Source organism: Marinomonas sargassi (genome assembly GCF_025716875.1).
Classification (GTDB): Bacteria; Pseudomonadota; Gammaproteobacteria; order Pseudomonadales; family Marinomonadaceae; genus Marinomonas; species Marinomonas sargassi.
The window spans coordinates 115,344-173,014 of sequence record NZ_JAOVZB010000004.1; the positions used below are offsets into that span (position 1 = coordinate 115,344).

At 41.5% G+C, this 57,671-nt stretch carries 59 protein-coding genes and 1 tRNA gene (2 of these 60 cut by a window edge); 18 read left to right on the forward strand and 42 right to left on the reverse strand.

Annotated features, from left to right (window positions below; all coding sequences use genetic code 11):
• The 7 genes from hflK to tsaE form a co-directional block, all read right to left on the reverse strand.
• A protein-coding gene (gene hflK, locus OFY17_RS09440; RefSeq protein WP_263530480.1) for an FtsH protease activity modulator HflK crosses the window boundary here: on the reverse strand, positions 1-1,092 show its 5' portion. The gene continues 150 nt to the left of window position 1, outside the view; the window shows 1,092 of its 1,242 coding nt (coding positions 1-1,092); it begins with the start codon at positions 1,090-1,092; the stop codon falls past the left edge of the window.
• A gap of 35 nt (positions 1,093-1,127) precedes the next feature.
• On the reverse strand, positions 1,128-2,417 hold the full coding sequence (hflX, locus tag OFY17_RS09445; RefSeq protein ID WP_263530481.1) for a ribosome rescue GTPase HflX: 1,290 nt from the start codon (positions 2,415-2,417) through the stop codon (positions 1,128-1,130).
• A gap of 35 nt (positions 2,418-2,452) precedes the next feature.
• On the reverse strand, positions 2,453-2,698 hold the full coding sequence (gene hfq, locus OFY17_RS09450; RefSeq protein WP_263530482.1) for an RNA chaperone Hfq: 246 nt from the start codon (positions 2,696-2,698) through the stop codon (positions 2,453-2,455).
• Positions 2,699-2,787: 89 nt separating this feature from the next.
• Positions 2,788-3,720 carry a tRNA (adenosine(37)-N6)-dimethylallyltransferase MiaA gene (miaA, locus tag OFY17_RS09455; RefSeq protein ID WP_263530483.1) on the reverse strand — a complete coding sequence of 311 codons (933 nt, stop codon included), beginning with the start codon at positions 3,718-3,720 and terminating at the stop codon, positions 2,788-2,790.
• 1 nt (position 3,721) lies between these two features.
• Positions 3,722-5,635 carry a DNA mismatch repair endonuclease MutL gene (gene mutL / locus OFY17_RS09460; RefSeq protein ID WP_263530484.1) on the reverse strand — a complete coding sequence of 638 codons (1,914 nt, stop codon included), beginning with the start codon at positions 5,633-5,635 and terminating at the stop codon, positions 3,722-3,724.
• Between the two features lie 55 nt (positions 5,636-5,690).
• A complete protein-coding gene (locus OFY17_RS09465; protein WP_263530485.1) occupies positions 5,691-7,019 on the reverse strand; it encodes an N-acetylmuramoyl-L-alanine amidase in 1,329 nt (442 codons plus the stop codon).
• Between the two features lie 98 nt (positions 7,020-7,117).
• A complete protein-coding gene (tsaE, locus tag OFY17_RS09470; RefSeq protein ID WP_263530486.1) occupies positions 7,118-7,576 on the reverse strand; it encodes a tRNA (adenosine(37)-N6)-threonylcarbamoyltransferase complex ATPase subunit type 1 TsaE in 459 nt (152 codons plus the stop codon).
• A gap of 157 nt (positions 7,577-7,733) precedes the next feature.
• Between tsaE and OFY17_RS09475 the strand changes: the two genes are divergently transcribed.
• Positions 7,734-8,489: a sulfite exporter TauE/SafE family protein gene (locus OFY17_RS09475; RefSeq protein ID WP_263530487.1), complete on the forward strand. Its 756-nt coding sequence runs from the start codon at positions 7,734-7,736 to the stop codon at positions 8,487-8,489.
• Positions 8,490-8,495: 6 nt separating this feature from the next.
• Here OFY17_RS09475 and orn read toward each other — a convergent pair whose 3' ends face one another.
• Complete coding sequence (gene orn, locus OFY17_RS09480; protein WP_263530488.1) at positions 8,496-9,044, reverse strand: oligoribonuclease; 549 nt, start codon at positions 9,042-9,044, stop codon at positions 8,496-8,498.
• A gap of 73 nt (positions 9,045-9,117) precedes the next feature.
• Between orn and rsgA the strand changes: the two genes are divergently transcribed.
• The 3 genes from rsgA to asd all read left to right on the forward strand — a co-directional run bounded on the left by rsgA (position 9,118) and on the right by asd (position 12,679).
• The gene (gene rsgA / locus OFY17_RS09485) at positions 9,118-10,152 is read left to right on the forward strand and encodes a small ribosomal subunit biogenesis GTPase RsgA (RefSeq protein ID WP_263530489.1); all 1,035 of its coding nucleotides are present in this window, start codon (positions 9,118-9,120) and stop codon (positions 10,150-10,152) included.
• A gap of 154 nt (positions 10,153-10,306) precedes the next feature.
• On the forward strand, positions 10,307-11,791 hold the full coding sequence (locus OFY17_RS09490; protein ID WP_263530490.1) for an HDOD domain-containing protein: 1,485 nt from the start codon (positions 10,307-10,309) through the stop codon (positions 11,789-11,791).
• A gap of 30 nt (positions 11,792-11,821) precedes the next feature.
• Positions 11,822-12,679, forward strand: a complete 858-nt coding sequence (asd, locus tag OFY17_RS09495) for an archaetidylserine decarboxylase (RefSeq protein ID WP_263530491.1) — start codon at positions 11,822-11,824, stop codon at positions 12,677-12,679.
• Between the two features lie 97 nt (positions 12,680-12,776).
• Here the strand turns inward: asd and OFY17_RS09500 are convergent, their stop codons facing one another.
• From OFY17_RS09500 to queA, 6 genes are all read right to left on the reverse strand, one after another.
• Positions 12,777-13,778 (reverse strand): serine hydrolase domain-containing protein, encoded by a 1,002-nt coding sequence (locus OFY17_RS09500; protein WP_263530492.1) that lies wholly within the window; start codon positions 13,776-13,778, stop codon positions 12,777-12,779.
• Positions 13,779-13,902: 124 nt separating this feature from the next.
• Entirely contained in the window at positions 13,903-14,817 is a 915-nt protein-coding gene (gene secF / locus OFY17_RS09505; RefSeq protein ID WP_263530493.1) for a protein translocase subunit SecF, read from the reverse strand.
• Between the two features lie 9 nt (positions 14,818-14,826).
• Entirely contained in the window at positions 14,827-16,680 is a 1,854-nt protein-coding gene (gene secD, locus OFY17_RS09510; RefSeq protein ID WP_263530494.1) for a protein translocase subunit SecD, read from the reverse strand.
• Positions 16,681-16,764: 84 nt separating this feature from the next.
• On the reverse strand, positions 16,765-17,091 hold the full coding sequence (gene yajC, locus OFY17_RS09515; protein ID WP_263530495.1) for a preprotein translocase subunit YajC: 327 nt from the start codon (positions 17,089-17,091) through the stop codon (positions 16,765-16,767).
• Between the two features lie 69 nt (positions 17,092-17,160).
• Complete coding sequence (gene tgt / locus OFY17_RS09520) at positions 17,161-18,279, reverse strand: tRNA guanosine(34) transglycosylase Tgt (protein ID WP_456085670.1); 1,119 nt, start codon at positions 18,277-18,279, stop codon at positions 17,161-17,163.
• Positions 18,280-18,311: 32 nt separating this feature from the next.
• Complete coding sequence (gene queA, locus OFY17_RS09525) at positions 18,312-19,376, reverse strand: tRNA preQ1(34) S-adenosylmethionine ribosyltransferase-isomerase QueA (RefSeq protein WP_263530497.1); 1,065 nt, start codon at positions 19,374-19,376, stop codon at positions 18,312-18,314.
• A gap of 157 nt (positions 19,377-19,533) precedes the next feature.
• On the opposite strand from queA, the gene OFY17_RS09530 reads away from it, so the two are divergent.
• From OFY17_RS09530 to OFY17_RS09540, 3 genes are all read left to right on the forward strand, one after another.
• A tRNA-Leu gene (locus tag OFY17_RS09530) sits at positions 19,534-19,618 on the forward strand.
• 100 nt (positions 19,619-19,718) lie between these two features.
• Entirely contained in the window at positions 19,719-19,904 is a 186-nt protein-coding gene (locus tag OFY17_RS09535; protein WP_263530498.1) for a DUF2986 domain-containing protein, read from the forward strand.
• 383 nt (positions 19,905-20,287) lie between these two features.
• A complete protein-coding gene (locus OFY17_RS09540; protein ID WP_263530499.1) occupies positions 20,288-21,634 on the forward strand; it encodes a uracil-xanthine permease family protein in 1,347 nt (448 codons plus the stop codon).
• Positions 21,635-21,782: 148 nt separating this feature from the next.
• Here OFY17_RS09540 and OFY17_RS09545 read toward each other — a convergent pair whose 3' ends face one another.
• Positions 21,783-22,679: a helix-turn-helix transcriptional regulator gene (locus tag OFY17_RS09545; protein WP_263530500.1), complete on the reverse strand. Its 897-nt coding sequence runs from the start codon at positions 22,677-22,679 to the stop codon at positions 21,783-21,785.
• Between the two features lie 395 nt (positions 22,680-23,074).
• On the opposite strand from OFY17_RS09545, the gene OFY17_RS09550 reads away from it, so the two are divergent.
• The 3 genes from OFY17_RS09550 to OFY17_RS09560 are packed head-to-tail and all read left to right on the forward strand — an operon-like array spanning position 23,075 to position 25,095.
• Positions 23,075-24,130: a lipase family protein gene (locus OFY17_RS09550; RefSeq protein ID WP_263530501.1), complete on the forward strand. Its 1,056-nt coding sequence runs from the start codon at positions 23,075-23,077 to the stop codon at positions 24,128-24,130.
• A 16-nt stretch (positions 24,131-24,146) separates the two neighbouring features.
• Positions 24,147-24,800: a putative periplasmic lipoprotein gene (locus OFY17_RS09555; protein WP_263530502.1), complete on the forward strand. Its 654-nt coding sequence runs from the start codon at positions 24,147-24,149 to the stop codon at positions 24,798-24,800.
• Positions 24,801-24,810: 10 nt separating this feature from the next.
• Positions 24,811-25,095, forward strand: coding sequence for a hypothetical protein (locus OFY17_RS09560; RefSeq protein ID WP_263530503.1), 285 nt, complete (start codon positions 24,811-24,813; stop codon positions 25,093-25,095).
• A 138-nt stretch (positions 25,096-25,233) separates the two neighbouring features.
• Here OFY17_RS09560 and OFY17_RS09565 read toward each other — a convergent pair whose 3' ends face one another.
• The 3 genes from OFY17_RS09565 to OFY17_RS09575 form a co-directional block, all read right to left on the reverse strand.
• Positions 25,234-25,587: a VOC family protein gene (locus OFY17_RS09565; RefSeq protein WP_263530504.1), complete on the reverse strand. Its 354-nt coding sequence runs from the start codon at positions 25,585-25,587 to the stop codon at positions 25,234-25,236.
• A gap of 42 nt (positions 25,588-25,629) precedes the next feature.
• Positions 25,630-26,508 carry an EamA family transporter gene (locus OFY17_RS09570; protein WP_263530505.1) on the reverse strand — a complete coding sequence of 293 codons (879 nt, stop codon included), beginning with the start codon at positions 26,506-26,508 and terminating at the stop codon, positions 25,630-25,632.
• Positions 26,509-26,620: 112 nt separating this feature from the next.
• Positions 26,621-27,190: an HD domain-containing protein gene (locus tag OFY17_RS09575; RefSeq protein ID WP_263530506.1), complete on the reverse strand. Its 570-nt coding sequence runs from the start codon at positions 27,188-27,190 to the stop codon at positions 26,621-26,623.
• Positions 27,191-27,428: 238 nt separating this feature from the next.
• Between OFY17_RS09575 and OFY17_RS09580 the strand changes: the two genes are divergently transcribed.
• On the forward strand, positions 27,429-27,962 hold the full coding sequence (locus tag OFY17_RS09580; protein ID WP_263530507.1) for a YbhB/YbcL family Raf kinase inhibitor-like protein: 534 nt from the start codon (positions 27,429-27,431) through the stop codon (positions 27,960-27,962).
• Between the two features lie 39 nt (positions 27,963-28,001).
• Positions 28,002-28,784, forward strand: coding sequence for an AraC family transcriptional regulator (locus tag OFY17_RS09585; RefSeq protein ID WP_263530508.1), 783 nt, complete (start codon positions 28,002-28,004; stop codon positions 28,782-28,784).
• 109 nt (positions 28,785-28,893) lie between these two features.
• Here OFY17_RS09585 and OFY17_RS09590 read toward each other — a convergent pair whose 3' ends face one another.
• The 7 genes from OFY17_RS09590 to OFY17_RS09620 all read right to left on the reverse strand — a co-directional run bounded on the left by OFY17_RS09590 (position 28,894) and on the right by OFY17_RS09620 (position 37,661).
• Positions 28,894-30,147: a dicarboxylate/amino acid:cation symporter gene (locus OFY17_RS09590; protein ID WP_263530509.1), complete on the reverse strand. Its 1,254-nt coding sequence runs from the start codon at positions 30,145-30,147 to the stop codon at positions 28,894-28,896.
• Between the two features lie 268 nt (positions 30,148-30,415).
• Positions 30,416-31,831 (reverse strand): sigma-54-dependent transcriptional regulator, encoded by a 1,416-nt coding sequence (locus tag OFY17_RS09595; RefSeq protein WP_263530510.1) that lies wholly within the window; start codon positions 31,829-31,831, stop codon positions 30,416-30,418.
• A complete protein-coding gene (locus tag OFY17_RS09600; protein ID WP_263530511.1) occupies positions 31,828-33,501 on the reverse strand; it encodes a transporter substrate-binding domain-containing protein in 1,674 nt (557 codons plus the stop codon). Before OFY17_RS09600 ends, OFY17_RS09595 begins: the two co-directional genes overlap by 4 nt.
• 174 nt (positions 33,502-33,675) lie before the next feature.
• Positions 33,676-34,734, reverse strand: a complete 1,059-nt coding sequence (locus OFY17_RS09605; protein WP_263530512.1) for a FecCD family ABC transporter permease — start codon at positions 34,732-34,734, stop codon at positions 33,676-33,678.
• Complete coding sequence (locus OFY17_RS09610; RefSeq protein ID WP_263530513.1) at positions 34,734-35,714, reverse strand: ABC transporter substrate-binding protein; 981 nt, start codon at positions 35,712-35,714, stop codon at positions 34,734-34,736. Before OFY17_RS09610 ends, OFY17_RS09605 begins: the two co-directional genes overlap by 1 nt.
• An 18-nt stretch (positions 35,715-35,732) precedes the next feature.
• A complete protein-coding gene (locus OFY17_RS09615) occupies positions 35,733-36,590 on the reverse strand; it encodes an ABC transporter ATP-binding protein (protein WP_263530514.1) in 858 nt (285 codons plus the stop codon).
• Between the two features lie 117 nt (positions 36,591-36,707).
• Positions 36,708-37,661: a LysR substrate-binding domain-containing protein gene (locus tag OFY17_RS09620; protein WP_263530515.1), complete on the reverse strand. Its 954-nt coding sequence runs from the start codon at positions 37,659-37,661 to the stop codon at positions 36,708-36,710.
• A gap of 121 nt (positions 37,662-37,782) precedes the next feature.
• Between OFY17_RS09620 and OFY17_RS09625 the strand changes: the two genes are divergently transcribed.
• Positions 37,783-38,025 (forward strand): DUF1127 domain-containing protein, encoded by a 243-nt coding sequence (locus OFY17_RS09625; protein ID WP_263530516.1) that lies wholly within the window; start codon positions 37,783-37,785, stop codon positions 38,023-38,025.
• 155 nt (positions 38,026-38,180) lie between these two features.
• On the forward strand, positions 38,181-39,011 hold the full coding sequence (locus tag OFY17_RS09630) for a mechanosensitive ion channel family protein (protein WP_263530517.1): 831 nt from the start codon (positions 38,181-38,183) through the stop codon (positions 39,009-39,011).
• A 95-nt stretch (positions 39,012-39,106) separates the two neighbouring features.
• On the opposite strand, the gene OFY17_RS09635 is transcribed toward OFY17_RS09630, so the two are convergent.
• From OFY17_RS09635 to OFY17_RS09650, 4 genes are all read right to left on the reverse strand, one after another.
• Positions 39,107-39,958 carry an ABC transporter permease gene (locus tag OFY17_RS09635; RefSeq protein ID WP_263530518.1) on the reverse strand — a complete coding sequence of 284 codons (852 nt, stop codon included), beginning with the start codon at positions 39,956-39,958 and terminating at the stop codon, positions 39,107-39,109.
• A 3-nt stretch (positions 39,959-39,961) separates the two neighbouring features.
• Positions 39,962-40,840: an ABC transporter permease gene (locus OFY17_RS09640; protein ID WP_263530519.1), complete on the reverse strand. Its 879-nt coding sequence runs from the start codon at positions 40,838-40,840 to the stop codon at positions 39,962-39,964.
• Positions 40,827-41,966 (reverse strand): ABC transporter ATP-binding protein, encoded by a 1,140-nt coding sequence (locus tag OFY17_RS09645; RefSeq protein ID WP_263530520.1) that lies wholly within the window; start codon positions 41,964-41,966, stop codon positions 40,827-40,829. The genes OFY17_RS09640 and OFY17_RS09645 overlap by 14 nt, the downstream gene beginning before the upstream one ends.
• Positions 41,967-42,044: 78 nt before the next feature.
• The gene (locus OFY17_RS09650; RefSeq protein WP_263530521.1) at positions 42,045-43,103 is read right to left on the reverse strand and encodes an extracellular solute-binding protein; all 1,059 of its coding nucleotides are present in this window, start codon (positions 43,101-43,103) and stop codon (positions 42,045-42,047) included.
• Between the two features lie 391 nt (positions 43,104-43,494).
• Between OFY17_RS09650 and OFY17_RS09655 the strand changes: the two genes are divergently transcribed.
• Entirely contained in the window at positions 43,495-44,052 is a 558-nt protein-coding gene (locus tag OFY17_RS09655; protein WP_263530522.1) for a hypothetical protein, read from the forward strand.
• A gap of 152 nt (positions 44,053-44,204) precedes the next feature.
• Here OFY17_RS09655 and OFY17_RS09660 read toward each other — a convergent pair whose 3' ends face one another.
• From OFY17_RS09660 to OFY17_RS09670, 3 genes are all read right to left on the reverse strand, one after another.
• Positions 44,205-44,870 (reverse strand): RDD family protein, encoded by a 666-nt coding sequence (locus tag OFY17_RS09660; RefSeq protein WP_263530523.1) that lies wholly within the window; start codon positions 44,868-44,870, stop codon positions 44,205-44,207.
• A gap of 26 nt (positions 44,871-44,896) precedes the next feature.
• On the reverse strand, positions 44,897-45,328 hold the full coding sequence (locus OFY17_RS09665; protein ID WP_263530524.1) for a GNAT family N-acetyltransferase: 432 nt from the start codon (positions 45,326-45,328) through the stop codon (positions 44,897-44,899).
• Between the two features lie 67 nt (positions 45,329-45,395).
• Positions 45,396-46,226 carry a helix-turn-helix domain-containing protein gene (locus OFY17_RS09670; protein ID WP_263530525.1) on the reverse strand — a complete coding sequence of 277 codons (831 nt, stop codon included), beginning with the start codon at positions 46,224-46,226 and terminating at the stop codon, positions 45,396-45,398.
• A 206-nt stretch (positions 46,227-46,432) separates the two neighbouring features.
• Here OFY17_RS09670 and OFY17_RS09675 point away from each other — a divergent pair, with 206 nt between their 5' ends.
• Positions 46,433-46,912 carry a YHS domain-containing (seleno)protein gene (locus OFY17_RS09675; protein ID WP_263530526.1) on the forward strand — a complete coding sequence of 160 codons (480 nt, stop codon included), beginning with the start codon at positions 46,433-46,435 and terminating at the stop codon, positions 46,910-46,912.
• A 99-nt stretch (positions 46,913-47,011) separates the two neighbouring features.
• On the opposite strand, the gene OFY17_RS09680 is transcribed toward OFY17_RS09675, so the two are convergent.
• The 4 genes from OFY17_RS09680 to OFY17_RS09695 all read right to left on the reverse strand — a co-directional run bounded on the left by OFY17_RS09680 (position 47,012) and on the right by OFY17_RS09695 (position 49,789).
• Positions 47,012-47,548, reverse strand: a complete 537-nt coding sequence (locus OFY17_RS09680) for a GNAT family N-acetyltransferase (RefSeq protein WP_263530527.1) — start codon at positions 47,546-47,548, stop codon at positions 47,012-47,014.
• A gap of 11 nt (positions 47,549-47,559) precedes the next feature.
• On the reverse strand, positions 47,560-48,141 hold the full coding sequence (locus OFY17_RS09685) for a hypothetical protein (protein ID WP_263530528.1): 582 nt from the start codon (positions 48,139-48,141) through the stop codon (positions 47,560-47,562).
• Between the two features lie 89 nt (positions 48,142-48,230).
• Positions 48,231-48,632 (reverse strand): GNAT family acetyltransferase, encoded by a 402-nt coding sequence (locus OFY17_RS09690; RefSeq protein ID WP_263530529.1) that lies wholly within the window; start codon positions 48,630-48,632, stop codon positions 48,231-48,233.
• 74 nt (positions 48,633-48,706) lie between these two features.
• Entirely contained in the window at positions 48,707-49,789 is a 1,083-nt protein-coding gene (locus OFY17_RS09695) for an endonuclease/exonuclease/phosphatase family protein (RefSeq protein WP_263530530.1), read from the reverse strand.
• Between the two features lie 209 nt (positions 49,790-49,998).
• Between OFY17_RS09695 and OFY17_RS09700 the strand changes: the two genes are divergently transcribed.
• Positions 49,999-50,331 carry a TIGR01244 family sulfur transferase gene (locus OFY17_RS09700; RefSeq protein ID WP_263530531.1) on the forward strand — a complete coding sequence of 111 codons (333 nt, stop codon included), beginning with the start codon at positions 49,999-50,001 and terminating at the stop codon, positions 50,329-50,331.
• Positions 50,332-50,422: 91 nt separating this feature from the next.
• On the opposite strand, the gene OFY17_RS09705 is transcribed toward OFY17_RS09700, so the two are convergent.
• The 3 genes from OFY17_RS09705 to OFY17_RS09715 all read right to left on the reverse strand — a co-directional run bounded on the left by OFY17_RS09705 (position 50,423) and on the right by OFY17_RS09715 (position 53,318).
• On the reverse strand, positions 50,423-51,016 hold the full coding sequence (locus tag OFY17_RS09705) for a CBS domain-containing protein (protein WP_263530532.1): 594 nt from the start codon (positions 51,014-51,016) through the stop codon (positions 50,423-50,425).
• Between the two features lie 35 nt (positions 51,017-51,051).
• A complete protein-coding gene (locus OFY17_RS09710; RefSeq protein ID WP_263530533.1) occupies positions 51,052-51,360 on the reverse strand; it encodes a hypothetical protein in 309 nt (102 codons plus the stop codon).
• 353 nt (positions 51,361-51,713) lie between these two features.
• Positions 51,714-53,318, reverse strand: a complete 1,605-nt coding sequence (locus OFY17_RS09715) for an amidohydrolase (RefSeq protein ID WP_263530534.1) — start codon at positions 53,316-53,318, stop codon at positions 51,714-51,716.
• A 614-nt stretch (positions 53,319-53,932) separates the two neighbouring features.
• Here OFY17_RS09715 and OFY17_RS09720 point away from each other — a divergent pair.
• Complete coding sequence (locus tag OFY17_RS09720) at positions 53,933-54,991, forward strand: polysaccharide lyase family 7 protein (RefSeq protein WP_263530535.1); 1,059 nt, start codon at positions 53,933-53,935, stop codon at positions 54,989-54,991.
• 640 nt (positions 54,992-55,631) lie between these two features.
• Here OFY17_RS09720 and OFY17_RS09725 read toward each other — a convergent pair.
• From OFY17_RS09725 to OFY17_RS09735, 3 genes are all read right to left on the reverse strand, one after another.
• Positions 55,632-56,585: a hypothetical protein gene (locus tag OFY17_RS09725; protein ID WP_263530536.1), complete on the reverse strand. Its 954-nt coding sequence runs from the start codon at positions 56,583-56,585 to the stop codon at positions 55,632-55,634.
• A 475-nt stretch (positions 56,586-57,060) separates the two neighbouring features.
• Complete coding sequence (locus OFY17_RS09730; RefSeq protein WP_263530537.1) at positions 57,061-57,540, reverse strand: hypothetical protein; 480 nt, start codon at positions 57,538-57,540, stop codon at positions 57,061-57,063.
• 100 nt (positions 57,541-57,640) lie between these two features.
• On the reverse strand, positions 57,641-57,671 hold the 3' portion of the coding sequence (locus OFY17_RS09735) for a hypothetical protein (protein ID WP_263530538.1). Its footprint extends 281 nt past the window's final position; the window shows 31 of its 312 coding nt (coding positions 282-312); the start codon falls outside the window, past its right edge; it ends in the stop codon at positions 57,641-57,643.

A 57,671-nucleotide genomic window follows, 5' to 3' on the forward strand; every position in this document is an offset into this window, starting at 1 on the left:
CATCATGTTATTACCACCCTCAGTATCAACGATAACTTTATTCGCATTCTGGTAAACAGATTCCATTGTTTCTATATACAAACGCTGACGAGTCACTTCTGGTGCTTTTGCATACTCACGGTATAAACGATCAAAACGATCCGCTTGACCACTCGCTCTCGCTACGATTTCTGAGCGGTAAGCTTCAGCTTCTTCACGGATACGCTGAGCACGACCACGCGCTTCAGGAATAATACCGTTAGCATAAGATTCCGCTTCATTTCGCACACGAAGCTCATCTTCTTTTGCTTTAATAACGTCATCAAACGCTTCTTGCACCTGTGTAGGCGCTTGAGTGTTTTCCACGTTCACTTTCGAGATTAATAACCCCGTACCATATAGGTTGCTGTAGTCTTGAATACGAACTTTAACTTCTTCCGCCAATAACTCACGGCCTTCCGTTAAAATTTGATCCATTTCAGAGCTACCAACCACATGGCGCAATGCACTTTCCGTCACCTGAGCTAAAGACTCTTCAGGGTTACGCACATTGATCAAGAAATTCTTAGGCTCTTGAACCGAGTACTGAATAGAAACACCCACTTCAACGATGGCATCATCCACGGTAAGCATAAGTGCCTTGTGATCGAGAGAACGGACCTTAGTCACATTCACTTTACTTACAGAGTCAATAAGAGGCGGATTCCAATGCAGACCAGGCATCACTGTTGAATGATATTCACCTAAGCGAAGCACCACTCCACGCTCTTGCTGATCGACCTGATAAATACCAGTTGCCGCCCATAGCGCCGCAATAGCAAATAAAGCAATAGCCACTAAGCTGCCACCAAATTTTCCAGACATGCCAGAGCCACCACCGTTAGAGCCACCGCCCTTACGAGATTTCTTAACACCCAGCATATCCATCAATTTACCAAAGGCTTCATCTAAATCTGGCGGACCTTGCTCTTTACCACCAGATGGACGACCCCATGGATCATTGCTATTGGTTTCTTTATCACGACCTTCGTCAGAGCGCCCAGAACCACTATTACGGTTTTTATCTGGATTCCATGGGTCATTGTCGTTATTACCCGGTTCATTCCAGGCCATACTGCATCTCCACTTTAATTTAAATGATAAACCTATTAGACGGCTTCGATACTCTCTTCAGAGACACCCGCCCGCGCTAAAATTTGTAAATAATCTTTTTTCGGTAGCTTAACGTCAAGTACCGAGCGACCTTCTTCATCAAAGCGCTCAGCCTGAACCGCACTATGCTCAAAAAACATTGCTCTCAAACGACCCAATTCAGTAGGTAAATGCAACGTTTCATTAAATACATCTTCTGCCAACAACTCAGCAACTGCCTGCTTAAGCAGATCAATACCGCGCCCATCATATGCAGACAACCAAACGCGATAAGGGTTCCCATCCGCATCTCGATCTATACGAGGCTCCCCTGTTGGTAAAGCATCTATTTTATTAAACACTTTAAGAGTCGGTACCTCATTAGCGCCGATTTCTTCCAGCACAGTATCAACATGCGCCACATTCTCATCACGGGCAATATCCGCTGCATCAATAACATGCAGTAGCAAATCCGCTTCAGAGGACTCTTTAAGAGTCGCCTGAAAGGCTTTAATTAGTCTATGGGGGAGTTGTTTAATAAAACCAACCGTATCCGCCAAAACAATTGAGCCTATTTGTTCAACATCAATACGTCTCAACGTCGGGTCAAGTGTAGCGAACAGCTGATCAGCAGCATACACCTCAGAGCCCGTAATACGATTAAATAACGTAGATTTTCCCGCATTCGTGTAGCCAACGAGGGAGACCGTTGGCACAGATGAGCGAGAGCGAGAACGACGATTTTGGTCTCGCTGAGAACCCACCTTACTCAATCTTTTTTGAATAGATTTAATTCGTTCACCAAGTAAACGCCTATCTGTTTCTAACTGAGTTTCACCAGGACCACGCATACCTATACCGCCTTTTTGGCGTTCTAAGTGAGTCCAACCACGGATAAGGCGTGTCGACATATGCTGCAACTGAGCAAGTTCGACTTGTAATTTACCTTCATGGGTACGGGCACGCTGAGCGAAAATATCCAAAATAAGCCCAGTACGGTCAAGTACTCGGCACTTAAGAACAGATTCTAGATTACGCTCTTGGGAGGGAGACAAAGCGTGGTCAAAAAGGACAACTTCAGCCCCTTCTCGATCCACTATGTCTTTTATCTCCGTAAGCTTACCGCTGCCCACGAAGTATTTAGCATCTGGCTTCTGACGTGAGCCAGATATAACGGCAACAGGATCAGCACCTGCTGAGATAGCCAGTTCAACAAACTCTTTAGGTTCATAAGATTCCCCTTGAACATGAAAATCTATATGAACCAGTACAGCTATTTCACCACTATCTGGACGTTCAAAAAACAATTCAGTATTCCTCTGTTTGCCTTATTTCAGACAAACTATTCAGCGTCTTCTTCTAGCTGATCAGGGGAAGGGACACGAATAGTACGAGAAGGTACTACAGTCGAAATGGCGTGTTTGTAAACCATCTGACTAACCGTGTTTTTTAATAGAATAACAAACTGATCGAATGACTCGATTTGGCCCTGTAATTTAATTCCATTTACAAGAAAGATTGATACTGGCACTCTTTCTTTACGTAGAATATTTAGGTAAGGGTCTTGTAATGATTGCCCTTTTGACATTTGGATCTCCTTAAATGAGTGCAATATATAAATTAAACATTGATAAAACAATACTGTAGATACTACACCATAATTTTATTGATTTCTTCTTATATAATTCTGCTTTCAATATAATTCAAGGTTTCAGTAGTAAGATTATTCGATAAACTATCAAAAACCCTCAAATCTTCCCAGCCACGAAGCCAAGTTAATTGCCTCTTAGCTAATTGGCGTGAAGCAACAATGCCTTTAAAAATAGCATCATCCAATACATCTTCACCAGCCAAGTATTGCCATAATTGACGATAACCGACACAGCGTATAGATGGCATCTCGATTGTTAAGTCTCCACGCTGATACAAGGCATCCACTTCAGCTAAGAAACCTTGCTCCATCATTTGCTTGAACCTTAGTTCAATACGTTCATGCAAAACACTGCGTTCTTTTGGCATCACCGCCATATTTATCATATCAAAAGGTAACGATACTTCACTTTGTTCCGCCCAAAATTGTGTCATCGTTTTGCCTGTCAGGCGATAAACTTCAAGTGCTCGTTGTAAACGCTGGGGGTCATTAGGGTGAATACGGGCCGCAGATTCTGGGTCAACTTTTTTGAGCTCATCATGAAGTGCCTCCCAACCTTTCTCGGAGGCTTCTTGCTCAATCACCAAGCGCACATCAGCATTCGCATTAGGCATTTTCGCTAAGCCCTTTTGCAGAGCATTAAAGTACATCATGGTGCCACCAACCAATAAGGGCGTTTTCCCTTTGGCAACAATCTCTTCAACATGATCTATGGCATCTAAAACAAAGTCAGCAGCAGAATATGACTCGATAGGGTCAATAAGATCGATCAAGCGATGCGGTGCTCTCGACAACAGCTCCGCATCAGGCTTGGCTGTACCTATATCCATACCTTTATAGACCAGAGCGGAATCAACACTGATAATCTCAAAATTATGATTCTCAGCCAGCTCTACCGCTAACCCAGTCTTTCCAGATGCGGTAGGCCCCATTAAGCAAACAACTTGCGGTTTTGTCATGTTATCGCCCTCTCAGGAAGAGTTTATCTAAATCAGACATACTTAAATGCGCCCACGTAGGACGACCGTGATTGCACTGTCCACTGCGCTCAGTTACTTCCATATCACGTAGCAAGCTGTTCATTTCTGCTATTGTCAATTTTCGGTTTGCCCGAACAGCACCATGGCAGGCCATGGAAGCCATCAATTCGTTAGCGCGAGACTCCATCAAATCAGAAACACCATTGGTGGACAAGTCACTGATCACATCTCGGACGAGACTTTCAACATCACCTCGAATAAGAATAACAGGAACTTCTCGAACCATGACACTTTCTAAGCCGGTTCTTTCCACACGGAAACCAAACGAGCCAAATACTTGGCCATTTTCTTCGACTAAATCCGCCTCACTTTGAGAAACCGAGATATTAATTGGCACCAGCAAAGGCTGAGAAGCGATATTCTTTTGGTAGAAAGCAGTCTTCATTCTTTCGTAGACGATGCGTTCATGGGCAGCATGCATATCTACCAAAATCAGCCCTTGCTCACTCTCAGAGAGAATATATACGCCATGTATTTGTGCGACAGCAAAACCCATTGGTGGTACTGCTTGATAACCAGACTCCTGCACAGAAGAAGGTGAAAAAGGTGCACTCTCCCCTTCTAACGAAGCGACTCTAACCTCACCTGTTTCAGGGTCAACCTGCTCCATGCTAGAGGTATATTGCTGAGCATAATCAGACATTCGCCCCACACCGTCTAACTGCCCGCGCACATCAGAGGTAGCAAGACTATTATTAGGAGCAGAAGCCCTCATCCAATCCATAGATGACGCGTTACTTCGATTCGCCAAAGGTAAAGGCGACTGCTCGGTAATAGCAGGGTCATTAGCGTTGGTATCTTGCAAGCCCGTAGGCGCGGAGTCCGACTCGGGTCTAACATCGGCAATGGCTTTATGTATACGACTAAAAAGGAAGTCATGGACCAAACGGCCATCACGAAAGCGCACTTCGTGTTTAGTAGGATGCACATTGACATCTACCGTGGCAGGATCAAGCTCTAAATACAAAACAAAAACAGGATGGCGGCCATTATACAGAACATCCCGATAAGCTTGACGAACCGCATGGGCCACCAGCTTGTCTTTGACCACTCGACCATTTACAAAGAAGTACTGTAAATCTGCTTGAGAGCGAGAAAAGGTAGGTAAGCCAATCCAGCCCCACAATCGCAAGCCTGCCGCTTCAACATCCAGCGTCAAAGCATTTTCAATAAACTTCTTACCCAGTAAGGTAGCCAGTCTGTGCTCGGCATGTAATTGATCCGTTACCGGACGTAAATCATAAACTTGCTTACCATTGTGACTTAGGCGAAAACCTGTTTCATATCGACTTAGCGCTAGCCGTTTAACCACCTCTTCTAAATGGTTAAATTCGGTTTTTTCAGTACGAAGGAATTTACGACGCGCAGGCGTATTGAAGAATAAGTCACGTACATCAATAGTTGTACCTTGAGGATGCGACGCAGGGCGCACAGCCGCTGCCATATCCTTGCCCTCTGCTTCTGCACGCCAAGCCTCTGTTTCGCCTTCCGCCTGAGAAGTAAGATGTAAACGTGACACAGAACTAATACTGGCCAATGCCTCACCACGGAAACCTAAGGTATTTACAGCTTCGAGATCATCTAAGGTGACAATTTTACTGGTAGCGTGGCGGCTAAGCGCCAGAGAAAGGTCATCCTTCATAATACCTGTGCCGTTATCGCGAATTTTAATTCGCCTAACACCACCTTGCTCAACGTCAACATCAAGCTGCGAAGCACCCGCATCAAGGCTATTTTCAAGTAATTCTTTAACCACAGAAGCAGGTCGCTCAACCACCTCTCCTGCCGCTATCTGGTTGGCTAAACGCGGAGATAAAAGATTAATTCTTTTCATGAACGGCCTTTGAAAAAGTGTAATACAAGACTAGGTAAGAAGTGGCTTCCACGGGTTACCCTGCAGGAATAACCAATTTTTGCCCTATTCTGATGTTGTTGTTTTTGAGGTTATTTGCTGACCGTAATACATCTAAAGACACACGATTAGCGCGGGCAATCTCAGACAAAGTATCGCCTCGCTTTACCGCATAAACAGAATCTGTTTTTTTCCTCTGATTCCAAGCCAGCAAAGTCCCATCCGGTGCATTATTTGTGAAATATTCAATAACACCTGAAGCGATAGAGGATGCCAACTTCACTCGATAGGTTCGACTCGCCAAGTTTTTTGCTTCCGTACTATTAGAGACGAAACCTGTTTCAATAAGAATGGATGGTATGTCTGGGGACTTCAAGACGACAAAACCTGCCTGCTGCACTTCATTTTTATGCAACACTGCCACCTTCTTCATTTTACCCAACACACTATCACCAATATTCAAGCTCATCTGAATGGTAGAGTTCATTGACATATCCAACAAAACTTCAGCTAACAGCTGATCCTTATCATCCAAGGATATTCCGCCAACCAATTCTGAAGAACTCTCTTGTTGAGCTAACCAACGCCCCATTTCAGAGCTTTTACCACTTAAAGATAACGCCCAAACCGAGGCACCACGAGCACTCGACTTTGTAAAAGCATCCGCATGAACCGAAATCATTAGATCCGCATTGGCTTCACGTGCGACTTTAGAGCGCTCACGCAATGGTAGATACTTATCTGTGGAGCGAGTCATGACCGCTTTGAAGCCATCAACAGCATTGATTCTTTTCGCCAGCTCTTTACCGATTGAAAGTACTATATCTTTCTCACGAACCTTATGTTTCCCCAAAGCCCCGGGGTCTTTACCACCATGACCGGGGTCAATGGCAACAACAATATCGCGCTTTTCTTTTGACAAGGTTTCTAAGCTTTTCACTACGGTGACCGCTTTAGGTGCACCATACTCCAACTCAATCAAAATTCGCGGCCCATAGGTAGCATTCGCGGCCAATACCGTACTCTTCGCCTTAACTTTGCGAGTCATATCAAAAACAAAACGAGTAGCCTTGGTTTGTTTTGCAGAGCGCACTCGTATCAATACATCAGAAGATAGTTTAGAAAGATTAGAGGCAGCATTCCCACTAAGCTCAGCATTAGTAATATCAAGGACAATTCGATCAGGGTTAGACAAAGGGAAAAGGCGATGTTCAGAAATATCAGAAAGCTCAAATACCAAGCGTGTCATACCCTGCTGCTGAGCAACACGTACGTCACGAACTTCTACCGCAGAGGCTGCAAAAGAGGCAAATAGCCAAAAGGCATTAACAATAAAAAAGAAATATTTATAAAATTTAGTATGCATATCAAAAAGCTAGCTAATGTATCCTTTCCACTATAACGGCTGAGCCGAGGTATAACAATCTTCCTGACAGTAAAGAGTTCTATACAAAATTTAAATAACTAGCCCTTTAAAGAACTTAGCGCTGCTTTACCTTTCTCCGTCTTTGCGGAGAAAACGACATGACGACCATCTTTGATGAAACTTAACGACACAATCAAGTCCGCCTCAGGCAAAACACCACGCCCCATTTCAGCCCACTCAATAAAGCATAAACTGGTTTCAGAGAAGTAATCTCGAACTCCCATATACTCAAGCTCTTCAGGGTCAGACAAGCGGTACAGATCAAAGTGGTATGCCTCAAAGCCCGACACATCATAAGGCTCCACCAAGGTATAGGTAGGACTTTTTACCGCACCTTCGTGACCAAGACCTCTTAGTACACCTCTTACTAAGGTGGTTTTGCCCATACCAAGATCGCCTTCTAGGTACACAACCGCTCCTTCTTTTAGTGAAGAAGAAAAAGCAGCGCCCAACTTTTCCATTGCATCTTCACCAAACACATTCATTTCTATTTGCATTAACAGCTACTTCCTAATCTTTATATTACTGCGCACAAAAAATATCGCTCAATTCTATTACAGGGGACGTTGTAAACAAACCTTGATAACGTAGAATATTTTCGTTTATGTATGCCCATACACTCAACACAGCCAGAAACACTCAAAGGACATCTTCATGGACTGGATTTTTATTTCACTCATCGCCTTGGCTGTTTTCATCACTGGCATATCTAAAGGCGGTTTTTCTGGCGCATTTGGCATTTTAGCCGTTCCGATCATCTCCCTTCATACATCACCCGTAGTTGCCACCGCTATCATGCTCCCCATTTTATGCATCATGGATATTTTTACGGTACAAAAGTTCTGGAAAAAGTGGAGCACTGAGCATTTAAGAAGATGCATCCCAGCCGCGTTAGCAGGAATAATTATTGGAGGACTGACTGCATCTTGGATTTCTGCTGACTGGATTAAAGTTTTGGTTGGCCTTATCGCCATTGGTTTCACAATCAATACATGGTCTAAAAGCTTTAAGAAAAGCTCAAATAAACCACTTCCCTATCTTGTTGGGAAACTGTGGTGCACGCTCGGAGGTTTTACAAGTTTCATCGCCCATGCTGGCGGACCACCAATGAATGTCTATTTACTAAGGTGCAATTTAGAGAAAACTCAATACGTTGCAACGTCGGCCGTTATTTTTTCCGCCATTAACTACGCAAAAATAATTCCTTATGGATTATTAGGACAACTCAAAGTATCTAACATTCTCCTATCCCTATGCTTTATTCCGGTTGCTTACTTAGGAGTACAAATGGGAGCTTGGCTTCACTACCGCCTCCCCTCCGAGCAATTCTTTAAATTTATGTATATTTTTCTATTTATCACTGGCACTAAATTAGTCTGGGATGGAGTTTCGACTATTTTAGGGCAGTGAAAACAATCAATGGATATTAAATACGGTTGAGCGATAATGCTGCAACTCACCAATAGACTCTAATATGTCATCTAACGCTAAATGCGCCCCAGACTTTTTAAAACCCTCCAACGCCTCTGGCTTCCAACGCTTGGCAAGCTCTTTAATCGTACTCACATCGATGTAGCGATAATGGAAGAAGGTTTCTAGTTTAGGCATATAGCGGTACAAGAAACGACGGTCTTGCCCAACGCTATTACCACAAATTGGTGATGCGCCAGCAGGTACATATTGAGCAAGAAACTCTATCGTTGCTTGCTCTGCTTGCTCCATCGTTATAGATGAATTCAAGACACGCTCAGTTAATCCTGATGCACCATGGTGCTCTGTACACCATTCGTCCATTGCATCCATTACTGATTTTTCTTGATAAATCGCAAGATTAGGACCTTTCGCCAAAATATTGAGATCTTTGTCTGTAACAACCGTCGCGATTTCAATAATGGTCTCTTTTTCAGGGTCTAACCCTGTCATTTCTAAATCAATCCAGACCAAATTGTCTTTATTAAAGCTCATATACCCTAAGTCCTTTATTATCAATGCCAAGCATTATACTCTATGCCACTTACTTTAGAACTAGACGAAGCGAATGTCGAAGCGAAAACTAACTAAACAGCAAACTTGGCGAATCGAGCGTATTCAAAAAGAACGTGTAGAACGCACCCAGAAACGCGCAGATGCCGCCGAAGAGCTTCTTCAGTCTTCTGACCTTGGCCCTGAAACAGAAGGCATTATACTTTCCCACTTTGGTACACAAGTGGAGGTAGAAGGCACTCAAGATCCATTCAAAGGACTTTCGACACGCTGTAATTTACGCGCCAATTTAGGACAACTTGTCACCGGCGATAAGGTCATTTGGCGCCCAAAGCAAAATGAAGGTGGAGTGGTTGTTGCGACAACACCACGTAACACATCCCTTTCCCGCCCAGACATGCACGGTCGACTCAAACCCATCGCTGCCAATATTGATCACATTGTTATCGTTATCGCCGCAGAACCCGTTGCTCATGCAAACTTAATTGATCGCTATTTAGTAGCAGCGGAAACCGTTGGTATCCCCCCTGTTATTCTATTAAATAAATGCGACCTTCTTAATGACACCAACCGCCCAGAGTTAGAAGCGCTTCTTAAAACCTACGAAGGCCTCGATTATAAAATCATTCGCACCTCCACAAAAGATCAAGAAGGCATGGAAGCTCTGTATGACTTTTTACAGGATAAAACCAGTGTCTTTGTTGGGCAATCTGGTGTAGGTAAATCATCATTGATTGGCACCCTACTGCCTGATATTGATATCAGCGTCGGTGCCCTTTCTCAAAAGCGTAAAAAAGGCGTTCATACCACCACAACAGCTAGATTGTTTCATATGCCAAAAGGCGGTGACCTTATTGACTCCCCCGGCATACGTGAATTTGGCTTATGGCACATAAGTGAAGATGAACTACTAAATGGATTTATTGAATTCCGGCCACACCTAGGACTATGCCGCTTCCGTGATTGCATCCATGAAAAAGAACCAGGCTGTGCAATTCTAGAAGCATTAGAGAAAGAGGAGATTTCAGAGCATAGATTCCAAAGTTTCTTGAGAATCAAGCAGTCGATACGAGACAATAACGCTTTCTAGCTAAAACAAAGGTTGGCTAGGCGACTGCGACAATATGCAGTACCATAGACAACACAAATTGGAAGCCCAACCGCTTTAAAATAAATGGAGCGGCTTTGAGTAATAAGCACCAATATCGGATCAGCACTTTAAACGGAAACAGGCCGAGCCAATAATGCCAACAGACGCGAAGAAAAAGTCACCTTTTGGTTTAAGTGAGTGGCTAGACTTTCTAAAAAGTAAAAAATTTCCTGTTAAAGATACGAACTTAGCTCGACTAAAATCCCACTACTCCAAAGAGAACAGCTCTCTTGCTAACATGCATGAAGAGCTCTCATCTGATCCTCTTTTAGCTTTTGCCATTATCAACCAAGCCAACAAGTTTAAGAAAAATGACAACAGCGAAATAGGCAACCCTGTCCACGCCGCCGCCATGCTAGGCTCAAACAGCATGCAGAAAATGCTTTCTCGCTTCTCACCTGTCGATATTCATAGCAACAAACCCAATCTAAAAGCCTTTCTGCGTGAAGTAGAAATCAGCTTTGAATCTGCCACCCTTGCGAAAAACTGGACCCTCAAAAAACTGCCGGGGCACGAAGAGAGTATTTTTTGGGTAACACTGTTTAAAGACGCGGTAAGATGGCTACTTTGGTTTTACGCCTACCCTCTTATGAGAGCGGTGAGCATGAGAATAACAAAAGGTGAAAAGTCAGGTCAGGCCGAGCTCAACATATTGGGCTGTCGCATCGATGAGCTAACCATTAGGTTATTCACCCACTGGAAAACCTCTTCTCGCTTAATCGATCCATTCTTAGCTAAAAATTTACCTAGCACTAAAGACACCCAAGCATTAGCTAAACTCGCACACATTACTAATGAATTGCCTGATTTTACCGAAGACAAAAAGCTGATTATCCTTATCAACAGCCCTTTAATCTACTCAACCTTTGCCAGTAAGGTCGTACGTGAAGCCCATAAGAGGGGCTGGGATTCAAAACAGCTATTCTTCTTTTATCGAGTTATGGCAGCCATTACACGCAAATATATAAGCGAAGTAATCGAGTCGACTCACACGTCCTGCATAGAAACAGCAAAAAGGTACGATTTTGGCGGTCACTTTTTGCTCGCCAAACAACTACTAGAACCCAACTTATACAAGGGCACAGCACCTAAAAAGCCAGCATCTTTAACACCTGTAGCAAAACTAAAAAAAGCATTAGGCAAAAACAATAATTACGACACGAAATACAAGGCTAGCCTTGCTTTAAAAACTATAAAACAAGCTATTCCCCATGCAAATCATTGCATTATTTTCAAACACACTAAAGATCGTATCGCGCCTCTTTTACAATCAGGTTATGATACGGTTGAAATGAAGAAAATTAGGTGGAATACCCCACCCTCAAGTGTGTTCAAAAAATTGTTAAGTAAACAATCAGCCATACACTTATTCGGTGAAAAACTTACAAGCATAAGCAAGAAGCTGCCTGAAAAATCAGACGCTTTACTTGGCAAAAACAGCCATTTAATACTCTCATCAGTACAAATTTCAGCAACAGATATGGCTATTTTTTGGCTGGAAACGCAAGAGAAGTTCGATGAAAACGACTTCAAAACACTTAAGCAAATTGTCAGCCTAACGGCCCAAAACAAAAGCTAACTAGAAATCAAAAGAGCAGGATAGATTAAAGTGACTAAAGACCAAATTTTTGCCTTTGCGCAGCACATCACCCCTCAAAAAGCCCTATCTCGCTTCGTAGGAAGAATTGCAGAGTGCGAAAATAACTGGATCAAAAACACCTTCATTAGTCAGTTTGTTAAAAAATATCAAGTCGATATGTCTCAAGCTATTGAAAGCGACCCTTTAGCTTATCGCAATTTTAATGATTTCTTTACGAGAGCCATTCGACCAGAGCTACGCCCAATAACGGAAGAAGAAAACGGCATTGCCTGCCCTGCCGATGGCGCTATCAGCCAACTAGGCAAAATCGAGCACGGTACCATTCTACAAGCAAAAGGTCACCACTATAGCCTTACCAGTTTACTAGGCGGCGATGCTTCTCTTTCAGACCAATTCCTTGGCGGGTCATTTGCTACTGTCTATTTGTCTCCCAAGGATTACCACAGGGTACACATGCCATTAACTGGCAAGTTAACCAAAATGATTCATGTCCCAGGAAAGCTTTTCTCTGTGAACAAAGTCACTACGGAACAAATTCCAAATGTATTCGCCCGCAATGAACGCACAGTGTGTTTATTTGATACCGAAGCAGGCCCTATGGCCGTTATTTTAGTTGGCGCCATGATTGTAGCCAGCATAGAAACCGTATGGGCAGGCCAAGTAACGCCTTTCAACAAGAATGTGGTTACTTGGGATTATCAGCAGCTGAATAATATTGAGATCAAAAAAGGCGAAGAAATGGGTCGCTTTAAACTGGGCTCAACAGCTATTGTTCTTTTCGGAAAAGACGCTGTTCAATGGGAAGAGTCTCTTGCTGCTGAGACTCCGACCCAAATGGGCATGACATTTGGTAAAGTAACCAAATAATCCATTCAGCCACACCATAAAAAAGCCTGCATTTTGCAGGCTTTTTTTGTAAGCGTTTATTATTTCCCTAGATTAGACATTTCTTGATTTGAGAGAATTATCGCTCAGATAGAATGGCAGGAATAATATCTCGACTGACCATAGCATGTAGTAAATCCCGATAACCTGTTCGCCCAGAAGGTAAGTTTTCTTGCGATGTAATAGCAATGGTCAGCTCAAGTTCAGGAAAAACATAAATCATCTGACCACCATAACCCCAACCATAGTAGCCCTGCACACCAGCAAAAGGCTGCATAAACCAACCATAACCATATTGCCCCCTATGAAAACGAGATTGGGTTCTTGGGGTCCAGCTCTCCTCTATCCACTTCTCTGATATAAGGCGCTGCCCTGCTTCTGTTACACCTCCTCGGCGATATAGTTCCCCTAAAGCCAACAAGGAAGATGGGGTCATACCCACTTGATTTCCGCCCATTGGAATGCTCTGAGGGTCAGTCTCCCAACTTTGCACTGCTATTCCCGAGCCTTTTAACCAGCGATTAGCTAATTGATATGTTGATTGCCCAGTTTGCTCCATAATAATTGCGGACAATATATGGGTATTTCCAGTGGAGTACTGCATCTTACCACCGACCTCATCTACAAAAGGCCAAGAAAGCGCTGTTTTCACCCAATTATCACTGGTTACCCAACGACCATAGTTACGACCCGATGTGCGCTCCAAGCCTGCCTGCATAGAGAGTAAATGACTGATAGTAATTTGCTTTAACCTAGGGTCAGGGTTATTGGGAAACTGATCCGCTAATAGTGATATCACTGGTTGATTAACACTATCTATATCACCGCGCTCTATAGCCATACCAACTAGCAAAGACATCAAGGACTTTGACGCCGACTTTATATTAGTCACAGCGTTCAAGTTGGCCTTGTTGTAGGCTTTTTTCCAGACCAACTCCCCTTTATAAGCAATCTGTACCGTCTTAATGTTAGAAAAACCACTCACTGTTTTATCCATTTCACTAAAGTCCAACGCTTTAGCTGACATACTCATGGATAACAAACCAAACAGCAGACTCAACAACAAACCATTAGAACGCATAAAAACTTTCCTCATGTAAGCACAAGATACTTATTACTGGGCGAAACACCATCTTAGGACGAGGCCTCTAAAGCAAAAAGGCCCACTTAATAGCGGGCCTTTACATACAAGCAAGCAGAGTGAATTAAGGTAATTCGTCTTCCAGCTCTTCTTTCGGCTCTGGTACCAAATCTTCTCTTTTCACATCCAGAGCAAGCAATAAGTTCGCCGCTACGAATACGGAAGAGTATGTACCAATGATCACACCAACCAATAACGCCATAGAGAAGTTATGAATCGCTTCCCCACCTGCAAAGAACAACACCATCAATACAAATATTGTTGTCAAAGAGGTAATTAACGTACGACCTAAAGTTTGGTTAATAGAAACATTCACCAAATCCACAGGTTCGATTTCACGCATGATACGGAAGTTTTCACGAATTCGATCACATACAACGATAGTGTCATTCAATGAATAACCAACTACAGCCAATAAAGCCGCCAATACGGTTAAATCAAATTCGACTTCAAACAACGAGAAGAAGCCTAAGGTGATGATCACGTCATGAGCCAAGGCCGCGACAGACGCCAGCGAGAATTTAAACTGGAAACGAACTGCAACGTAAAGCATCACGATCAACAAGGCTAATAGCATGCCTAAGCCGCCCTGCTCTCGAAGCTCTTCGCCCACTTGCGCACCAACAAACTCAGAACGCTGCAAAGAAACCGCGGTTTCTCCTTCGTTCTGCAAGGTTGCTATCACCTCGTCACCCAATGTCGCTGTGTATGAGTTAGCCATACGAACCACAACATCGGTAGGCGAACCAAAATTCTGCACAACCACATCATCGTAGCCATTCTCGGCTAATAAGGTGCGTATATCATCTAGTTGAGGCGCTTCTTCATAAGCCACTTCAACCAAGGTACCGCCGGTAAAATCCAAGCCGAACTGTAGGCCTTTCACCGCCAATGAACCAATCGATGCAAGGATAAGCAATAGCGAAAATGCAGCAATCATTTTACGCAATGCCATAAATGGAATATTTGTCACTTTCATGGCGCTCTCCTAAATACGTAGTTTCTTATTGTTTCGACCGCCATACACAAGGTTAACTTGTGCACGCGTTACTACAATGGCAGTAAACATCGACGTTAAAATACCCAAAGACAGAGTCACAGCAAAACCTTTAACAGGCCCTGTACCTACAGCGAAGAGGATAACCGCAACCAGCAAAGTTGTGATATTGGCATCAAAAATCGTTGTAAAAGCACGGTTAAAGCCAGAATGTATCGCTTGCTGACTTTGAGCACCGCTTGCTAACTCTTCTTTAATCCTAGAGAAGATAAGCACGTTGGCATCCACCGCCATACCCATGGTCAAAACAATACCTGCAATACCCGGTAAAGTAAGCGTGGCAGACAATAGAGACATAAAGGCCATCAAAAGAATAATATTCAAGGCCAAGGATATATTGGCAAAAATACCGAATACCTTGTAGTAAACCAGCATGAACAACATCACAACCAGCAATCCAATCTGCGCAGAAATCACACCAAGCTTGATATTTTCCGCACCTAAACTTGGACCAATGGTACGCTCTTCAACGAAGTACATAGGCGCAGCTAATGCACCAGCACGAAGTAGCAAGGCCAGCTCAGATGATTCTCGAGGACTGTCCAAACCTGTAATACGGAAAGAGTTACCAAGAGTCGTTTGAATCGTTGCTAGAGAGATAATGCTTTTTTCACTGTAACTACGACGAACTTCTTCTAATTCACCTTCAGCGTTTTTCACAAAGCGGCTACGAGACTTATGCTCAATGAAAACCACTGCCATACTACGACCAACCGCAGAACGAGTGACTTTCGCCATCTGCTTACCACCTAGAGAATCTAGGTTGATATTTACCTGAGGCTGCCCGTTCTCATCAAATGAAGCACTGGCATCGGAAACATTTTCACCTGTTACAATTAAATCTTGCTCCAAACGAGCTGTACGACCACTACCATCACGGAAGGTTAGGGTTTCTATGTTAGCTGCATTCTCTTCTAATCCAGCTTCTAAGCGGAATTCAAGGTTAGCTGTCGCACCAATAATACGCTTGGCTGCTGCCGTGTCCTGTACACCCGGTAATTCAACCACAATGCGGTTACTACCTTGACGCTGTACCAAGGGCTCAGCAACACCTAACTCATTTACACGATTACGTAACGTCGTTAAGTTCTGTTCTAAAGCGTAGGCTTCTATGCTTTTACTTTCTGCTTCTGAGAAGCTGATATCAAGGAAGAAGCTATTACCCTCTTCACGCGCACCGTAACGGAAGTCTGGAAAACCATCTTTCAGTAAGTTTTCAGCTAGAGCCAAGTCCTCATCTTTAAGGAAGCGAATAGACAAGATGCTGTTTTCAACCGACACACTGCGGTAACGAATTCGTTCCTTGCGTAATGCCGTTTTCATTTCGCTTGAGCTAACTTCTAAACGTTGCTTAATCGCTGATGGTGTATCCACTTCCAATAAGAAATGTACGCCACCACGAAGGTCAAGACCCAACTTAGCAGGGCCAGCACCAATAGCAGATAACCATTCAGGTGTTGTAGGAACAAGGTTCAATGCCGATACAAAGTCTTCCCCTAGTGCCGCGGCTACTACAGGCTTGGCAGATAACTGGTCCTCACCGCTATAAAAACGCAAGGTACCACCAGCAGAGGTTAATTCTGCTTGTTTTAAATCTATATTGGCTTTTTCAAGCGCATCTTTGGCTGTTTGCAATGCTCTTTCATCAACAACCGATGTTGCTTTTTGAGTAGAGATTTGAAGTGCAGGGTCATCTGGATAAAGGTTTGGGTAGGCATAAACTAGCCCCAAAGCCAAAACAAGCATTATTAGCAAATACTTCCACAAGGGGTACTTGTTAAGCATAAGAATCCTTTAGATCTTAAAATTAAATGGATCAATAAAAGAAGAAAAGCGCCTTCTCTACGAGAGGCGCTTCTCAAGAAAACATTAAATAGACTTTAATGTTCCTTTTGGTAAGACAGCAGCAACAGAAGATTTTTGGAATTTCATTTCAACACCTTCTGCAACTTCTAGAGCAACGTAGTTATCATCAACTTTAACTACTTTACCCAAAACACCACCACCTGTTACCACTTCAGTACCTTTCTCCAAAGAAGCAAGCAAGTTTTTATGTTCTTTCGCACGTTTTGCCTGTGGGCGCCACATAAGGAAGTAAAAAATAACAACGAAACCAGCTAGCAAAACTAGGTTAAAAATACCTGTTTCAGCTGGCGCGCCACCTTCAGCAAAAGCTGGTGAGATCAATGCGATCATGAGGTTAACTCTCCAATGGTTTATGAAACTTTTCGCGCACTTCGTAACGAAGTGCATATTTTTTGTTTATTATTCACTCAATGCAGGCGTTTCTAAGCCACGCTTTGCATAAAACTCATCAACAAAGGCGTCAAATCTACCTTCATCTAACGCCAGACGCAATCCCGCCATGAGTGTTTGGTAGTAACGCAAGTTATGAATGGTGTTTAATTGTGCTCCCACCATCTCTTGGCATTTATCTAAGTGATATAGATAAGCCCGAGAAAAGTTTTTACAAGTGTAACAATCACATTCTTTATCTAATGGGCCGGTATCATCACGATATTTTGCATTTCGGATACGAACTACGCCTTCAGAGGTGAACAAATGACCATTACGAGCGTTACGGGTTGGCATAACACAATCGAACATATCTACGCCACGACGAACACCTTCTACTAGGTCTTCTGGTTTACCTACACCCATCAAATAACGAGGTTTATCTTCCGGCATCTTAGGTGTGACATGGTCAAGCACCTTCATCATTTCTTCTTTTGGCTCACCAACAGACAAACCACCAATGGCGTAGCCATCAAAGCCTATGTCGGTTAAACCTTCTAAAGATTCATCACGCAGGTTTTCGTACATGCTGCCTTGAATAATGCCAAACAAAGCAGATGGGCTATCACCATGCTCATCTTTAGAGCGTTGCGCCCAACGCAAACTCATGCGCATTGATTTAGCAGCTACATCTTCTTCTGCAGGGTATGGCGTACATTCATCAAATATCATCACGATATCTGAACCTAAATCGCGCTGCACTTGCATAGAAATTTCAGGGCTCAAGAAAACTTTAGAGCCATTGATTGGCGAGCGAAAGCTCACACCCTCTTCTGTGATCTTTCTAAGCTCTCCTAGGGAAAAGACTTGAAAGCCACCAGAGTCCGTTAGAATTGGTTTTTTCCACTGGGTAAAATCGTGTAGATCACCGTGAGCTTTAATCACTTCCGTACCCGGACGCAACCAAAGGTGAAAGGTGTTACCTAAGATGATATCGGCACCAATTTCTTCGATATCTTTGGTTAACATACCTTTTACTGTGCCGTAAGTGCCCACTGGCATAAAAGCTGGGGTCTCAACTTTACCGCGAGGGAAAGTTAGTGTCGCTCGGCGCGCTTTCCCTGACGTGGTATGAAGGTCAAAATCCATAAAACATTCTGGACGTTTATCAGACATTCGTCTTATTCCTCACCTTGCGGGCCTTTCGCCATCGCATTTCGTGTAATAAACATGGCATCGCCATAACTGAAAAATCGATACTGGTTTTCCACGGCCTCTTTGTAGGCGGCCATCACCTGATCATAGCCAGCAAAGGCGCTGATCAACATAATCAAAGTAGATTCTGGTAAGTGGAAATTGGTTACCAAAGCATCGACAGTTTTAAATTCATATCCCGGGTAAATAAAGATGCTGGTATCGCCTTGCATAGTAGCAATCTCACCAGACTGGCTCGCAGACTCAAGACTACGGACACTGGTAGTCCCCACTGCAATAACACGACCACCTTTCGCTTTAGTGGCTTTAACTTGCGCCACTACACTTTCTTCTACCTCCACATACTCAGCGTGCATAATGTGGTCTTCCACATTTTCCACCTTCATAGGCTGGAAGGTACCAGCGCCCACATGCAAAGTAACAAAAGCGACGTCTACGCCTTTCGCTTTAATTTTTTCTAAAAGCGCATCATCAAAGTGTAAGCCTGCTGTAGGTGCTGCAACGGCCCCTGGCTTCTCACTGTATACCGTTTGGTAGCGCTCTTGGTCACTCTCTTCATCAGGCCTTTCTATATAAGGCGGTAAAGGCATGTGCCCCACTCGTGTTAAAACATCGAGCACCGACTCACTAAAGCTCAAATGAAACAACGCACCTGAGCGACCTATCATGCTGACTTCTATTTGTTCATCTTGATCCACTCCCAAGAAAAGCTTACTGCCTTCCTTAGGGGACTTGCTGGCACGAACATGGGCAAGTGCCTCATTACCACCATCAAGAATTCGCTCTATCAGTATTTCAACTTTGCCACCAGAGTCTTTTTGACCAAATACACGAGCAGGTATTACTCGAGTGTTGTTAAACACCATTAGGTCGCCTGCTTGGACTAAGTCCAGCACATCAGGAAATTGCTTATGAGCCAAATGACCACTAGGGCCATCAAGGTGCAATAACCGACTCGCCGTTCTATCTGGCGTCGGGTAATGCGCAATTAATGAATCGGGCAAGTCAAAGTGATAATCTGAAACACGCATGAAAAGAAAACTACCTAAAAAAATCGACCCAGCATTTTATCGAAAAACCACTGAAAAAGGTACTTCTAAGAGACGGCATATTAAAAAGATAAAAAAATTAAATTAAGGCGTTGACATCCATACGATTTCCCATAGAATACGCATCACCTTTTTCAAGGCCAGTGTGGTGGAATTGGTAGACACGACGGATTCAAAATCCGTTGCCGAAAGGCGTGGCGGTTCGAGTCCGCCTACTGGTACCAACATAAAAAGCCCTGATCATCGATCAGGGCTTTTTTTTCGTTCCTTGAATGTCGTTTGAGGAAAATGACTCAAAACAAAAACCATTTAGGAACTCACACAATGAACCGTCGCAAAAAGATCAAAAGCATTCTTACTAAAAAGAACAAACAAGCCAATTTAAAAGCTAACCCCAAAAAAGCTAAGCCAAAATATATATCTAAAGCTGAACGCGAAAAAATGGAAGCGGCTGAACCCAGTGAGCTAGAATCGACTCCATTGTTATCAGATGAAACAACAGATCAATAAAGCTAACCCCATAGCCACTGATAACATATATATTTCACTAAGGTGATATGGCGATTAGGCTTATGACCTTTTCTGCCTACTTTTCTATTATCCCCTTCTACCCTGTCTAATTCTTTTAGCAACCAGCTACGCACTTTTTCAACACATCATTCTTAACCTAAAAAGAATACATGCACCCTAACGGGACATTAACGCCCTATCTTTTCGACAGCCACAGCTCTATCAAACCCAATGTAATTACCTTAAATATTGATTTAATTATATTTTTCAACACATATGAAACAAATAAATCAACTGGTACAATATATGCAACAAATGTTTCATGGGTATCAACTTTGATCACACCGCGCACCAAGGCACATAAAACCTTAAGGAGTTCATATATGAGCGAACAAGCTAATTCATTGGTTTATCAACTAGATGATGTACCACCACCAGCCAAGTCACTGCTAGCAGCGACACAACATGTATTGGCTTCCATTGTAGGCATTGCAACCCCGTCGTTGATAGTAGGCGGTGCACTGGGGTTAGGTGGTTATATCCCCTACCTAATTGCCATGGCCTTCTTCGTTTCAGGTATTGCCACCTTCATCCAATGTAAGAAAATCGGCCCTATTGGGTCTGGTATGCTAAGCGTACAAGGCACTAGCTTTGCCTTTTTAGGTGCCGTCATCACGGCAGGCTTTGCTGTTAAAGGTAAAGGTGGCACACCAGAGGACATTCTTTCTATGATCTTTGGCTTGTGCTTAGCAGGTTCATTGATCGAAATACTATTATCCCAGTACTTAGATAAATTAAAACGCATCATCACACCAACGGTAACAGGCATTGTTATTACCGTTATCGGTTTAAGCTTAACAAGGGCAGGATTTACGGATTTTGCGGGTGGCGCACGCGCAGGTGACAGCTTAGGTGAGCCAGTATTTCTATTGCTAGGTTTTTTTGTGGTTACTGTTATTTTGATAATGACCTTTATTGGTAACCCTACCCTAAGAATTTCAGCCATTATGATTGGTCTAATCTCAGGTACCGTTTTGGCAAGCTTTTTTGGTTTAGTAAATACGGCACCACTTAGCAGTGCTAGCTTGTTTGCAATGCCTCTGCCTTTTAAATTCGGCCTCGATTTTGATTTTACACTCTTCCTTCCAATTGCTTTTTTATACCTAGTCACAGCCATTGAAACATCTGGTGATTTAACAGCCAACTCTGTTATTTCAGGTCAACCAGTATCGGGAGACACCTACTTAAAACGCATTAAAGGCGGTGTATTAGGAGACGGGGTTAACTCAGCCATTGCTGCAGTATTTAATACTTTTCCTAACACGACTTTTTCTCAGAATAACGGTGTGATTCAAATGACGGGAGTCGCGAGCCGTCATGTGGGCATGTGGGTCGGCGGCCTTTTATTCATAATGGGCTTATTCCCTATTATTGGATCCGCTTTTCTTATTATCCCTAAACCTGTATTGGGTGGTGCAACGCTAGTGCTTTTTGCAACCATAGCGGTAACCGGCATTCGCATTCTTGCCTCTCAAGAAATGAGCTTACGTACCATTTACATCATTGCTGTTTCGTTAGGTTTAGCTTTAGGTGTCACTCTAGTGCCAAACGCAACTCAACATTTACCGGCACTTGTGAAACAAGTCTTCTCTGGGCCAATTACAGTGGCCGGCCTTACTGCCATTGTATTAACGCTAGTTATCCCGGAAGAAAAGAAGCAAAAAACCTAGAGGTTATACTATTAAAGACCAATAAAAAGCCCTGATAAATCAGGGCTTTTTATATATCTAATTTTAATTGAAGAATATGCTTCAACTGAAGAAACTAAAGCCTTTGTGAATAAGAAAATACTAAACCTATTAATCTGCTCTCTTCTAGCTAGTTGCTATACTCATAATCAGATAACCCTGGAGCAATTTTTCGACTATCTACATCATAAAGAGAGTGGTGATTCCTTAACCACAGCTGATACTCATAACCTTCTAAAGAATGATCTTCTGTACAATCCACTGACCAGCTGTGCAACCAATAGCCAGCAACAACCGCTCTCACACTAATACTAAAGAACCCTTCTTCCATATTGAAATCATGCTCCACTGTCTCCGGGTATTTAACATTTCTTCTATTGGGGTGTGGCACTAGCTCAAGGTTTACAATTCTATTCCATTGATGGTCTTTTAATATTGCGGCATTTGCATCTGTATTTTTGATAGATACTTTTGCATTTTCAATTCTAGTTAGTGCATAGCTACGAAACTCGTTGTGTTTGGGGTCAAAAGCCCTCATATACCAATGAACACCATTATCGAATAGCGCATGAGGAATTAAAACTTTATCAGACGCGCCATTCTTGATTGACCAATAAGTAGTAATTAAAGTTGAGCCAGATGATATGGCTCTAGTTATGTTTGAAAGCACATTCACATCAGGAAGTGTTAAACGTGGAGGGCATAATACCCCATCTGATTCGGCCAACCCCAATGCTTCACATATTTTCGAATTCCTCAGTTTTGACAAAGCTGTCTGTGCTCGCATATCAAATAGTGGTGAAAATGATAATTCATTCAAAATATACCTTTTAGTACTGGGCTCCAGAGTCATATTATCTTCAGCATAGTCTTTATATAACCTAATATCTCTAGTTGCCGCCGCCTCTCCTAACTTAAATCGTTCAGTTAAGTCAGCTCTGGAAAACCACCCCCTAAATCTCAACATAAACTCTATATATTCAAGGCGATCATGTACATTCTTAGATAGCTCACTTAACTCTTTCATCAACCACTCCCAACACACGCACTTTAAAGCTAATACATTTTATTGTTTTGATTTAAGTATCACATAATAGAATCAACAAAGACAAATAAAATAATCAAAAAAAAACCTTGATGTAATCAAAATGATCATATAACCTAATCACTGATCAAAAATCAAACAGTTGAATTTTCAATAACAAAACATTTAATGTGATCTTGTTGTAAATCGAGTGATATCTAACAGCATTTCGCTATAAAAGATCATTCATAAGCTTGAGCAATAGTGATTTTTGGATAAAGAGAAATACCGTTTTTGGTACGTTTATTAACGTAAAAACTAATGGTAAACCTTCATTTAGAGGGTGCTTTTACTCTTGTCTATAAATGAACATATTAATCAATGAGAGGTTTTAAAAAATGAAAAGTGTAATTGCTCAAAATACTTCAGAAGTTGAAGTAGTTAAAAATTTATTATCAAAAAATGTACCAACATATCGCCAAGCATATAGCGATAGAACATCATGGCTTATGGCTTGTTTTTCTGAATTAGCCTACTTAAGGTTCAACCCTCTATTTACCAACAATCAGCAGAAAGAGCTGATAGCCAAATATATAGAGGAGTTTACTAAAAAGGCTAAGAAACCTAGCCTTATAAAGTTGTTGGATGTTGTTGGCTATGATCATGAGGCTGAAAAGGAAAAATTAATAGCAGAGCTTGGTTCTTTGAATGCACAGCTAATCGAAACATTCGACTCTAATGGCACACAGGCCATTTTAATATCGACAGATAAATTTATTACTTTGGCATTTAGAGGTACTGAAGCAACCAGCATTAAAGACATAAAGTCTGATGCTAAAGCAACAACAACTAAATGCGCTAGTGGTGGCAACATACATAGCGGCTTTAAAGGCGCATTTGAAGAAGTTGCAATTGAAATTCAAAGGACTCTTGATCGGGAAGAATTTAAAAATAAACCACTATTTATCACAGGCCACAGCTTAGGTGGCGCGTTAGCAACAATAGCAGCTAAGAAATTAAAGCATGTTGGTGGGATTGCAGCGTGTTACACATATGGCTCTCCTAGAGTTGGGGATGAAAAATGGATATCTAATATTAAGACTCCCCTATATCGTGTAGTAAATGCTGCAGATTGCGTAACAATGATGCCTCCTGGCTCAGATACAATTTCTGCACTAAGTTGGTTGTTAGGTCTTATTCCACGAGTTGGTAAAAATATTCGAAGCTTTCTTTTATCTAAATTTGGTGGGTACCTGCATGGAGGTAACATGCGCTATCTCACAAATTGTACTGGTGGTAATTATGACGCTGTTAGCTTGCTATATTCTGTGAGTTTCTTTTATCGAATAAAAATGCTTTATGTTAAAGCGCTACCTTGGAGTAAACCGTTAGCAGACCATTCCATTAGCCTTTATCGAAGAAAATTAGCCATTGTTGCAATAAATAGAAACTAAAAGAGGGAATTTAAAAATGCGTTATTACATTATAGTTGCTCTTTCCTTATTAGTATTATCAGGCTGTGCAAGCATCCCCCCTGAAGCACCTAATTTATCAAGTGAGTTAGGCAAAAGAATATCAGCTTTAGAGAATGCAAATATCACCTTACTAAATCGATACTTCGATCAAAAAAGAACTGAAGTGGATCGATTTATTCAAGAAGTATGGCTTCCTGAATTTGCAAATGCTTTTTTCCAGAAGCCCTTCATAGCCGATGCGTGGAATACAATTGTTTCTGAAAACGATAAAAAACAACGATTAATGTTCTTAATGAAGGCTGGGCCAGAATTACAAAAAGCGGTAAATAAAAAGCGAACAGAATTAATTAAACCACTTGACGAATTAGAAAAGCAAATTGCACGTAATATCCAAGTTGAATATGAACAAGCAAGAGGAATAAATAATAGCATTACCAGCTTTTTACGTTCAGCTGCAGAAGTTGCCGAAAACCGGAGTAGATACTTAGAAATGGTTGGAGCCACAGATGATAAAATTTCAACACTCATTGATAACACAGATAGTGCAGTATCAGACCTATTAGAAGCTGGATACACAGCAGATGATAAAGTTGATTCAGCCAAAAAATTCGCACAAAAAGTAAAAGACATTCAAAAATCAATCAAATAGGAGGCTTATTATGCCTATCGACTGGGAAAAATTTGACCAAGGTGTAGAACAAGCTATTAGTGAATCTGTTAAGGTCACCGACTCTAAACTAGCATCACAAATATCCTCTGTTACTCGATTAACAGATGATGAAATAAATGAGCTATTTCCTGAACCAGCGGATCTGAAAAAATTAGCTGAACTATTAAAAATTGTTAAATCTGCAGAAAGCAAAAATGACAAAGTCAACTCCATAGCTAAAAAATCAGAAGAGTTTTCCAGTGTTGTACTCACTCTACTGAATAAACTAACTTAAATAACGAAAAAATTTACGGAATTATAGAAGCTCTATTTGGTGAATATATAGTGTGTTTCCATAAAGCTAGATAGCTAAATGGAAACACATTACTATGAAGTTTCCCCGTAATATTATCAGTAGAAAACTAAATTTTTCCTATCCTTTCTTACACCATACCGCCCATTCATTGCCACACGGGTCTAAGAAGTGAAAACGGCTACCACCGGGAAACTCAAATATTTCTTGTTCAATATGGCCACCAGCGGCTTTGACTTTAGGAATAAGTGACGCCAAATCATCATGGTATAAAACCACCAGCGCCGCACCATTTTGAGGACGAGAGCAAAAATCAGCTTGAAAGAAACCACCGTCTAAACCTGCGTTTTCAAAAGCCGTATAGCCTTCACCATAATCTTGAAAGCCCCAGCCAAACACCTTGCTAAAGAAAGCCTTGTTGAGAGACAAATCACGGGCAGGTAATTCAACATAGTTAATTTTATTTGATTCCACTGTAAGCACTCCTTCTCTCTTTTCACTTTAAGAACAACAGTATTAAGAAATAACTACTAAAACCACACTGGCAATGATCATAGCACCCCCTACCCATTGCTGCTTACTGATACTCTCAGCGAATCGGCGTTTTGAATAATATAGTGTGCCCAATATTTCAACTTGCCCTAAGGTTTTAACCAAAGCAGGGTTAACTAAAGCAAAGCTGGTAAACCAAGCAATTGAGCCAAGGGAACTAAAGCCCCCTACCTTCATGCTTAACGACAAACTATGGCGAAAAGGCGCGCAAATGTCTCGGCTTTTTACAATCTGAATAGCGCATAAAATAATGGATTGAATAACCAATACACACCATAAGGTCACCCCTGCACTCGTGATAATAGAACCTGACAAGCTGTGGCTCGCCATAGAAGCCGTTACCGTTGCGACAGCAAAGCAAAAACCACTGGCCATACCTAAAAGTAGAGAAGTGTCTTTATGAAAAGACGATATATTCTTCCATTTCACGCTCATGACAAGTGCACCTATTACCCCTAACACAACACCTAACCAAGCCGTAAGACTCAAAGTGTAGTGAAGAAAGAACAAACCAATTACCGCTGCTTGAACGGCTTCCGTCTTAGCTAGCAAGACCCCCAAGGCAAAGCTCCCAGATTGAAAAACCCGCAGCATAAAATAGGTGGCAAATATTTGTGCAACAGCACACACCAACACGATTGGCCAAAATGCGCTATCTAGCTCAAGGGATACCCACCCAAACAAAAAATAGCACAGCACTAAATACACAGAAACTAACGGTAACCCATAGAGAGAGCGAGCCATGGTGGCATGAAGAAAACCCGCTTCTTTAGCCAGTGTGTTTTGATACGCGGTTCGAACTGACTGGCACCCTGCGGCAAACAAGGTGATAAGAATCCACATGCAAAAACCTCTATCTACTAATGAATAGCGACAGCATGGTGGGATAAGAGCTATTTGTAAAAGGAATAAAATTAATCTTTCAAATTCCCTACAGGAATACTTAATAATGAGATCAAAATCCGCTCAGGTGCGCTCTAATTTTTTCTAGCCAAAACCCTAGTGGTTCACAAGGCTTTTCAGGGCGCTTGCCAGAATCATCAATATTACGCAGCGCAACAATGTCGTCTAAATGAGGGTGTTGCTGGTAAAGAGCAACCTCTTCATCTGACATTGGACCACCTTGCATCTTCAATGTTTCTTGGCTGGCATGTGATAAGGAATCCATATAGCCCGGCTTTGTAACGACCAAATAGCGCTTGACTTGCACATGCTCTCGCACCAAGTACACCACCTTTTCTGAAAAGCCAAACCTTTGTAAATAGTCTGCTCCTACCAAATCATGGGCAGCATAACCATATTGAATACCTTCAAACAGACCTGAGTCTTCTGCAATCAAGTGACCAATATCATGCAAAAAAGCCGCTATCGCCACCTCATCGTCACACCCGTTTTCAAAAGCTAAAGCTCCTGACTGGGAAGCGTGTTGAAACTGTGTGCAGACCTCACCATAGGATTGCTCACCATAGGAAAGATAAAGGCGTTCAATTTCTGCTAACACACCATTGCTAGAAAGTTGCGACATGAGATACCCAGTAGTTTAAAAATGAATCACCACAGACTATATCAATAACGCTTTACAATTTTATGTATTTTTAATTTCAATCTGCCCTAGCCACATAAAAACCATAAGTATCACTATATATTTATATAAACATAATTATGATACTTTAAGAGCAAAAATAAAGACTCCTCTTTCCTAAAATGAAGCTGTTCTAATTAATTAACCAAAAGAACAAGCAACTATTTTTAGGAGACATTTTATGAAAATGAACACATTACTCAGCCTCGCGATTGGTATCACTCTCTCAACCAGCAGCAGTGCCTTTGAGTTAACCAGTACAGATATTACTGAAGGCCAAAAAATGGCTAAGACGTTTGAGTTTTCAGGCTTTGGTTGTGAAGGTGATAACCTTTCGCCGCAGTTGTCTTGGGACAATGCTCCAGAAGGAACCAAAAGCTTTGCTGTGACAGCTTATGACCCTGACGCGCCAACTGGCAGCGGTTGGTGGCACTGGTTAGGATTTAACATACCAGTGGAAACAAGTTCACTTAAACGCGGCCAAGATATGGCAAGGTTAGGCGCTGTCGAATTGACCTCGGACTATGGCAGCATAGGGTTTGGAGGTGCTTGCCCACCTAAAGGACATGGTATGCATCGCTACCAATTCACAGTATGGGCACTGCCAGTGGATAAACTTGAACTGGATAATTCGGTATCGGCAGCCATCCTAGGTTACACACTAAACAGCATGGCAATAGGTAAAGCTCAGCTTACCGCAACCTATAACCGTTAACTCTAAATCTAGATAGTAAGTAGGATACTAGGGGAAAGTATGAAACAGGCAATTTCTGTCAGCTATATATATGGTGTAAAAAACCAGAGGTTAAGGAATGTTACTGTTCACTCCCCTAGTCTTTTTTGGGTTCAATCTGGCAAGAAATCACTTTTTTGGCAGGACTCAGATATTCTATTTGATTCAAGCAATGTGCTGCTTACCCAAGCGCAACAACAGCTCTCTTTTGAAAACAAACCCACACGAGCAACGTTTTCCACCTATCAATTTAGCTTTTTTATATCACCGCCGAAAAGCATGCTTGAGCTAAGTGAGCATATCGGCTCCGCAACCTACCAACCAGACTATGCGGCGCCCCAAAGAGTATTAGACACTCTCAAACTATTTACACAAATCGCTTGGCAAGAGCTCAGTAAAGACGTCCAAAAACTATGGCTATTTGGTTTGTATCAACAGCTCGCAGAAGAAGGAAGATTGCACCATATTTTTACTGACTACCAGCAATCTTTTAGTCAGAAAGTGAGCCAGTTTTTAGCCCATACTCCTGATCACGACCATCAACTCAACATAGTTGCAGAACACTTCTCAATGAGCAGAGCGACCTTCATTCGCCACTTAAAGAAAGAGCATACCCAGTTTAAAACACTATTAGCGCAGGTTCGTATGAATCACGCTTTATCCTTGATGCAGAAGGGTTATCGCAAGCAAACAGATATTGCCTTACGATGCGGTTACCAATCTTCCGTCAGATTCAGCCAACGCTTCCAACAGCAATTTGGTCTCAACCCGAAGCAATACCTAAAAACCCTAACTCCTAGCTAAATAAAGCTATGTTAGCTGAAATAAAAAAACGCCTATTTTTTAGGGAAATAGGCGTTTTGCTTCCTACATAAAACATGCAGAGTAACTAAAAAAGAAGCACGATTAGCTATTAAGCAGCTGGTGTCTCTTTGTTATAAACAGCTTCATCAAGCTCTTTTTCGCTTTTGCCGATAACAGCAGAAACCATAAGGTCACCACAAACGTTAACGCTTGTTCTTGCCATATCAAGAATACGGTCAATACCAGCAACAATCGCTAGACCTTCGATAGGAAGACCAACAGTCGTTAATACTAAAGAAAGCATGATCAAACCAGCACCTGGAACACCAGCAGTACCGATAGAAGCCAAAGTAGAAGTTAAGATAATCAACAAGTAATCAGAAGTAGATAGATCAATACCGAAAGCTTGTGCAATGAATAGTGCACATACACCTTGGTAAAGTGCTGTACCGTCCATGTTGATTGTTGCACCTAGTGGCAATACGAAACTTGCAACACCTTTAGATACACCCATCTCTTCACGAGAAGCTTTAATTGTTGCAGGCAAAGTACCAGAACTACTTGTCGTAGTGAAAGCAACCGCTGCTGGGTTTAGCAAAGCTTTCAAGTAACGAACTGGGTTTAAACGCGCTACAAAGTTGATAATGCCTGTGTAAACAACCAAGACGTGAAGAACACAACCTAGGTAAACCACACCGATTACTTTAAATAGAGGTAGAAGAATTTCGATACCGTATTTACCAGAAACCCAAGCCATCAAGCCGAATACACCGTATGGTGCTAGCTTCATAACAAGTTCTGTTAGCTTGTACATAGCTTCTGCTAGGCTATCGAAAAGAGCAATGGCTGGCTTCGCTTTCTCGCCACATAGGCTCAAGGCGATACCAAGGCCCAATGCAAACACGATAATTTGTAGAACATTACCAGCTGCTAGAGCATTTACAGGGTTCTTTGGAATCAAGTTAAGTAGAGTATTTACTAAGCTTGGTGCCTCTTTACCTGCCGCAGCGGCATCAGTAATAGCCATGTTTAAACCAGCACCTGGAGCAAAAATATTACCCAAAGTTAAACCGATCGTGATAGCAACAGCCGTTGTGCCAAGGTAAATGACAATAGACTTGATACCAATACGTCCCATTTTTGCACTGTCTTCCATGGAAGTAACACCCACCACTAAAGAACAGAAGATTAACGGTACGATAAGCATTTTGATCGCATTAACGAACAAAGTACCAATTGGTTTTAGGTATTCTGCGTCTGGACCTAAGATAGTACCAACAAGCACACCCAAGCCCATGCCGATAAAGATTTTCTTCCAGAGAGGTAAACCTCCCCAGAAGCCTGACTTTTTCTCATTTTGCATAGCTATTTCCTCTAAAAATATAGTATTAAAAAATGGTTAACAACTATATTGATAGCAAGGGGCATGCCATAGAGAGAAAAACCAAATAAGATATTGTTTTATAAAGATTTATATTGAAATAAGCAAATAATAAGAAGGCTTTGTAACGGTATAACCATTATTATCAGATACTGAAAAATTATTTTTATTTTCTTTAAATTTCAATAACTTAAGTGGAATATAACTTAAGTTATATTAATAACTTAAGTTATAGGCCTTTTTCTATGAATTAAGAGGGTGTAGTACGACTTTTCAGCCGTTTACTCAGCGCTGGCTGGGATATACCCAATAGCCGAGAAGCAATCGACTGATTGCCATTTGCTCTACGCATGGCTTCATCTACCAGTAATTCAGCAGATTCCTGCAAGGTAGGTAAAGGCAGATCATTCGGATAGAGGGAGCTAGTTTGGTTCTCACTAACAGCTATTTTGGTGTCCGCACTTTCACAAGCTCGTTTAAAAACACTCATAGACAGTACACCACCCCGGTGTCGGCTAACGGCATCAAAACATAAGGCTTGCAGCTCTCTAACATTCCCCGGAAAAGAGTAATTTTGCAGCAATACGGCAAGTTCCTTTGGTGCCGTTGGCTTATTCACTTCCAGTTCATCTGCAGCTTTCTCTAAGAAGAACTCTAACAATAAAGGAATATCAGCCAACCTTTTTCTTAATGGAGGCAACTCAACTTGATGCATACATAAACGATAATATAAGTCCCTTCTGAAGCTACCATCCATCTGTTTAGCTTCTAAGTCTTGATGTGTCGCGACAATAATACGGGCGTTCACTCTTTTAGGGGTATCTGAACCTAAAGGGTAATACTCCCCTTCCTGTAACAGGCGCAAAAGCTTGACCTGTGAAGACAAGCTCAAGTCACCAATTTCATCAAGAAACAATGTTCCCCCGTTTGCTTGCTCTATCATCCCTAGACGAGCTTTATCTGCGCCACTAAAAGCCCCTCTATGATGTCCAAATAGAGTATCGGAAAAAAGAGTGTCATCTAGCCCAGCCACGTTCATACAAATCAGCGGTGCTTTGCGTCCGCTTAGATTATGAATGACCTGAGCTATCGCCTCTTTCCCTGTGCCACTCTCACCCGTTATCAGCACATGTCGATTATTTTTCGAAATGGATTCGATGTACTGGAATACCAACTTCATGCTTTTATCTTGAGTCACGATATCTTCGAACGCTTCTGGGTTTTGTAATGCTCCAGAGAAAAACAGGCGACGCATTTCTTGGTTTTCAAGACGCATCTCCTGCATTTTTATGGCTCTTTTTATACCGTCCACTAATCGAACTTGGTCCGTTGTCTTAACAAAGTAATCAAATGCTCCAAGACGAATACAATCCATTGCCGTTTCTAACTGATTCAAACCACTTAACATAATGACATTGATGTCTGGGTGACGTTCGACAATTGCCGATAGAAGCAGCTCACCCGATAGGTAAGGCATATTGACGTCAAGCAAGACTAGGCCGATATCGTTTTTCTCGATAAGGTCCATCGCCTGTCGGCTGTCATCACAGGTGTATACATGGTTAATACCGACCGTCATTTCCAATAGCAGACTAAAACTTCGTAGAAATGATGCTTCATCATCAATTAATAAAATACCGAAAGAAGGGTATAGGTTTTCTCTCACGCTTTAGAACTCCTTTGATTAACAGGTAAAGAAAGCACTACTCGTGTTCCTACTCCAGAAATAGACTCGTATTCTAAAGTACCACCATGTTCTCTAACAATTCCCGATGAAACAGAAAGGCCTAACCCCATACCACCCTGATCTCGTTTTGTTGTAAAGAAAGGGTCATTCAGCTTAGGCAGGTTTTCTTCTTTAATCCCCTTGCCTTGGTCTTGAATTTCTAGGCAAACCGATTGGCTATGCTCCTCATAATAGGTCGACAACACTATTTCATTGTCAGTGCTGGTAAGTGACTGACAGGCATTCACAATGAGGTTAATAATGACCTGTTCAATTTTCTGGGAGTTTCCTAGGAAGGTTGGCAAAGGCTCTCTTAATACTTTCGAAAATGAATCTGTGGATTTTTTGATGGTGTTATCGACCAAGCGAATAGACACCTCAACCACAGCATTTAGGTCAACTTGCTCACCTAGCTCCAAAGAACCTTGTCGAGCAAAGTCTCGCAAATCATCCACTATCCTATGGATACGGTTAGCGCCAGTAGAGATATCTTCAAGCATGCAGGGTATTTGCTCTCGCATTCTTTCATAAGGTAAGCCACCTAAATTAAAATCACCGTACTGTTTATAGAAGGTTTCATATACCTCTTCACTGTCCCGCAATACATCCTTTAGCATGGACAAATTCATCAAGACTAAGCTACAAGGGTTATTAATTTCATGGGCAACACCTGACACCAAGACCCCTAACGACGCCATTTTGTCGGCTTGAAGTAACTGTTGCTGCTGCATTTTGAGTTCTTTGGTACGACGGTCAACTTCTTGCTTCAGCATCCTATTCCAGATAACGATACCGCCAAGTATTAACAATAAAAGCACCGATAAAATAGCGCCTGTCTGGCCTACTTGCTTCCATGGAAATGCAGGCTTTTCTAAGCCCCCAATCCACTTATCATAAATTTCTTGCTGCCTTCCGGTGTTTTTTAAAATGGCGAGACCTTCACTAAACTTGGCCAAAATATCTTCTCTACCTTTCATCACGCCGTAGCCGTAACGCTGGGCTGAAAACGATTGTCCAATCGACCTAATGTTAGATAAAGCGAATTCTCTTCCCAGATATAAACCGGGAAGGTTCGCTATGATGGCATAGTCATGTTTACCCGAGGCTAATAGTCGTAACGCATCCGCATGGGTATCGACTGTAATTAAAGTGACATCAATATTTTGCGTCAACATTAAGTCATGCATAATGCCACGCTCTTGCACTATGACCTCTTTACCACGCAAATCTTCTATTCTTGCCACCGCTTTGGGATTATCGTTCCGCGTAAATACAGACTGATTAATAATGGCGTGATGGGGCGAAAAGTCGTAACTCTCTGCCCGTTGCTCAGATTGAATGATGCCTTGCAAAACATCAATTTCACCCTCTTGAATGAGGCTTCGCATTTCGGACCAATTGCCTAAGCGGATATCAACATTAATACCCATCACCTCAGCAATTTCTCTCGTCAACTCAGTGTTATAGCCAGTTGGATTCCCCTCTTTATCCAAGAATTCATAAGGGGGGTAATTAAAATCGCCGCCAACAACAATAACTTGATTGAGATTACTAGAGAGGTCTCTTGCCAATAAGGGGGAACTTGAAATGAGAAAAATAAAACTCAGCATAAAGCTAAGACTTATAAAAGAATGCATAACCGACTATCTAACCTCTAATGCGCGGAAAAATTAATAGTCAGAACCATACTTTACTTTGTCTCATTCGTCATCAAGGTAACCAAAAGAGAGATGTATTAAAGGGGTTTGGAATAAATACTGTTAGACAAAGCAATCAAGCTCTCATTATTGCGGAAGCATTTGCTTTTTACGCATCAAGAAAATAAAAGCAGCCCCACCAATAAGACCAGTAATAATACCAATAGGCATATCTTCAGGGGGAATCAAGGTTCTCGCTATAATATCCGCAGCCACTAAGAATATTGCCCCCAATAAAGCGGAAAGAGGTAGCACTTTACGGTAATCAGCCCCAACCAGTATGCGCACTATATGGGGCACCATGAGACCCACAAACCCTATAATGCCAGAGAAAGCCACAGCTGCGCCGGTTAATAAAGCGCATATTATGATGACTGCCAAACGAAAACGAACAACAGGGACACCAAATGTGCTGGCACTCTCGTCCCCTAAAGTCATTACATTCAAGTAGCGAGCCTTATACACCAAGTAACTTATTCCAATGATTAAAGCGATGAAGAGAATACCCAGTTGATCCCATTGAGCTAACCCAAAGCCCCCTAACATCCAAAAGATAACAGTATGGGATGAGCGGTGATCGCCCATAAAGATAAATAAACTACCTAAAGAAGAAAGCACAAAGGAGATCGCAACACCCGCCAAAACAAGGCGCCCCGCATCATAGGCTGACGAGAAATTGGCAACAGCTAATACAAGCAAAATAGACGACAAAGCTCCTATGAAGGCAAAGATTGGGACTGTCATAGCGCCCAAAATCATACCTGTATGTAACAAAGCAATCACAGCTCCAAAAGCCGCGCCTGAGGAGACGCCTAATAAGTGAGGATCTGCTAAAGGGTTACGAGTCACAGACTGTAAAGCCGCACCAACAACAGCCAGTGCACAACCCACCATGGCGGCCAAAAGAGTGCGAGGAAAACGAACAGACCAAATGATATTCTCTCGGCCTAACGACCAAAAAGGCTCGATAGAGTAAATCGATAACTTGCTGGCTATAACACTCCATACAACTGGCTGACTAATGGTTACAGCACCAACGCCAACAGCCACACCAACTAATAAGACTAACAAACAAGCTAAGATTGACAGCAAAACTGGCAGAGGAATATCCCCTGCTAGCAAAGTCGACTTTTGATTATTCTTCATTACTGACTTCTAAATGCCTTCGCTAAACGCTTAATAGCCTGAATATTTTGTGGACCCGGTGTTGCTTCCACGTATTCTAGGACCACAAAACGGTTATTCTTCACTGCTGGAATATCTTTGAACGTCTCAGTATTTCGCATAAAATCAATTTTTTCTTGGGCAGTCACTTCCCCATAATTGACGATAATAATGACTTCTGGCTCTCTATCAATTACGGCTTCCCAGCCAATTCGTGTCCAACTTTTCTCAACATCATCGACAATGTTCTTACCGCCAGCCGCTTCAATTAAGGCAGTTGGCATACCTAGTCGGCCTGATGTAAAGGGTTCATCTTGGCCTGAATCATAAACAAAAACACTTGGCACATCGGTTAATGGCGTTAAGGCGCTATTAAAATTGATTAATTCTTGCTTGTAGCCAGCTACCAGCTGATTGGCTTCTTGCTCACGATCAAAAATCTTCCCTAGATTGACAAGGTCTAGGTACATATCCTCAATAGAAGCCTTTTCTTTATCCATAATGTGGATACAGCTCTCAGTGAGCTCATATACCTTAATTCCCAAAGGAGCAAGCGTATCAGGCGTGACACCGCCTCCCACTTTCATACCATAGTTCCAACCCGCAAAGTAAAAATCGGCTTCAGCACCTAACAAGACTTCTTTCGTTGGGTATTTAGGGGATAATTCTGGTAATTCCCCTATGCCACTTCGGAAACTTGGGTGAAGTGTTTTCCAACCTGAGACACCAGTAAAGCCAACCATATGATCCTGAAGCTTAAGGGCAAGCATCATTTCTGTGAGGTTTACATCATTCGAAACAGCCGCTTTTGGGGCTTGATTAAAAGTGACAGTACGATCACAACTTTCTACCGATACAGGGTAATGGGAAGCTTGTACAGCTCCCGATTGTAATGCAGTAAACAGAACGCAACTTGCAGATAAAAAAGTGTTTTTCACACTCTTTGGGACGATGGTAGACATCAGTACTCCTAATAATGATTAAAGATAAAAAGAAAACCTAGGGCGCTGTGTGATTGGGTGACAATCGATCACAGTATCAACATCAAAAACCTGTTTAATGCTTTGCTCCGTAAATGCCTGACTCGGTGCAGAACAGGCTTGCATTTCGCCATCTTGCATAATCAAGACTCGATCGGCATAGGTAGAAGCAAGGGATAAATCATGGAGGGAAATAATTAGAGTGCATGGCAGCTTAGCCAGTAAGTCCAACAGCTCTAATTGATGACGAATATCTAAATGATTCGTTGGCTCGTCAAGAATAAGAACATCAGGACGTTGAGCAAGTGCCCGTGCAATCAGAACTCTCTGTCGCTCACCACCCGACAATGTACTAAAAAGACGGTGTGCCAGATGCTCTACATTCATCAATGACATAGCTTCTTCAATCAAGGCACTATCGCTCTTTGAGCGACGCCATGTATGAGACTTTGGCGTTAAACCAATTTCCACCATATCAAATACAGAAAGACCTAAATCTCCCGGCGCATCTTGCAACACAGTAGCGATACGTTTCGCACAGTCGTGGGCAGATAAATCCCATAGACTTTCGCCATCTAAGAATACTTGCCCCTGAGAGGGTTGGTTAATTCGATATAAGCAGCGTAACAGGCTCGTTTTTCCTGAACCATTTGGCCCAACAATCGCTAAGAACTCAGCAGGTTTAACCTGTAAGCTAACCGACTTCACAAGCGACTTATTAGCATTAGGCCCCCAAGAAACCGACCGCAACTCCATACTAGCAGGCCGACACTTCGCCTCTTCTAGTGTCTTAGCTTGCTTTTGTAGTAACTCTAATTTCTGGAAAGTAAACGCACTGGCTAGGGATTTGGCATTCATTAATACATCAACCACACATAAGATATGTTATAACATAACATTTAATAGGTGATATAATCCAGTTCTAATTGATGATTAGAATTTAAGAAACAGAACCCCACAACACAGGTTTACTCGCTACACCTTCATCTCTTTAAAGTCTGGGTTATCAAGGCAATGTTTTTTCCAAGCCGCATTAATCACTCTCACTTCTTTTTCGATCCACTGTTTAAATTGGATTACTTTCTGATATCGAAAGTGAGGTGACGGAGCAACCAAATAAAAGTCATAACGAGATTTCATATAAATAGGAACAGGGCACACCAGTTGGCCTTTTTCTAATAGCTCATACACTAACCCAAATCTTGTCATGGCAAAGCCTTGTTTAGATAACAGCGCCTCAATGAGAGCGGTCGAATCCCCTATTCTTAAATGGGAAGTAATAGGCAAATCAAAGTCATTGAGGAAGCGCTTAATCGTTGGACGAATATGTTGCGCATCAGGGCCGGAATCAGCAATAAATGGAATATTGGTTAAGCGCTGATAAATGCTTTCGTCTTTGCGAACCAAATCAGGGTGGCAAACAGTCACTAAGTTTTCTTCAAAAAGCAGTGAAGATTTCAGCCCTTCGTAATTGCCTTGTCCTAATCGGATACATATATCTAGGTCATTGTTGGTGAAGTTATCGATATTCAGACTAGGGCTAAGATGTAAATTAATGCTCTCCGCTTGATTTTGAAATGCCGCCAACCTAGGCACCAACCAACGACTGGCAAAAGAGGGCAATGAGCTGATAACCAAGGTATTGGGATTTGGGTCTTCTGTTATTCCCTTCACCCCTTCTTCTAAAAGGTGGAATGCCTTCTCAATATACTCAAATAAATACTGCCCCTCAGGCGTTAAAATGACCTGCCGTGTTTGTCGATCAAATAACGTCACCCCAAGAGTACTTTCCAACAACTTAATTTGTTGGCTCACCGCAGCTTGAGTAACAAAAAGTGTCTCTGCTGCTTCTTTAAAACTAAGAAATTGCGCAGCATAGCGAAAAGCCTGTAAGGACTTTAACGGTGGAAAAGAACGTCCTATCGCCATAACAACCCCATAGTTAAGAAAAACTTAACTAAAGCATATTTTTCTCGTTTGTGAAAGTAAGTGTATTGATCAATTATCCTACTAAACAAACACCATAGAAAAGAGGCTAAAGGAGAAGATCATGAACGTTCAATCATATAAAGAAGAAAAAGCGATAGATTCATATGTGGAAGCAGTGAATACATGCTGCCAAAGTACATTAGATAAAGTGAACCAAAATAGACTAATTATGGTTCTCCAAAAGATCCATCACAATTGGAAAACAAGGCAAGCACTTCATTCACTAAGCTCATCTCAAATGGACGATACTGGTATTACAAGAGAAGACATCAAAGCTGAATTAAGTAAGCCCCTATGGAAGTAACCATTAAAGCTCAACAGGCCTAGGTGCTTGGGACAATCAAGCACCTTTTGGCTACACAATAGATTACAGCCACCTTGTTCCTTTTCCACTATAATCCATTTAGAAAATAACCTAATCCCTAGATTATTAGCGTGACACTTTTAAGGAATAAAACAGTGCAAGAAATTATCAACGACATAGACGTAAATCAGTATTTACCTGAAGCCATTTCGTGGGCAACCAATATCCTACTCGCTATCGTAATTTTACTGGTTGGCTTATGGGTTGCGAACAAAGTGCGCAACACCATCATCAAGATCAGCAAAAAACACGACAAGTTAGATGACACCCTATTCCGCTTTCTAGGCAGCGTTGCTCGATATATAGTGATGGCGTTTGTTCTTATTGCTGTACTTAATCGTTTTGGTGTACAAACCGCTTCTATTGTTGCTCTACTAGGTGCGGCAAGTTTGGCTGTTGGCTTAGCATTACAGGGCGCTATGTCAAATTTAGCAGCAGGCGTTATGCTACTTATCTTCCGTCCATACAAAGCAGGTGATTTCATCGAGGCTGCAGGCAGATTTGGTAATGTGACTGAAATTGACCTGTTCACGACTATCTTACAAACCTTTGATAATCAGCAAATTATCGTGCCAAACAGCCAAATTTGGGGTGACCAAATCATTAACCACTCACACTATAAAGTGCGTGGTGTCGATATGCACTTCGGCATTGCATACGATGAGAATATTGATGCGGCACGTAAAGTAATTATGGATGTCATCAACAACCACCCTCATATTCTTAAAGACCCTGCACCATTTGTTGAAGTGGAAACACTTAACGATAGCTCGGTGGATTTCCTAGTTCGTCCATTCTGTGAAGGCGAGCACTACTTCAGCATACTTTACTCTGTCCCTGAACAGATCAAGAAAGCATTGGATGAGAACAATATTGAAATCCCATTCCCTCATCGCAAAGTTATTGTGGTCAATGAAGATAAATAGTCTTAGATAAAAGACACTTGAGTTAGCGCATGCTGCAAACAGTATTTCGGCATGCGCTCTCTTACTAACTATTTGAACTCAATCCTTTCCCAAACCTAAGCTTTTTTCTGCATCGACATATTAATGATGGCAAGCACTGCAGAGCCTAACATCAACAATACAGAGATAGCGTTTAGCACGGGAGTACTGCCTTCCCTAAGGCGTTCATACATGGCCACCGTCAGTGGCGCATCAGAGCCCACCAGCATAAAGGTGGTATTGAAGTTCTCAAACGACATTAAAAAGCTCACAATGGCCGCACCAATTAATGCTGGTTTCAGATAAGGCAAGGTTACAGTAAACACAGCCATTATCGGTGTTGCTCCTAGATTGAGCGCCGCCTCTTCTAATGACAGATCGAACTTTCGTAAACGGGCACTAATAATTAGAGTACAAATCGTGGTAATAAAAGCAAATTGCCCGATCACAACTAGGGTTAAACCCGGTCTTAGGAACTCTAAATCAATAAACCAATAATCCTCGAAGTAATTAGCGACGCTACTGCTAAAAACCAAGATAGATACACCTAACAAAACACCGGGAATAACTAAGGGCAATAGCATCAATACATAAAGGAAAGACTTTCCAGGGAAGCTATAACGCTCGAATAAAAAGGCATTCGTACAGGCAACCAGTGTCGCACATAAAGTGGTTACTATAGCGATGGCACTTGATAAAGCGATGCTTTCCAGCAACTCTGAGTCAAAGAAAATACCGATTTTTTCGCCTGTTTCGCTAAAAAACCAACTAAGCGTAAAACCTTCCCAAGGGAAAGAAGGAAACAAACTGTCGTTAAAAGCAAAGGCCGCCACCACAACTAATGGCGCAGCCAGAAACAAAAAGAACAACACCAAATAACTGTGGTAAATACGATAAAAGAAACTGGTTTGCTTAATAGATGGAATCATGACTTAACCCATAGTTTTCGTGAAAGATTGGCCAGTCACTTTCAAACCTAGCCAGACAATGAGTGAAGACAAGAGCAGGAGTAAAATACCAAAGGCACTGCCCTGCTCCCAATTAAAACGGGTAATAAATTGGGTATAAATTTGCTCTGTGAACCAAAGGCTATCTTTACCACCAAGTAATACAGGCGTTAGGTAATTTCCTAGGGAAAGCATAAACACTATGATGCAACCAGACACGATACCCGGTGTAGCATGGGGAATAATAATCTCCCGCATGATATTCCAGTTATTGCCCCCCAAGTCATAGCCAGCCTCAATATAGCTGTCATCTAAGCTATCCAAAGTACTCACTAAGGGAACCACCATGAAAAGCATGGCGCTGTACACTAGTCCCAGCATAATGGTGGCATCCGTATATAACAGCTCAACACCTGAGTCCGCTAAGCCCAACCATTGTAAGCCACTGCTAATCACGCCTGACTCTCTTAGCAGAATCATCCAACCAAAAGTACGCACCAATTCACTGACCCAGAAAGGGATCAAGCACATAGCGAATAGAATACCTTTCGATCGTCCTTTGATCATTTTGGCAATAAAGAAAGCCACAGGGAAAGCAATTACTAAAGTTAGCGCAGTCGCCAAAATCGACATGATCGCCGTACGCAAGAAGGTTCGCCAATACAGGGGCTCATTAAAGAACTCGCCATAAAAACTTAGCGTTAGCCCACCTTCATCTGGATCGCTCAAAGAGAAGCTTAATAACTCAATATGAGGCAAGATAATCAGCAAAAGTAACCACAAACACAAAGGTGCTAACAGCAACCACATGCCGAGTTTTATTCGAGAACGACTACCTGAGGCAGTAGAGCTAGAGACTAGCATTCATCTCCCCTTGCTTTTCACTAAAGCTCAAAGCCTGCTTTGCACTAAAGGATAAATACACAGCATCTCCTGCTTTTAGCCCCATAAAGTCAGCCGTTTGAGGCATAGCAGCGGTAATACACCCTCCGCTTTGCTTATCAATTGCGATAATTTGTGATTTCGCACCATCAAACAGAATATTTTCCACTTGGCATTCAAGCTGATTCTCTAAACAGTTATCCATTGCAGATAAACTTACGGTAATGGCTTCTGGGCGTACAAACACATCGACATTAGAAGAAACAGGAATATCTGACGATTGACTCACACAGTCTAGGGTCAGCCCATCATTTGTCGTGACTTGATACTGAGTTTGATGGTCTTCTTGGTTAACAGAAGACTTCACCACACCAGACCAACGATTCGTATCCCCCACAAAACTGGCGACAAATGCAGTTTTTGGCTGGTAGTACAATTCATGGGGCGTGCCAACTTGCTCAAACTTACCTTGGTTCATCACGGCTATCTGGTCACTCATTACTAAGGCTTCAGATTGGTCATGGGTGATATAAACAAAGGTGGTACCAAACTCTTTTTGCAACTGCTTAAGCTCAATTTTCATCTGCTCACGTAGTTTAAGATCCAAAGCCCCTAGAGGCTCATCTAACAGCAACAAGGTTGGATTCAGAACAAGACACCTTGCCAGAGCTATGCGCTGGCGTTGACCACCAGAAAGCTGGTCAACTCGTTTTTTACCACTATCAGGCAAACCTACACGCTTCAATACTGCAGCGACTCGCTCAGCAATCTCTGCTTTCGCAACACCCTGTCGTCTTAGACCATAACCAATATTTTGCTCAATATTCATGGTTGGGAATAAGGCTAAATGCTGAAACACCATATTGATAGGACGTTTATTAGGTGGTACGTCTAATACAGATTTGTTCTTAATTAGAATATCGCCACTAGTCGGCGATTCGAAGCCTGCTAGCATGCGTAAAAGCGTTGTTTTCCCGCAGCCTGACGGCCCAAGAATAGAAAAAAACGAGCCTTGTGGAATGGTAAAAGAAACATTATCTACCGCAGTAAATTCAGAAAAATGTTTACAGATATTCTCACAGGCTAAATCGATAGCATCGGTTTGCATAACAATGTCTTATTAAAAGGCTTTTATAAAAAAATCGCGCTCACGAATGTGAGCGCGAATATGGTAGAGAAAGAGAGATTAGTAAGCTTTAACGCGATCTAAAATCTTACCTTCAATTTTTTCCAAACCTGCTGGAACCGGTGGGTACCACTTAATGTTGTCGATGTCTGCTGGTGAGAAGCTGGCTTGATATTGTGCTTTTAGCTTAGCATCTACATACGCATCAGAACCTTTAGAAGCTGTAAAGTTACCAGCAGATTCTGTAATCATGGCAGCAATGTTTGGCTGCATTACAAAGTTAATCCACTTGTAAGCTGCTTCTTCGTTTTTCGTTTTACGAGGAAGAACGAAAGTATCGATCCAACCTAGAGCGCCAGATTTCGGTGCCACGAAGTTAATGTCAGCGTTGTCTTTGTTCAGTTTCCAACCACCAGCATCCCATGCCATTGCCGCTGTTGTTTCACCTGAGCGCATTAGGTTAAGCATGGCATCGCCACCGCTCCAGTAAGCTTTCACGTTAGCTTTACAGTCTGTTAACTTCTGACCGACTTTTTCCATGATTTGCTGGTACTTATCTTTGTCAGCATAAGCCGCAAAAGGGTCTTCACCCATTGCGAAAGCGAAGCCGATCAAAGTTGGGCGTTTTAAACGGTAGGTTACTTTACCTGCATAAGCTGGCTTACATAGGTCTGTGTAATCTTGAATATCCGCAGCATCTGCTTTATTCACAATCAAGCCACTTGAACCCCAAACGTGAGGAACAGCGTAAACATCACCACCTAAAGTAGACTGATCTTTCGTAGCTGCCAACATAGATTGGATGAATTGAGAGCTATCAATCTTGCTTAAATCTAGAGGCTTATAGATGTTGTGAGCTTTTTGAGCGCTAGTAATTCGGTCTTGGCTAGGTTGAGCCAAGTCAAAACCTGCGCCACGAGTCGCTTTTAACTTAGAGATCATCTCTTCGTTATTCGACTTAGTGACTTTTACTTTAATACCAGTTTCTTGTTCAAATAAATCCACCACTTCTTGAGGAGCATAACCACCCCAAGTCAATAGGCGTAATTCTTCAGCAGCTTGTGCTGACACAGAGAGAGATAGAGCAATCGCAGCAGATAGAACGGTTAATTTTTTCATCTTGGCCTCTAGTTAAATAAAGCAATGTTTAATTTGGACTAAGGTCGAGATTAGCAAGGAGTTAAGACACTTTTGTGACAACCACCTGAGTCCATTCGAATTAAAACCCGTTAATAAAAGTGCTCATCGCTCCTTCACAAGGCACCTAACAAAACAAAGCTATTTTTATGCCAATAACAAAGTTAGTATAAAAAATAGTCATTCCTATTATCATATTTAAATTATTTCCTCTTACCTTAGAGGAACTTAATGAAATCTAGCTTTTTAAAATTAGCCGTCCAAAAATAAAAGCTTGTATAAATGGGAAGCTATACTCCTCTTTGTTTTCACATTGTGGGCTAAGTTTTCTACTTAGGGCGCACTAAAATAGGGATAATTAGAGAGGAACACCATGAAAAACTTAACACTTAAACTTTCCGTTTTATCTGTATTTGCACTTCCTTTTGGAAACGCATTAGCAACAGCACCAAACGTACCAACGGAAGCACCTTATATTGTGCTGAGCAAGAACTTAGATGAACCTAATGGCTATGGTTTTTGTATCGACACTTATGGCCGAGGCCAATCCGAACTTATGCAGACCCACACCTGCAAGCCCAAAAGGCCTGAAGGTACTCCCAGAAATGACTCTTCTCACGATGTGCGCTTTGAATATAAGGCCGCAACACAGCAAATAAGCTCTTATGCGTTTGAAGGGCAATGTATGCAAGTATTGAGAGCGACAGGCAAGACCTCATTCGCCTTACTGGAATGCAGCGACCACCCCCACCAAAAATTTGTCTATCAAGAATCCGATAGAACATTACGATTAGATAAAGACCCTAGCCAATGTGTTGTAGTAGAGTCAAATACAGAAAAAGCTGGCCCTTGGGTTAAGCGCCAGTTAGCACTACTTGAGTGCGGAAAAGTGGATGCTGACCTTAAGCAATGGACTGTAGTTGCTGGTTAATTTCGAGCACGAATAAAGTCTAATACGACTCTGTAGTGAGCTGCTAAAAGTGTTTGTAGCAGCTCACTTCTCCAATATTGAACGTTTTCATTTATCTATCGCTTTTATCTCACCATTATTCAACTATAGGCACCTAATTGAGATAGAAGATCTTAATTAGAAACGTCAGTTGAATCACTACGAGACTGCGTTAACGAGCTATGACGAGAAGCTTTGATGAGAAGTAAGTTAGGAATCTTATCGTGTAAGCCTTGCTTTTTATTGGTCCAACCGACCATAAAAAAGCCAATAAATAGAATAAGACCTGATATTACTTTTAATACATTACGGGCAAGGCATTGAAAAAAATCTGGCTTACCTCCATCTGGAGTCACCACTTTAATGCCCATTATTTTTTTCCCTACACTCGCCTGCCAAATCGAAGCCTCAAGCAGAATCCAATATATAAAAATTACGTAAAACTCAATATCACTTGACGATGTTTTCTTGATGCTTAGTTCCGTTTTCGGGTCAATGAGACTTCTCTTGGTTGACACTTTCCCTTTATCATTTTCCTCTTTTTTCACTTTATAATAGTTTGTCCATAAATCTAAGACCTCAACTTTTTCAATAGATGCTTGGTCTTCAGTATTCTCAGAAACAACAGTAGTCGTAGTAAAAAGACCAAATGGAACTTTAACTAATATTAAGTTAGGTGCAATGAAACCAATAAACAATGCAAAAGGAAAAACGATGATTGAGACAACAGCCATATCGATAAATAAAGCTACCAGTCGTCTCCAAAAACCTGCGAAATCAGATCTATTAAATGTAACCATTCTCTCCCCTTATGAACAACACTCGATTAAGCGTTTTCCTCACTGCCATTAATATAAGAATACGTTTCGATATCATCTCGTTTTAGCCAGCCCTGTTTAATCCAAAAAGCTTTTGCCTGTACGTTATCTGCCAACACATGAATATGAGATTTAGAAATACCCACACCTTTGAGTGAAGCCAAGGCATGATCTACTAACGTTTTAGCAACGCCTTGGTTTCGGTAAGCTGGTAGTACTGACAAGTGCTGAATATAGCCTCGTTTTCCATCATGCCCTGACATTATGGTGCCAACAATACAATTATCGCTCACTGCCACAAAACTCAAATCTGGATTACGCTCTAAGTAAGTATGAATGCCCTCTTTAGAGTCTGCATCTCGAAGCTTTAAACCCTCAGACTCAGCCCATACAGACATCACTTCCTCGTAATCATTAATCGTCATTTCCCTGTAATTCATACTCTTTGAATGCCTTTAATTTCTAGTTAATCTCACTAATAAAAAGCAATTACTTCTCAAATCACCATCACTCTGCATGGTATTGCTGTAGCCACTCTTTAGGGGACAAATTTGTCTTTTTACGGAACACTCGTGCTAAAACAGAGCCGTGTTCATAGCCAACTTGGTTGGCCACGAAACTCACAGGTTTCCCTTCTATTAATAGCTTTTGAGCCATGGATACACGCAAATCGGTCAAAAAATCATTGGGGGTTTGACCTAACGTCTCTCGGAATAAGTCTGCAAACTTTGAACGCGACATGGCTGCACTCTCAGCCATAGAATCCAGTGTCCACGGTTTCTCTGGTGACGCTTGTAATTGAGTGATGATAGAAGCCAGCAATGGATGACTTAATCCTGCAAGCAAGCTTTGCTCTGTGAGGCCGGCTTCAGAAAGGTTACGCAGCATCTTGATTAACAAAATATCGCATAACTTCCCCATAATGCTTTTCTGGCCAAGCCCTGATTTTTCAGCTTCATAGAATAGCCAAGCAACAGTTTCTATCATGGACTCTTCCTCTAAACTTAGAGAAATTAAATTCGGTAAACTAGCAATCAGTCTCTGCTCTTCAAGTGCCTTAAAATGTACTGTCGCACATACTAACTTCACCTCTTCTGTCTCAGCACTAATAATCTGATGACTAGTATCAGAAGGCAAAAGAATAATAGTAGGACGGTCAAATAGCTTTTTATGACCTGAATCCGTCAGAACAGTTAGTACTCCGGAGTGAAGGTAATGCAAGTGCCCGACATGCTTTTTCCCTGTTGTCTGAAGCGACTTCTCACCACAAAAGCTACCATTGAATATCACCTCAGATTGAATAGAGAAGTTATCAATAATGTCTTGTAACTGGTTCATAAATATCACTTAACTTATATATTTGGACGATATGTTTCATTTTATGGACGGTTCGATGCTTCACGACGAGCGAAGCTTTATATACTGGCCTCACTGCTTAGGAAAACAGTTTGCTTCTGCTTAAAAGAGCCACTCACACCTAAACTGAACCAAGGTTTAATCATGCTAGCATGAAACCAAACTCAATAATGAGAAGGAAAGGTATTATGAACTTTTACAACCTGATTAAAAGCGTTACTGCGGCCATCGTAATCTTTGCGAGCGCAAGTGTTTTAGCGGCTGATGTCGATATTAACGCTAACTCGAAAAACGTTGCCATTAAAGGCTACGATACAGTGGCCTACTTCACCATGGAAAAGCCAGTAAAAGGTAGCAAGGAATTTACAGCGACTTACAAAGGCGCAACCTATTACTTTGCTTCTGCTGAAAACCGTGATTTGTTTAACGCAGATAAAACAAAATATTTACCACAGTACGGTGGATTCTGTGCCATGGGTGTAGCGTTCGGCCAAAAGGTTAACATTGACCCTAAAGCGTGGAAAATTGTTGATGGCAAACTTTACCTAAACAACAGTAAATCCGTACAAAAAAGATGGTTAAAAGACGTTCCGGGTAACATTCAAACAGCGGAACAAAAATGGCCGACGATTCAGCATTTAACAGCAAAAGAAGCAAGAGCCCTTTAATTAAGCATTAAAAAAGCCAGCATCTCGTAAGAAGTGCTGGCTTTTTTTATAGACTCTATTTTTAGTAACCTAGTTAATCGTTTACTGACTATTTTTTTACTACCACAAGCTTGGGTCATTTAACGCTTCTACACATGCTGTCTCACCAACCATAGTATGAATTTCTGAGCCATTAAGTGCTTGTGCAAGCCACCCCATTGGCTGGCTTAAAGAGCAAGGGGCTTTAACAATATTTTCACTTATTGGCTCAAAGCCCGTCTTGCAATAATAACTTGGATCACCGTAAGTGAAAGCTAAATGAACACCTAACGATTTGAGGTGATCCAAACCGTATCGGATGAGTTTTTGACCAATACCTGTACCTTGCACATTTGTTAAAACGGCAACCGGCGACAAAATAAATGCTTCCTGTCCACTAGGTACAGTTAAACGGCTAAAGAATATGCAGCCAATAACCCCACCATTATCTTCAGCCACACAGCCTATTAAATCTTCAGGCTTGGTAGTTGTTATTAAATTGCTAACAAAATCAGCGATAACTTGACCATCCTCTTCGCTCTCAGATGCAGAGAAAACGCGCTTAAAAAGGTCAATAACCTCGTAAAATTGGGACTCATCAAATAGTGATAACTTCATTTTATTTAACCCTATACCGCTTGAGCTGCAAAACTATTCAATAAGCCAACAATCGCTAACAACCAGTACAAAGCACCAACTAGCAGCCACGCATAATTTAACAACGTCAGCTTATTATTTTCACTGGCAAGGACATCGTTGCTTGCATAATTGGCTAGTGATTGAGCCTGATATAAGCACCAAGATGCGATTGGTAAAGCTATAAAGCCAAAAAGAGAAATCATTGTTAACCCACGACCATCACCATTAATTATGGCGCCGATATAACCAATGACACCTATAACAACATATATGGTCGCTAATGATCGTATACTTCGTGGATACTCTCCCGTCTTTTGGTGATACTTTTTTTCAAATAAAGAAAATAAAGCATGAGTAAAAAAGATACTAAATATAGCCTTCATGATGGGTATCAATTTTTTGTTGCCACTTGTTTTGTAGAGGCTCCAATGTTTATAAAACCAATAGAGGGAATAGATCCCGAATGTCCCGAAGTACATTATCAAAAATTTTTTTGTAGAAACGGAATAAAACTCCATGCCACTTTCTTGCTCCGTTTCTTGTGACTCTACTTGTTCAACCTCTGTTTCCATTACGACCTCTGGATGGATATATAAATAGTATTTAAAGAGTAAAACTTCAGGTAATTATACGGGTAGTTCGCTTGAAGGTTAGGCCTTTCTTAGAGAAAAGCGCCCATACTTAAACGCTCTTCAACGCTAAATCCTAATGACTCATAAAATGCTGCTACTTGAGTGTTAGTTACACGAATTTGAAGGTTAACTTTAATACAACCTAACTCCTTTAACGCTGCCATGGCATGTTTTACAAGTTCGGCACCAGTACCATTTCGCCTATGCTCTTTATAGACAGCAACCGCATATAACCAACCACGATGACCATCGTAACCTGCCATACAAGCACCTACGATTTTCCCATTGCTTTCTGCCACGAAAACCAAGTCGTCTACTTCAAGCTTTGCACGTAAAACAGCGGCTGGCTCATTATGAGGTGGATCATCAGGGAATACCGTTTCCCATAATTGAATTAAAGCATCCCTGTCATTGGATTCGAACTTTCTCATTTTCATAAATTGTCTCAATGGTAGATAACGCCACGGTTAAGATTCAAGTATTCGCAATGGCTCATTTAAATTAATCACTCACCTGGTGTTGGCACATCGCTCTTGCTGACTTGCTGTTTCTCTGCGATCTCACTAGCCCACTCTTTGTCAGAAACGCATGCTTCGATGCCTGTCTGCTCCTTACCTTTTGATGGTGTAAAAGAGAGACGCGTCAACAGGGGGAAATGGTCTGAACCTATCGAGGGCAGACGCTTTATGTCCTGCAATGTGAAGTGTTTACTGTGAAATAAATGATCCAGCGGCCAGCGCACAATCGGATAGTCGGCGTGAAAAGTATTGAATATCCCCCGTCCGACACGTGGGTCTAATAAACCGCTCATTTTACGAAACAGCCTAGTGGTAGCAGACCAAGCAACATCATTGAGATCCCCAGTAACAATCACAGGTAAATCACTCTCAGCGACACTTCGAGCCACAATAACTAACTCAGCGTCACGCTGGATGGATTCTGGGTTTTCTGTCGGGCTTGGCGGTGCAGGATGAAGGAACAGGGCACGAACCTTGTCCCCTGTTCGCAGCTCCAGCGTTGTATGTATTGAGGGAACATCGTCCTCGACTAGATAGCTGATTTCTTGGTCATCCAACGGCAACCGAGAAAAAACATGCATCCCATAAAGATTATCGAGTGGACACTTAATCGTGTACGGCATTTCAGCTTCTAATACCTCAAGCTTCTCTTCCCACCACTTGTCGGACTCCAAAGTTACAAGCACATCGGGTTGGTGGTGTTTAACTAACTCGATAAGCGCTTCCGAGTTACGGTTTGTGGTTAGTACATTCGAGGTAAGCACACTGATCTGATTATCAGTATTGTGGTTTATGGATGTTTTTACCTCTTTAGACCAAAAAAACGTATAAGGTAAAATCCAGAACAACTGCCACATCAAACAAAGAGCCGTTATGACAATTAATATTGGAGTGATGAGCCACTCATCGTCTAGCAAAAGCAATTGGGCAACCAGCAACACACTTGAGACAGCGGTAAACTGTAAACGAGGAAAATCCATCCCCCTAATCACCCAATGGGAAAGTCGTAATAAAGGCAGTAGTGTCACTAGAAGAACAAACAGTGTGGAGGCTATGAGTATGGCTAACATTTAAGCTCTGGCTTTTAATCATCGGTAAACAAAAGTTAACCCATTAAAGACTGTAAATCCATAGCCTAGCCTCATACTCGCAATCGAAGCGAAGGCTCATACATATACACCCATACATTAAAGATTTGCGATTTTAATTAGCTTTAAATATTAGAACAATCTAATATATCAGACAAACATAATCAAGTAATCACAGGGGAAACAGCAACATGATACGCACACAAATTACAGAGCAATATTCAGTGTCTGAGCAAATAACGTTAGACGACCTTAACACTCTCGCTGCAGCCGGTATTTCCTTAATTGTTTGTAACCGCCCAGACAAAGAAGAGGAAAACCAACTCGCTTTTGCTGACATAGCCCAACGGGCCCAAGAGTTAAACATTAAGGCAGTCCACATTCCTTTTGCTGGCGGTCAAATGCAAGCATCGGATGTCACCTCTTTTAAACAAGCCATAAAAGGCGCGGACAAAATCCATGGTTACTGTCGAACAGGAAAACGCGCTAGCAGCATATGGGAAGCGGCTAACACAGAGGTGTAATCATGCTTGGGTAGAGATAAAAAAATACCTCCAGACTTTAAAAATAAGGAGGTATTTTATCTCTTAAAAAAGATCATTTGATTCGTTTTTATTAAGCGGCTTTCAATCTTTTTGATTGAAATTTTTGCCCCAAAATCGCACTTCGATAGGTACTTGCAAAACTAGAAAAAGCCACATCAACATCTAATCTAAGTTGGCGAACAATATCGTTAGATGAGATCAGACCGCGAATGGTGTTGCTGTCTTCATCAATCACTAACAAGTGCTGAAGAGGGTTTTCTCTTTGGCTCAATAAAAGAGATTCAATATCTGAGTTTTTCAATGAGTTATAAGAAAGCGCAATCAGCTCTTCTTTTGGCCTCATTAGGTCTGCAACCATGAGTTCTGATCTTTTATAGCCTTCTGCAACACGCTTAATAAGCGCATCTTCAGATAAGTCTTCAAGACTGATAATCCCAACAAAGTGGTTATATTCATCAACAACAATCTTCATCCGCACATGTTCTTTTTTCATTAGTTTCACTAATACATCTGCACGTGTGTTGGTTTCAATGACCCTTGGGCCAGCTGTCTTGAAATCGGTAAAAACGGTCAACGCTGAAGAATAAATATTGATGCCTTCAACCACAGTAGGCCAAGTAAGTTCGTTAACGCTTTTTGTAGACACATAAGTCAATTTTTTCATGATAAATCTCCAATAATAAATAAAAAGTGATTGGGTTATATCAATGAAAAAGGAGGGGCTCTCGGACTAATGCTTTGGTAAGTTTTGTTGTGTGCTGGAACCGTATACCCAACAAAAATATGAGGCGAAGAAGTAGAAGATACTTCTCGAATGAATACATTAAACGCAAGGTCGTTATTGTCTAAATCTTCGTCTTGGTCATCAGCAACAACTTTATCAAGGAGTTTTTCTACAACAGGTTCTAACCAATGAAGCTGACTCACCTCTTGAGCACTGGCGTGTTGAGATATCGTCATTAAAGACGATAACACCACAGCAATGATCATAAGAAATTGAGTTTTCATGGCAGTAACTAGGCTTTCCCTTAACTGATTAATTTACCTTGATATATTGAATATATGCCTGTTATTTTTTAAATCCAGTGTTTTTCTATAAATGACCTTTTTTTCCACTATTTCAATCTCTACTTCCAATAGGTTTTGAAATGGAAGGCTGACCAAAGCACATAGCTTAGCCTCTAAAATCGGTGTTTAGCTAAATTCCAACAACACTGGTGACAGTTACCCGAACAAGGCTCCTCTTGGGTTTAAAAAGAGGCGTTCTAGGCTAATTTGAACTTTTCTAGATCTTAATTGAGTGCATCCTTATCCATGAGGAAGCACTCAATTAAGTAGAGATTTCACTCGCTTTAGTATTTCTAGTCCATACTAGCTTGTGAATACACGACTTTACCGCCCGTCATGGTAAGCAATGGCATTAACTCAGAAATCTCATTTTCCTCAACCGTCAAATAGTCCTTATCCAACACGACTAAATCAGCTAGTTTGCCAACTTCAAGGGAGCCAATGTGTTGCTCCATAAAAAGCAACTCAGCGTTATTTCGCGTGTGTGCAATCAAGGCCTGCTCTCGGCTAACTCGTTGATCTTCACCCCACGTTGCTTTAGCTGCGACGTTGGTACCAGCAACCACCCACTCAAGAGTTATAAAAGGTTGATATGGCGCAACGATACCTGCATCAGAGCCTAACCCCCAAAGAGCACCAGAGTTTGCAATACTACCAATTCGAGGGGAATCAAATATCTGCACACTCATACGGGCTTGATTGTGCACAGCGAAGGCAATACCAAGCTCCGCCGCCCGAGCAATATCTTCGTCTTTCATCCCATTAACATGGGCAAAAGTCCAACGAAGGTCTTTTACAGTCGGAACCTCAACTGCGATATCTTCCACTAGGTCGAGATACTGTTCTGCCATTACTTGGCTCATAACATGTTCATGAACCGGCCAGCCGTTACGAGCAGCGGCAAATGAAATCTGTGTAAATGGCCCCCAAACTTCTTCCTTCCACTGACTTTTGTTCCTTGGGTTATCTGTAACAGGTGAATAGATGTGCTCTCCTAACCCCAGCAAACCAAACTGCTCATCATTTGAACGAGGCAATATGCTGTCAGATTCGATCATTTTTAACGCACTCTCTGTGGACTTCGCATCACGAGCGTTGTAACGCAATGTATGGAAAACCCGCAACGGCATATCACCACTTTCAGCAAAGTCTTCAAGTGCACCAAGATCACCTTCAGAAGGTCGACCAACATCATAGACGGTAGTCAGCCCGACACGATTAAGCTCTTTCATGTATGTACGGATTGCATTCTCGTCAGAGCGCTTATTGCGCCAGCTAACAAGATTAATGAACTCGCCTACTGTGTCACGTCCTTTGACTTGAGCCTGACCACCATTCTCCACTTCCGCCAGTTCAAACGCTTTGCTATTGGCAAAGCCTTCAGAGTAGCCGCGCATCAAGAAAAGCGGATTGTCCGGTGCAATTTCATCAAGTTCTTGCAAACTAAACCCAGCATTGTCATCGAGAAACTGCTCATAGCTCCAGCCCCCCATTACAGTGATCCACTTGCCTGACTCCAGTTGCTTTGCTCTATCACGGATTTTCTTCATCGCCTCAGTCCGTGATTCTATACCGTCGAGACGGACTTCCGACTTGAAGTTCCAAACACCTCGAATAAAATGAAGGTGGTTATCAATAAGCCCGGGGATGACCGTTTTACCTTTGAGATCAATAAGCTTTGTCTGATCGCCAATCAAAGGTTCTGTCATAGCGTTACTACCCACAGCCACGATTCGTCCGTCACGAATAGCCAAACTCTGAGCAATACTAAAATCCTCATCAACCGTTAAAATTTTTCCATTGATAAACAGCGTATCAGCAATTTTCGCAGACTCGCTGTTAGCACTCACGCTCATAGTCATAAGCGTGAGCAAGGTAAATAGGGCTAGTTTCTTCATCTTATAATTTCCTATTATAAATAATTGGGGGGCAGTCATTCATATTAGGAAACCAGCTTCTGCAAACAATAAAATTTACATTACTTTAAGATTGGGTCAAAAAGTCAGCTGAATGAGAACTTGTATCTAAGTGATGGTATAAAAAAGCCAGAATAGCTATCGTAGCTAAGATGAAATAACCAAAAGCCAATTTCGGCGTAAAAAGAAATTAACCAAACAATAAAATTAGGTAAAACTACAACACAGAAAATTGCATACTAAATATCAATTTCTATAAAAACCTCCTTATATAATATTTAACCTAAATCTAACCAAATTTATTTATCAATAAATTTAATTAGGGTCGCTATATATGATATGTTTTTTATATTGTGTTTTATAAAATAAAAAACAGCCTATTTTAATTAAAATCCAGTATTATTTATTAGTCGATAAAACCAGTAATTAATTGATATATAAAGATAAAAAAATAAAGTCATTTGATAATACAAATATTTTCATTCCAACACCTTCTCTTCGCTTTTTTACTAAACTATGATGATATTGTTGCGGTATTAAATATAAAAATACTCCGTAGCAATAACGTAAACAAAAAATGCTAATAGGAAAAAGATATGCGCCATCCAAAAAAAATAATAGGCATAATGATCAGTACTCTAACCACTACAGGCTATTGTTTAGCAAGTGAAGCACCGACAATGGTCCCTGCTGATAAATTCGATCTAACGAATTGGAAGATTACTTTACCTTTAGACGCGGATAAAAACGGAAAAATAGACGAAATAAAAGTAAAGGCCATCCAAACCTACTCTCACCCAGATTTCTTTTATTTAGATGCTAATGGCGATATGGTTTTCGCGGCGTCCAATAAAGCTAAAACCACCTCAAATTCTTCAAATACTCGAAGCGAGCTACGCCAGATGTCCCGCGGCATGAACACCAGCTTTGGCACAAAATCTCGGCAAAATAATTTCGCCCTTGAAGCAAATAAGCAGGGCTTGATTTTTGGCGGGAAAATGAACGCGACACTAAAAGTAAACCACGTTTCAATGAACGCAGGTTACCCAGAGAAACCACCCGCTTATTCAGTGGTAGTAGGGCAAATTCACGCCCTTAAGGATAAGAAGAAAGTAGCAGAAAACAGAGGTTTTGGTTTCGGTAATGAGCCTCTAAAAATTTACTATAAAAAGTGGCCGAATCATAAATACGGCTCTGTCTTTTGGAATTACGAGCGTAACTTAGCAAAGGCAGACCCAGATCGTGCTGATGTTGTTTACCCTGTTTGGGGGAATACATGGTTGGATAAAACAGAACCTGTCGATACTGGTATCGCGTTAGGTGAAGAGTTTAGCTATGAAGTGAATGTACATGGCAACATAATGCACCTAACCTTCTCTGCTCCCAATAAAGACACGGTTAAATACTCTATAAGCTTAGCCGACAATATAGACCCATACGGTAAAGTTGACCCTAAAGGCAACCCTAATGGTTACGCCGAAGACCTTCTGTATTTCAAAGCTGGCGCTTATAACCAGTGTAGTAATAAAGATGCTGAAGGTATGTGGTATGCCGCTTGTCCGGGGACTGGAGACTGGGAAACAGACAAAGCAGACGGTAACTATGTTAGCGCCACTTTCTCTGAACTTATTTTAAGTGAATCAACCCAACCTTAGCTTTAAAAACCTAATTTTAAAGTCTATACAACTAAAACAGCTTCTCCTTTTTCAGAGGATGAAGCTGTTTTTTTGTCTTAACTGTGAATATTAAAAACCTTAAAATAATCAAGGTAACTCATACGAGTGTTTGAAAAAGAAGATACCTCAGAGAAATAAGCACAGCTAGCCTTTTAGCATTTCATAAGGGCTTTGCCACCCTTTTAACGTATGACCTGATTCAGGGTGACCATATAACTTCATATCACTTTCTTCACGAAAAATTAACACGGCATACCGTGTCATGGGATTGCCTAGAAGGGGTTTATCGCCTGAATCTATGAGGGCTCTTGAAGGTTGATATCAGGTACTTTCTCTTTATTGAGAACACATGAATTCAGAATAGAAAAGGTGCTAAGGGAGTATTAGAAACCTCTGACGAGGTTTCTCTATGTAAGATTTAATTCGACTCTGACCCCAATTATTCAGAACCCATGTAAGAGATTCTTCGAAATGCTTCCGATTTAGATCTGAATATTTAATTAGTTCGAATTTCATTTTTGACAGCTAACGCCCAGCTCAACTGCGTAGCAAGCTGTCAGTTTTTGTGCGTTTTTTGCACAAAAAGTGACAGTTTACGGAGTCAGATTGCAGCTTTTTGTTACATGGTTTTATCATTCGAAACTAGCTCTTTAAGCTCTTCAACTGCACTCTCGTTTGGGTCCCAATCGACATCACCTTTCTTTAAGCGTTTCAGTAATTCTGAGATCGAGTTAATTTTATAGGATATATTTCTAAGTATCTTAGCTGCCTCTAGTTCTTGGTAACCAGGGGCTCTGTATTCTATTCCAATTTTAGTTACTCGCTCATTTTGTCCATAATGGAAATCTTCTGAAGAGCTTTTATTAAGAAGGGACAGCCTTAGGTCTTGAGACTGATCGAAAGATGGTAACAGCTTGGTATAATAACTAATCTCATCTGTCTCTTTAAACGCTATCTGATAAAGCAAAGATGAATCCACTAGGCTAAATCTATCATTCCATGTTGAATAACCAACAACATCGTTAAATAAACCAGAGATTACGTCTTTTAAATAATCACAATATTGACCTAATACCACATCATTTTTAAATGATTCAATTTCTAAGGATGCTTTAGAATGGATAAAGCAAAGTAGCACATCAATGTATACGTTACAGTCTTTCTCAATTCCCCTTATCACTTTTATATTTTCATCCAGATCACCTGTTCTCCAGTGAGAATGACTACTCTTAGATTTTTCGATTCTGGACTGTAAAGAGATAATTAATTCATTTGACAGTAACGATAAACTCTCAAATTTAGGCAGTTTTATTTGCATATTTGAGTAAGATTTAGATTCTTGCCAATAATTGAACACAGAATTGTATTTTTCTCGAATCGATTGTTCAACGTGTTTCTCATGGTTTGAATGAAGAGCCTCGATAACTGGAGAGAAATCAACAAGGCTACTATGGCCATCACTTACCGGGCGAACCAAATCAAAAAATTCCGGAATTGATAGGCTTTCGGACAAATAACCTATCTGCCCATTCTCACGCCTAAGCCCTATAAATAATTGTGTTTCTTTAGACACTATCTTTCCTTAAATTCTATGACTGCGGCGCTAAATACATCTAGCCATGTAACGCCCAAATAAGCGGCGCGAGGAACGAGCGTCCGGCGCCGAAGGTGCGTAGTTAATTTTCTTGTTAAGTGTTTGACTCTGCAAATTTAAACTATTTTTTCTTTGCACGAGGGTCAGCCAATAATAGTTTAAAAAGGTATTCCAATGAGCCGCCTTTGTCAGAGAAAGTTTGCGTATATTCCTTAATGCCACGTTCGAAGTAATAAACTTCATAGGAGCTTCCATGTACCTGGATCGTATACATACAATCACTTGGAGGCTTCCCCAAGCTAAATATGCTTCGATCAATATCGTGCTCGTAGAGCTTCTGGTTAAACTCTTCATTTTCCATAAGGACACTTAACGCCGCAATAACCGAGCGGAGTATTGCGTGGTAAAGTGAGCGAAGCGAACCACGCAATGCGGAGTCCGGTTGATTGCTTTGTTAGTGTTTTTTAGCATAGCTAGACATCCAAACCTTAGATTCATTGAATATGCCCCGATTAATTTCCCCTTCGGAACAGTAATCTTCGTAATACCACCCATACATTAGGTGAATTCCTAGATCGTCACCGACGTACTTTTCCGTTTTACCGTAATAATCGTAACCATCTATCTCTTGGAGCATCTCTTTAAATTGATCGTAAGGTACTACTTTTCCCGAAGCGATTTTAGTAATGTGGTACTCCACAAGATATCTAACCGCTTCTTCTAGATTCGGGAGGTAAACATGTTGTTCTCTTAAATATTGCTCAAATAGTTTGGATATTGCTACCCAGGTTTGTGGTTGATGATCAATTATCTCTAGAAAAATATCCGACCATTCCCCAGCATTCAACTGCCGGTGCACAAAATCAAGAATATCGTCTGTACACAATATTCCAGCTGCATATCTATTAACTAAAATTTCTACTTCGTTTTCCATTCTTGATGAACACTAACGCCCGCATGTGCGGCGAGCAACTTGTTGCGAGTCCAGCGCACGTAGTGCGCGATGCACCATGCGCTTGTTAAGTGATTGCTGCCTAGTAATAACTTGTAAGGTTTCTGAGCTTT

What these genes read in the sequence shown, in the direction of transcription:
- hfq (WP_263530482.1), bottom strand. Translation starts at nt 2,698, where the DNA reads ATGTCAAAAGGGCAATCATTACAAGACCCTTACCTAAATATTCTACGT.
- miaA (WP_263530483.1), bottom strand. Translation starts at nt 3,720, where the DNA reads ATGACAAAACCGCAAGTTGTTTGCTTAATGGGGCCTACCGCATCTGGA.
- mutL (WP_263530484.1), bottom strand. Translation starts at nt 5,635, where the DNA reads ATGAAAAGAATTAATCTTTTATCTCCGCGTTTAGCCAACCAGATAGCG.
- OFY17_RS09465 (WP_263530485.1), bottom strand. Translation starts at nt 7,019, where the DNA reads ATGCATACTAAATTTTATAAATATTTCTTTTTTATTGTTAATGCCTTT.
- tsaE (WP_263530486.1), bottom strand. Translation starts at nt 7,576, where the DNA reads ATGCAAATAGAAATGAATGTGTTTGGTGAAGATGCAATGGAAAAGTTG.
- OFY17_RS09475 (WP_263530487.1), top strand. Translation starts at nt 7,734, where the DNA reads ATGGACTGGATTTTTATTTCACTCATCGCCTTGGCTGTTTTCATCACT.
- orn (WP_263530488.1), bottom strand. Translation starts at nt 9,044, where the DNA reads ATGAGCTTTAATAAAGACAATTTGGTCTGGATTGATTTAGAAATGACA.
- rsgA (WP_263530489.1), top strand. Translation starts at nt 9,118, where the DNA reads ATGTCGAAGCGAAAACTAACTAAACAGCAAACTTGGCGAATCGAGCGT.
- OFY17_RS09490 (WP_263530490.1), top strand. Translation starts at nt 10,307, where the DNA reads ATGCCAACAGACGCGAAGAAAAAGTCACCTTTTGGTTTAAGTGAGTGG.
- OFY17_RS09500 (WP_263530492.1), bottom strand. Translation starts at nt 13,778, where the DNA reads ATGCGTTCTAATGGTTTGTTGTTGAGTCTGCTGTTTGGTTTGTTATCC.
- secF (WP_263530493.1), bottom strand. Translation starts at nt 14,817, where the DNA reads ATGAAAGTGACAAATATTCCATTTATGGCATTGCGTAAAATGATTGCT.
- secD (WP_263530494.1), bottom strand. Translation starts at nt 16,680, where the DNA reads ATGCTTAACAAGTACCCCTTGTGGAAGTATTTGCTAATAATGCTTGTT.
- yajC (WP_263530495.1), bottom strand. Translation starts at nt 17,091, where the DNA reads ATGATCGCATTGATCTCACCAGCTTTTGCTGAAGGTGGCGCGCCAGCT.
- tgt (WP_456085670.1), bottom strand. Translation starts at nt 18,279, where the DNA reads ATGGATTTTGACCTTCATACCACGTCAGGGAAAGCGCGCCGAGCGACA.
- queA (WP_263530497.1), bottom strand. Translation starts at nt 19,376, where the DNA reads ATGCGTGTTTCAGATTATCACTTTGACTTGCCCGATTCATTAATTGCG.
- OFY17_RS09535 (WP_263530498.1), top strand. Translation starts at nt 19,719, where the DNA reads ATGAACCGTCGCAAAAAGATCAAAAGCATTCTTACTAAAAAGAACAAA.
- OFY17_RS09540 (WP_263530499.1), top strand. Translation starts at nt 20,288, where the DNA reads ATGAGCGAACAAGCTAATTCATTGGTTTATCAACTAGATGATGTACCA.
- OFY17_RS09545 (WP_263530500.1), bottom strand. Translation starts at nt 22,679, where the DNA reads ATGAAAGAGTTAAGTGAGCTATCTAAGAATGTACATGATCGCCTTGAA.
- OFY17_RS09550 (WP_263530501.1), top strand. Translation starts at nt 23,075, where the DNA reads ATGAAAAGTGTAATTGCTCAAAATACTTCAGAAGTTGAAGTAGTTAAA.
- OFY17_RS09555 (WP_263530502.1), top strand. Translation starts at nt 24,147, where the DNA reads ATGCGTTATTACATTATAGTTGCTCTTTCCTTATTAGTATTATCAGGC.
- OFY17_RS09560 (WP_263530503.1), top strand. Translation starts at nt 24,811, where the DNA reads ATGCCTATCGACTGGGAAAAATTTGACCAAGGTGTAGAACAAGCTATT.
- OFY17_RS09570 (WP_263530505.1), bottom strand. Translation starts at nt 26,508, where the DNA reads ATGTGGATTCTTATCACCTTGTTTGCCGCAGGGTGCCAGTCAGTTCGA.
- OFY17_RS09575 (WP_263530506.1), bottom strand. Translation starts at nt 27,190, where the DNA reads ATGTCGCAACTTTCTAGCAATGGTGTGTTAGCAGAAATTGAACGCCTT.
- OFY17_RS09580 (WP_263530507.1), top strand. Translation starts at nt 27,429, where the DNA reads ATGAAAATGAACACATTACTCAGCCTCGCGATTGGTATCACTCTCTCA.
- OFY17_RS09585 (WP_263530508.1), top strand. Translation starts at nt 28,002, where the DNA reads ATGAAACAGGCAATTTCTGTCAGCTATATATATGGTGTAAAAAACCAG.
- OFY17_RS09590 (WP_263530509.1), bottom strand. Translation starts at nt 30,147, where the DNA reads ATGCAAAATGAGAAAAAGTCAGGCTTCTGGGGAGGTTTACCTCTCTGG.
- OFY17_RS09600 (WP_263530511.1), bottom strand. Translation starts at nt 33,501, where the DNA reads ATGCTGAGTTTTATTTTTCTCATTTCAAGTTCCCCCTTATTGGCAAGA.
- OFY17_RS09605 (WP_263530512.1), bottom strand. Translation starts at nt 34,734, where the DNA reads ATGAAGAATAATCAAAAGTCGACTTTGCTAGCAGGGGATATTCCTCTG.
- OFY17_RS09610 (WP_263530513.1), bottom strand. Translation starts at nt 35,714, where the DNA reads ATGTCTACCATCGTCCCAAAGAGTGTGAAAAACACTTTTTTATCTGCA.
- OFY17_RS09615 (WP_263530514.1), bottom strand. Translation starts at nt 36,590, where the DNA reads ATGAATGCCAAATCCCTAGCCAGTGCGTTTACTTTCCAGAAATTAGAG.
- OFY17_RS09620 (WP_263530515.1), bottom strand. Translation starts at nt 37,661, where the DNA reads ATGGCGATAGGACGTTCTTTTCCACCGTTAAAGTCCTTACAGGCTTTT.
- OFY17_RS09625 (WP_263530516.1), top strand. Translation starts at nt 37,783, where the DNA reads ATGAACGTTCAATCATATAAAGAAGAAAAAGCGATAGATTCATATGTG.
- OFY17_RS09635 (WP_263530518.1), bottom strand. Translation starts at nt 39,958, where the DNA reads ATGATTCCATCTATTAAGCAAACCAGTTTCTTTTATCGTATTTACCAC.
- OFY17_RS09640 (WP_263530519.1), bottom strand. Translation starts at nt 40,840, where the DNA reads ATGCTAGTCTCTAGCTCTACTGCCTCAGGTAGTCGTTCTCGAATAAAA.
- OFY17_RS09645 (WP_263530520.1), bottom strand. Translation starts at nt 41,966, where the DNA reads ATGCAAACCGATGCTATCGATTTAGCCTGTGAGAATATCTGTAAACAT.
- OFY17_RS09650 (WP_263530521.1), bottom strand. Translation starts at nt 43,103, where the DNA reads ATGAAAAAATTAACCGTTCTATCTGCTGCGATTGCTCTATCTCTCTCT.
- OFY17_RS09655 (WP_263530522.1), top strand. Translation starts at nt 43,495, where the DNA reads ATGAAAAACTTAACACTTAAACTTTCCGTTTTATCTGTATTTGCACTT.
- OFY17_RS09660 (WP_263530523.1), bottom strand. Translation starts at nt 44,870, where the DNA reads ATGGTTACATTTAATAGATCTGATTTCGCAGGTTTTTGGAGACGACTG.
- OFY17_RS09665 (WP_263530524.1), bottom strand. Translation starts at nt 45,328, where the DNA reads ATGAATTACAGGGAAATGACGATTAATGATTACGAGGAAGTGATGTCT.
- OFY17_RS09670 (WP_263530525.1), bottom strand. Translation starts at nt 46,226, where the DNA reads ATGAACCAGTTACAAGACATTATTGATAACTTCTCTATTCAATCTGAG.
- OFY17_RS09675 (WP_263530526.1), top strand. Translation starts at nt 46,433, where the DNA reads ATGAACTTTTACAACCTGATTAAAAGCGTTACTGCGGCCATCGTAATC.
- OFY17_RS09680 (WP_263530527.1), bottom strand. Translation starts at nt 47,548, where the DNA reads ATGAAGTTATCACTATTTGATGAGTCCCAATTTTACGAGGTTATTGAC.
- OFY17_RS09685 (WP_263530528.1), bottom strand. Translation starts at nt 48,141, where the DNA reads ATGGAAACAGAGGTTGAACAAGTAGAGTCACAAGAAACGGAGCAAGAA.
- OFY17_RS09690 (WP_263530529.1), bottom strand. Translation starts at nt 48,632, where the DNA reads ATGAGAAAGTTCGAATCCAATGACAGGGATGCTTTAATTCAATTATGG.
- OFY17_RS09695 (WP_263530530.1), bottom strand. Translation starts at nt 49,789, where the DNA reads ATGTTAGCCATACTCATAGCCTCCACACTGTTTGTTCTTCTAGTGACA.
- OFY17_RS09700 (WP_263530531.1), top strand. Translation starts at nt 49,999, where the DNA reads ATGATACGCACACAAATTACAGAGCAATATTCAGTGTCTGAGCAAATA.
- OFY17_RS09705 (WP_263530532.1), bottom strand. Translation starts at nt 51,016, where the DNA reads ATGAAAAAATTGACTTATGTGTCTACAAAAAGCGTTAACGAACTTACT.
- OFY17_RS09710 (WP_263530533.1), bottom strand. Translation starts at nt 51,360, where the DNA reads ATGAAAACTCAATTTCTTATGATCATTGCTGTGGTGTTATCGTCTTTA.
- OFY17_RS09715 (WP_263530534.1), bottom strand. Translation starts at nt 53,318, where the DNA reads ATGAAGAAACTAGCCCTATTTACCTTGCTCACGCTTATGACTATGAGC.
- OFY17_RS09720 (WP_263530535.1), top strand. Translation starts at nt 53,933, where the DNA reads ATGCGCCATCCAAAAAAAATAATAGGCATAATGATCAGTACTCTAACC.
- OFY17_RS09730 (WP_263530537.1), bottom strand. Translation starts at nt 57,540, where the DNA reads ATGGAAAACGAAGTAGAAATTTTAGTTAATAGATATGCAGCTGGAATA.